The organism is Gemmiger sp. An50 (genome assembly GCF_002161595.1).
Taxonomy (GTDB): domain Bacteria; phylum Bacillota; class Clostridia; order Oscillospirales; family Ruminococcaceae; genus Allofournierella.
Window position 1 is genome coordinate 57,672 of record NZ_NFID01000016.1, and the last position, 45,632, is coordinate 103,303.

Below are 45,632 nucleotides of genomic sequence, written 5' to 3' on the forward strand. Positions count from 1 at the left end.
TTTGTTATGGCTAACCATTCGCATTTTCTATGCTTTTTATTCCACTTATCACTGGTTCGGCAACACCGGCCGCTCTTATTTGCCGCAAAAAAACCGACCAGGCGTATCGTGTGCCTGGTCGGGGCTGAGCATTTCGTTTTTACTACGGCCCTGGTGGGCGCGTTTCATTCCTCCTGTGCCAGAGTGGTCTCGGCAGCCAGCATCAGCAGCCGGACGAACTCCTGCTTTTCCGGCTCGGTCATGCGCTGGGTCATCTGGGCAAGGCCATCGTCGATCTGCTGCTGAATAAAGGGATAGACTTGCCAGGCTTTTTCGGTGGGGAGGATGTTGTAGGTACGTTTGTCTTTTGGGTTTTGCTCCCGCACAAGGAAGCCGGTTTCTTCCAGCTTGTTCACCGTTTTCGCGATCACGCTTTTGTCCAGCGAGAGACGCTTGGTGATCTCGTCCTGCGTGAGCGTTTTAAAATCACAGACGATCAGAATTACCACCGCCTGTGCCGCGGTCAGATTGTACGGAGCACAGCTGTTGTTCAGCCAGATATGGGATTTGCGATACAAAATCGAGATCGCCTTGAATGGGCTGTCGGCAATGTTGGACATAGCAAGGGCCTCCTGATTTCGTTTTTGTTATTATAATTATAGCCCCAACTAGTGGCATTTGCAACTAGTTATTGACGCAGCCTCACTCCCGTGCTATTCTATAAATGGTGGCAATTGCCACTATTTTAAATTTTATGCAAAGGAGCTTTTCCATGAATTCGACCGAAAAGATCTGGAACCGGCGGTTCATTCTGCTGTTCATAACGAACCTGCTGGTTCTGGCCGCGTTTTATGCGTCCATCCCCATCTACTGCCAGGAAATCGGCATCACCGGCTCACGGGTAGGCATCGTACTCACCGCCATGTCGGTGGCGACCATCCTCTTCCGCCCGGTGGCCGGATATCTGCTGGATAACTTCAACCGCTACCGAGTGTATCTGGTATTCCTGGCGCTGTTCTGCCTGTCCTTTTCTGCATTTCTCGCCTTTCCCCTGTTCGGTGCGCTCATTGTAGTTCGCCTGTATATGGGCGCTGTGTACTCGGTGTGCGGCTCGGCCACCATGACGCTGGCGGGTGACGTTCTGCCCGCTGCGAAAATCACCGAGGGCATCAGCCGGTTTGCGTTCACCGTGTCCATTGGCATGGCGGTGGGCCCCTATTTCCTGGTGGTAGGCATGCTGGTGTCCAAGCTGTCCACCCAGAAGGTGATCGACGCGGGCCGGCACCGGATGCTGGTTTACATCAGTCTGGCGGTGCTGATTCTGACCATGCTCAGTTATCTGTTTTTGAACAGCGGCATCCATCTGCTGGCCGCCGGATTTTTCTTCGGGCTGGGCTACGGCATTTTGCAGCCGCTGTTCCAGGCATTTGTTACCGGGACCACTCCGGCTCCCCAGCGGGGCGTGGCCAACGCCGCCTACATGCTTTCCTACGATGTGGGCATCGGTATCGGTTCGCCGCTCATGGGCTTCATGCCGGAAAGCATCGGCCTGCCCCTGGGTTTTGCTCTCACAGCCATTGCCTATGCCGCTGGCGGCGTGGTTTATCTGAGCTATGTGGACGGGTATTACCGCCGTTTGCGGCAGAAGTAACCCAAGCTGATTGAAGTGCAGTTGGATATCCGTTAAGACGCGGTGCCGAACTCTGTTCGGCACCGCGCTTTCTTTGTGCTGCCAAATCCAAAAAAATATTCATTTTCCTCTTGACTTTACCGTACCGTCAACGGTTATGCTTGTTCACAGGGAGGGATTTATATGGAGTATTCCATTCAGGAACTGGCGCGCCTGGCCGGAGTGACCACCCGCACTCTGCGCTGGTACGACCAGATCGGTCTGCTGAAACCGGGCCGGGTGGCCGAAAGCGGTTACCGTTACTACGGCGATGCCCAGGTGGACCGCCTGCAGGACATCCTTTATTACCGCGCCCTCGGGGTGGAGCTGGCGCAGATCAAAGAATGTCTGGATGACCCTGCCTTCGACCGGCTTGCCGCTCTGCGCAGCCATCTCGCCGCGCTGGAGGCAGAACAGGAACGGCTGAACGGGCTGATTCGCTCGGTAAAGTCCACCATTGACGCAGAAGAAAGGAATGAGACGATGAACGACGAACAGAAATTTGAATGCTTTAAAAAGAAGACTGTGGCGGAAAATGAAAAGCGCTACGGAAAAGAAATCAGGGAAAAGTACGGCGACGCCCAGGTGGAGCAGGCCAACGCCGCCATGATGGGCATGAGCCGGGAGCAGCACAGCACCTGGACCGAACTGGGCGAAACGCTCCAGCAAAAGCTGGAGGACGCGGTGCGCTCCGGCTGCACGTCCGAAAGCGAGGAGGGACGGCAGATCGCCGAGCTTCACCGCCAGTGGCTCACCCTGACCGGCACTCCCTATACTCCGGCCAAGCACCGGGGCATCGCGGAACTTTATGTGCTGGACGAACGCTTCACTGCCTATTACGACAAACAGCTGCCCGGCTGCGCCCGCTTTCTGAGGGACGCGGTCGCCTGCTGGATCAAGTAAAAACCAAGGGGCTCCCGCTCATTCGCCGGGAGCCCCTTGGTTTTTTAACGTGGTTTATGCAGCTGCGTTTTTTACAAGCCGTTTTTTCTTACCGGGTGGCGGACTACAGTCTTCAGCCGTTCCGGCTTGCAGCGCCGCACATCGCTCAAATAGATTTCATGATGGAAGCGGTTTTGCCCAAAGTCCTCCGCATAGCCCTGTTCCTGTGCATAACGCTGCATGGCGGCCACGGTGGCAGGCTCGTCATCATAGGGCCCGATGTGCATGCACTGCACGCAAAGGCCTTCCTCCCAGTGAAAGAACTCCACCGGGGAAAAATCCTGCTGCTTCTTTTCCGTGGCTTCCCGAATCGCCCAGTCGAAGGCATCCCGAGTGACGAACTCCGGCAGCCGAATCAGGGAAATCCACTGGAAGTCCTGCTTGCGGGAATAGTCTACTCCATAAACGCCCTCCTGCCACCACAGACCCTCCAAGGGCGACACCACATAATCGAAATAGTCTTCCAGCTCATGGCCGCCTTTTTTACTCATCTTAATGGTGTACGCCACTGCATACAGCAGCCCGATGGCCTGCTTGTAGGCGCCATCCTCTTGGTTGGGGTCTCCTGTGCCCCGGACCGCCAGAAAATCCATGGCAGGTACCGTGACAAGCTCCGGTGTTTTAGGAGGCAGATAAAATTCCTTGTATTCCTTTTTGTAGTCGAACGGCATGGTCATTTCCTCCTCTTTTTCGGCTGTAGCATCAGTGCTTCGCATGTAATGCGAACAAGTCTGGTAAGCTGATCCCGGTCGTCCACATCCTCCACAAGAAAGTAATCCCTTGCGCCTGAATACGGCGGGGCCTTGGGGAGGTCCGGAAACGCAGCCTCGCCCTGGGGCGTGATTTTCACAAACAGCTGGTCGTCACAAATGACAGCAAAGAACACCCCATCGCAATAGAGACCGTATTCTCCAAACATCTTTTTGCTGCGGATACTTCCCGCCTGCTGCATCTGCTCTGCCACATATTCCACAAACTCTGCATGCGATGCCACGGTCAATCCCTCCGTTCGTATTTTTGCTGTAACCAGCGCCCCAACTGCGCTAGCTTCTCCCTCAGTTCGGGCGGTTCCAGCACCTCTGCCCCGTCGCCAAAGGTCAAAAGCCAGCCGAGCGCGCTGGTTTCGTCCGGAAAAACACCGGCGAAATACAGCCTTCCGTCTTCCTGCCGGGTAAAGCTCTCTGCGCCGTATTCCTCCACCAGCCGCCACTGGTACTCCGGCCGGAAAACCGCTGTCACCGGATATCGGGGTACAAAGACCCGTTCCGCACTCAAATCAGGCAGGGGCGCAGGCCGCGGCACAAACGGCTCGCCTGCGGCAAGCTCTGTCATACGGACCAGCTTGAAGAGCCGAAACGCCTGCCGGGTGCGGCACCAGCCCCACACATACCAGGAAGACCATTGAAAGATCAGATAATAGGGTTCGATGGTTCGCTGTGTTTCCCCTTTGGGCGAGAAATAGGTGAACTGAATGACGCTGCACTGCTCAATGGCTTCTTGAATGCACTCAATTTTCGGCGCAAGACTGCTTTTGTACCAGGAAGAAAGATCAATGAGCATGTGTGCACCGCCGGGCACCAGCTCCGCCGCTTTGGGCGAGAGCTTTTCCATCAACTGGGCATACCGCCGGGTGCCGCTCACGCTGTCCAGACTGCGCAGCCCTGCCAGGATAGCCCGCATTTCCGGGGCCGTAATCAAGGTTCGGTCCATTCGGTATCCCTCCATGATGGAGATCCCGCCGCCTGCTCCCTGTGTGGTCACCAGAGGGATACCCGCCCGGCACAGAGCCTCCACATCCCGCTGGATGGTCCGGCGGGATACCTCGAACCGCCGGGCCAATTCCGGCGCGGTAACCCGCTCCTTTTGAAGCAGGATGGACAAAATGCCGATCATCCGCTCCATTTTCATGGCGTTCCCCCCCTTCGTTTGCCTGTATTATAGCACAGGAACCGGACAGCTGTGTGGCATGTTTGTCCTATATGATTGTTCAGTCGCCGCGAAACGCCGCATCCCATAAACAAAAATGCGCCTGGCCGCCCCTAAGGGCAGACAGACGCAATCACACCGAAGGAGGATAATTCTCCGCAGAAATCCGCTGAAAATCCCCTCTTCAAGATCGTTTGGTTTGCCGAAAAACACACCGAAGCTCCCGTCGAACAAGTGCACCGGACCCCCGCTGCTTTTCAGCGTTATACGTGGTATACCGGAATCTCCTCATCAATTCCGTCCAGATACCTGTGCATCTGCTCCCAGGGCAGCAACACTCCGGTTCGCTCCCTTTGCTGCGCGATTTGAAACCGCGGTCCACCGGCACAGATCCCGCAGTCCTTGGGCAGGAATGCCCGCTGTGTGAGCCAGAATTTCAGATCCGGAAGCGGAGTATCCGCCTCCAGAATGATGCCGTAGTCTGCCGGGGAAGGAGCCGTCTTTCTATCGCTCCAGAGCACATGCTCCAGCCGGTCATACGAAAGTTCCTTGCTGCGGCTCTCCATCTGCTCCTGGGATACATCCTTCCACAGCACCAGCACCTTCGGGCCTGCCGGGACCGGCTCACCGATGCTGCGCAGCATATCATAGAAGCAGACCTCCATGGTATGCTTCAAAAAGACCTGACGCAGATTTTCTTCCACGATGCCCTGGGACCAATCCGGCTGCGGTTCACCCAGATACCATACCCGCCCCGGAAACAGCTCCTTCATGCCTTCGGACGCATTGCTGATGATCTTGAGTCCGCAGGCCATCATCTCAAAAACTCTGCGCGCAAACATGGTGCGGGAGGCCGTCACGGTATTGATGTTTACGCCGTACTCGTATTCCTTCAGGACCTGGCCGAGCCGGGCATACTCCACCGCCGGGCGGACCATCGTCTGGTATTCCTCCGGGTAGCGGTTTCTGCCGTCCTCCGCGCCGCCGCCGCTGTGCCGGTCATAGATCGTCAGCGGGATCTGCGCCTCCTCCAAAATCGAGAAACACTGCCGCATCTGCTCACAGCGCTGGGGCAGGTCTGCATACCAGCTGCCCGCAAACACCGCTGCGTTTCCCTGTTTTTTGCCAAGGGGATTGAACAGAGTCGGGTTAAAGCCAAACCGGAGCACATCCACATGATGATGCCCCAGTGCCTGGTAGCGCTCCACACATTCCTGCGCCGTGGTGAACAGATAATCGAACCGCAGCGCGGTATCGGTGAAATCGTATGTATCGCTGCCGAAATAGACCGGGTCTTCTTTGTTCCAGAATACCGTCTTGATCCCATGGTCACGGCAGTAGCACAAAATCTCCAGCAATTCCCGCCGGTTTTCAAAAAGGACCTTGTGATTTTTGTATATCTTGCCGCGCCAGCCCAGGGGGCTTCCCTGAATGCCGGTCCATGCGGATTCGCAGAAAAAAATCTCCGGCCGGTGCTTCTCCATTTTGCTCCGCCAGTTGGAGGGGTCCAAAGCCACCGCTTCACAAAGCGGTGAAAAATTTGCCCAGGTCATATCGTCACAGATAAACGCGACCCGCGGCTTCCCTTCCCCTCTTGGCCATACCCCCGCCGCGGACCGGCTGCCGGTATAACGCTGCAGCCGATGTCCCTTTTGCAGGGGACGGATACGCCCATGATAAAAATACGCCAGCGTTGCCACCAGCGCGTTTTCCTGTATCCGGTTTTTGTATTGCTTTTCGTTGCTCATTGAGCCGCTTCCGCCTTCCTCAGATATTCCTCACAAAGCCGCCGGGCACAGTCCCCGATTTCAAACCCGGCCTGCCGGACCGCAAGATTCCCGGCCTCGCCGCTGCGCACACTGTATGCCTCTGCTTGCCTGAGCAATGCCTCGGCCCAGCTTGCAGGCGATTCGCTCAAACTCATGCGCACCGCCAGCGGACTGACCATCACCTCCTGCGAAGCGGCTGTGGAGTACACGCCCGGCAGCTGGCACGCCTGTGCTTCCAATGCCGCAAGCAAAAAGCCCTCGTAAAGGCTCGGCACACAGATCGCGTCCATCGCACAATAAAAGGGGGCCACATCCGCATGCGCACCGGCAAAGATCACGCGATCTGCCAGGCCCATTTCCGTCACCTTGCGCTCGATTTCCGGGCGAAGCTCACCTTCCCCCACCAATAACAGCAGGGCATCGGGGCGCCGGTCCAGCAGACGTTCAAACACTTGCAGCAAAAACGCATGATTTTTGGTATAGGCCAGACGGCCCACATGCCCCAGCACAAAACGATCCGGCGCAATTCCGAGTGCGCCGCGGCATTCCGTCCGTTTGGTATCGGAATAACAAAAACGCTCGCAGCAAATGGCATTGGGGACCACTGTCACCGCGTTTTTTTCCATCCTTCGACGGCCGAACATCCACTGTCCCGCTTCTTTGGAGCAGGCATAGCAATCGGTGGCAAACAACGCATCGAAGGGACGCAGCAGATACTTCATCACCGTCTTCTTCCCCTCGCCCCGATGGGCCGTGCTGTGGTTGTGGCAGATCCGGACCGGGACTCTCGCACACCAGGCGGCAAACAGCGGGAATACATTCATTGTGTTCAGATGGCAATGAACCACCCGATAGCGATTCTGCCGCAGATATCCGGCCAATGCGGGCAGCCATCGGTGCATCTGCTTGTAAGGAGGCAGCAGGAACATTCTGGCTCCCATCTGTTCCAGCTCCGCCCTCTGCGGGAAGCTGCTGTCCTCATCCACAAAAAAGTCGAACTGAACCTTCCGACGGTCCATGGCACGGTAATAGTTCATTACCATAGCCTCCACGCCGCCGCGATTCATTTTTCCGACCACCTGGGCCACCCGCAACGGTTCCGCTGCCATCCTTTTCACTCCTTGCCGTCTGGTTTCATCGGTCCTGTTCCGCCTGGCTGCTGATGATCTCATAGATGCGGAACATCACTTCCTGATAGTATTCCTTCTGGAAATGAATCGGCGAGAGCCCCCATTGATGGGCCTCGTCCGCCATGTATCCCGCAGAAACATCGATCACGTAGCACCGGGGAATCCATTGTTGGATTTTGCGGCACATATATTGCCATAATCGATTGTAGTTTCGGAAGGTATTGCGCTGCGGATCCGGAAAGTTCCGGCAGACTTTGCCCAGATCCAGATAACATTCCGCTGCCTGAACATGGTGCAGAATGATCCGTTCCTGGGGAAAGATCTCCAGCACACGCCGACAAAACTCCTCCACATACCGGTCCATATCTGTATCACCCAGCGTATAGCCGGAGACCCCATCCCGTTCATAGGGCACATGGAGCAGCCGCTCCTTGCCTTCCAGCGGCAAGCCGCTGTTCACCAGCTCATTGCTGAGCGTGACCAGACTGTCGCCCCACCGGAGCAAGGCAAAACGCTCATCCACAAAGTCAACCAGCAGATAATCCGCATCACTTTGCGCCAACTGTTCCAGCGCTGTTTTGCGAAAATCCGTATAGATCTGTTCCCTTTGAAAACGGGACGAAAGTTGGATGGAATCCATTTCAATGGAAACGGGCAAAGCCACTGCGGACACAATCGATTCCCGGGCGATATACTTCTGCAAGCTCAATCGATGCTGCGGATCAAAACTCATCGTATCCCGGGAAACACAGCTCCCAAAAATAGAAACTGCTGTCGGCGGGATCTCTTTCCACTCGTGCTGCGCATATTGCACACGAACCGCCATCACATCGCTTTGCAAAAGCTGGGGCGTTCCGTCCTTCGTTGCTTTGATGAAGGCAACAGCCTGATAGTTGCCGGACTCCAGCAATGCAAACTCCGCTTCGGGCTGCTCCGTATACCAGCGAGTCTGATCGCGCGCACCGTCACGGTTCAGATAAAATGCAAAGGTCATCCCCTCCTGCATTTCTACCCCTTCCAGCACGACCCGCGCGACCTGATCATCTCCTCGGGTATCTACAGTCAATTTACAAGCAATCGGCATTCAACAGCACCTCCTCATGCTTGCCGGCCATGCGGGTTTTGCTGTAAACCCGCATGGCCGTATTTTTCTTAGTCTTTGCGAATCAGTGCAATTTCCTTGTCCACAGTAAATTCGCGGGATGTCTGGCTGAATACCCGCTTGACTGCATTTTCCGACATCCGGCAGAATTTTTCCGGCGATGCATACAGTTCGCGGATGCCCTGTGCCATGGCCTTGTAATCCTCCGGCGGCACCAGGATCGCACAGTCATCGTCCACAAATTCGGGGACCGCTTCCACTGCATTTGTTACAGGAACCATTCCGCAAGCCATTCCCTCATCGCGAGACACACCTTGAGCATCCAGCCGGGTTGGCACCAACAAAATGCCATATTGCCTGTTGAGCTCAGCAATTTCATCCTGCCGTAAAAAACGCTTTTCCAGAGTAATATTCGAATATTTTTTCAACGGCTGCACAGTAGATTCATACAGGTCTCCACTGCCAATCAATCGAATTTCAAGCTCATCAAACCATGGCTCATTGACCAATTCCTGAATGCATTTGACTGTAAGATCATTTCCATATTTTCTGCTTGCGTACGGCCGAACAGAAAGGAGCTTTTTCCTTTGTTCCGGATCCTTCTTTTCATAACGGAACAAATCAGTATCGATGCAATTATGGATAATGCTGTATCGATCTTTCTGCAGTTCTACATTATAGTCTTCAAAATTCTCATTTGCAAAAATCTGCGAAACAAAAATAAAGTGCACTGTTGGATACTGATCGATTTCCGTAAACAGCTTTTTCCAGAAATTCTCTCTAGGGACAGATTGTTTCTTCGCTGCTTCAAGCTCCGACTCACTGTTATAATTGAACAGTCGACGATGCCACGGCTGAATTTCACTTCCGTGGATCCAAACCAGGATGCGCAGCTTGTGGGCATAGTTGCGCAGCACCTCCCACATGCCTTCGTCCAAGAAATGCACGCATACCGTGTCGATATTCCCGTTCTCCAGGATGTTGTCCAGCTCCATCAGCTGGCCGTCGCTACCGTTCACGCCCTCAAATTCCCAGTAGTTCTCCTGGCAGTAGACATTCATGCGCATTACATCCACCAGCAGCCCGGCTTCCCGGTAGCATTCCACCCGGCGATGCACAAACATGTTCCGATAAAGCGATTCCGGAGAAGGGTACTGGTTGGTCAGCACCAGTACATTGGAACGAGACAAGAAGCATCCCTTTCCACTGCTGGCACCCTTGCCAAGGGTGACGCCTTTGATGACGCACTCTCCCTCTCCCTTGGGCCGGAAGCCCAGCCGGACCGAATGGGCTTTGGGCGGAAGCTCCAGCTCCACCATTGCATTTGCTCTGGGGTACTGGGGCGCAATCTTATTACCACCTTCATCCAGGAACATGCACGCACAAATGCAGTCCAGAGAGCCATTAACCTGGAATTTCACCGCAAGCTTGCCTTCCTGAGCAAGCTCTGCAATGGGATAGCTCTTTGTGGTGAACAGATACTCATGTGTGCCCTGCGGCAGGCTGCTCTCCATTTTCACGCTGTCGCCGGCAAGCGTAAGCTTTACCTGTTTGGTGGAGCGCAGTATCTCCTGAAGCTCCTTCGGCCGAACCACCCGGCTGGAGCCGTCATCCACCAGATCCGCACGGATATGCTCCGCAGTCGCTTCGATCCGATTCAAGGGCAGCCCCAGATCCGGCACCACAAGATCCTCCACTTCCGGGCAGCTGTCTGCACTGCAGCTGCCGCAGTAGTTGAATTCATCTGCTGCAAACAGATTCTCTGCTTCCCATACACGGCTCGCATCTGCCAGATCCCACAGACTGGTCTGAGCTGCCAGCCCGCTGCTCACAATGGCACTGCCTGCACGCAGAGACTGCACCGGATGATATGCCTGTGCGCCCTCATGCAGTACCGGAGCGCCCTGTTCCATCGTATAGTGCGCCGCTTTTCCAATACCCTGGCAGTCTCTGTAGCGCAGGGTCAGCGCCAGATCCTTCAGGTAATTTTTCCCGTAATAAGCTTCGGTATCCAGGCATGCATAAAAATCGATGCCCGCAGGGCAAGCAGCCAGATCCATCGCTTTTTCACTGCTCAGGCAATGAATCCGCTCATTCTCTGCCCACTCCGCAACCGGAGCGTCCCAGTCACCCAGCAGGTAAAGCTGCTTGTCGCTGTAATCCTGCCGTTGGAATGCAGCCACCGCCCGTTTTGCCTGCTCCACAACCGCGCAGCGAGCTACCATCGCAATGGAAGGCAGGCTGCGTTTCAGGCTTTTTCCGAATACCTTCTGGACAATGTAGTCCAGACGATCCTCATACAGATCCTCCGACAGCACCTTTCGCAGTCCGAGCAGCCGGTACTTGCGGGCAGTCTGTTCATCGGTACAATAGGTCTGCAGATACTTGGCCAGCGTGCGTTCATCGTCAGTGCAGATGGTCAGATCGCCAAAATAATTCTTTACACCGCGGGAATAGTTGCCCACAGTAATGGTATTGGAGGCAAGCATCTCAAATACCCGGCGCGCAAACATACTTTGCGACTGCTGCACCGAGTTCATGTTCACGCCGTAAGTATACCCCTTATAGGCCACATCGATCTGGCTGGGCTCAAGCCGCCCCAGAATGTACGGATCGTATCGTTCCGGGAAAGCATGTTCCGGCAGTGCACTCTTATAGTTGCGGTCATAAATGTCGAAGCCTTTTCCCTCCAGGAAAATCTCCGAGAATTTGTCGAACACTTCCGCCCGCTTTTTGTATTTGTGATAATATGCGCCCGCAAAGCAGAACTTATCCTTGCGCTGATACTTCTCCACCGGATTGTGAACCGTGGGCTGTGCCGCGAAATGCAGGTGATAAACCTGATTGTGCCCAAGTTCATTTTTATACCGCTGGATGCAGTCAATGTCGGTGGTGAATACCACATCCGCCAGCGAAGCGGTGGTCATAAACTGGGTCGTGTAAATCGGGTCTTCCTTGTTCCAGAAGATTACCGGGATCTCCTTCTCATGGCAGTAGACCGACAGCTCATACAGCTCCTTGCTGGGCCGGTCGATCTTTTGATACCACAGCTTGTCCTTCCCCTGCCAGGCAGACTCAATGAATACCAGGTCCGGCTTGAACTCCTCTAACTCCTGCCGCCAGCAGTCCGGTGTCAGTTCCTTCAGAATGCATTCCGGCCGGTAGCTCTCCAGTGTGAACTGATCCATGATGGCCGCCATCCGCAGTTCTTTCAACGATTTTGTTCGAAGATAGAATATTTGGCTAATTGTTCCATCCTCTTCCATCATCTTGGCCAACTCCGGATATCTTGATTCATTTAAAAAAGCTTTTATGGATTCCTTGCGCTGCGCAATTCGCTCCAATTCGCGCCCGATCTCCTCCAAAATCCCCATGATTTTTCCTCCTCATTCTCAGCCCTTGCTTTTTGCTTTTAATGCCTTCATCTTTTTGTAGCACTTTAATGCCAACTTACCGTACCAGGTATCCGTAATCAAGCTGAGCTTCCGCTTGTAATTTTCATTTTCTGTGCGCAGATATCGGTTTTCCATCTGTAGGCGCTGGATGGTCTGCCGTGCCCGGCGCAGCACCTCTGCTTGAGACTCCTCTTCCTGAGCAAATTGCACTAGTTTTTCCGCAGCTTCCCGACCACAATCAGCCATCTCCTGAAGTTCGGCAATTTTTTCCTGGCTATTCGTTGCCTTTGTTTGAAGCTCGGCAATTTTTTCCTGGCCCTGCTCGTGCCACTGCTTCATCTTCTGATAGGCTTCCTGCGACTCTTTGTACTTTCGATTCGCATTCATCAGGTTCTGATACAGCTCTTCTCCCCGCAGAGACAGTGTCTTGTGAATCTGGAAAAAGGCTTCCTCTTCCTTTTGATACTCTGCTTCATTCAGCTGAATACTTTGATTCCCGGCCGCCTTAGCCACAAGGCCGAGCCAGTTGCCGCCGTAGTGGATCTGCTGTACGCAGAACGCCTTCTCCACTAAAGACACTGCGCTGCTCAGATAAAACGTCTGGGTATGGTCCGGATGATTGCAAAATCCAAACGGCACAGTAATTACCACCACGCCGTCCGGCTTTAAAAAGGATGCCGCATGCTGCAAAAAACGCTCTGCATCGGGCAGATGCTCCAGAACCTCAGTAACCAGGATGCCGTCATACATTTGATCCTCCTGGTACTGGAGAAAATCCGCATTCACAAAGTGTACCTTTTCCTTGCATTGCGGGTACTCTGTTTCCAACAGCTGCTGGGCAAACTCCACATTTTCCGGCTGAATCTCAACACCCGTAACCTGCACCCCCTGCTGTGCGCACAGGATCGATACAATTCCCTGGGAACAGCCCACATCCAGCACTTTCTGCCTGCCATTTAGCTGACCCAGAATCCAATCGATCCTCTCTTGAGTCTGCTTTTGAAACACTTCGCCCATTTCTCCCTTGTAGGCGGCATAGATTCGATCATTGTTTGCCATAAATGTGTCTCCTTTGCATCGTTATGATTTGAACAGACAGCCTCCAGCCTGCTGCAAACAGGATAACGATCTCACAGATATTTTTTTTGGTATTCTTCCAGACTAGGGATTTTCTGCTGACGCTCCTCTGCGGTCATCATATTAAACTCCCGGGCAAACCCGCAGTAGGGCATCAAAATACGATCCGGCACCTCATCGCCCAACACATGTCCATGGTGCAACCAAATTACACGGTCGCAGAATTCCTTCATCTGATTGACTGAGTGACTCACAAACAGGATCGTCTTCTTTTGGGCCTTGAATTCATTCATTTTTGCCAGGCACTTGTCCGCGAAGCTGTTGTCACCCACACTCAGTGCCTCATCAATTATCAGAATATCCGGATTCAAGTGAACCGAAATTGCAAATCCCAACCGGGAACGCATACCACTGGAATAGGTGCGCAGCGGCTGCTCGATATGCTTGCCGATATCCGCGAACTCGATGATGCTGTCCTGGATCGCGCGAATTTCCCGTTCACTCATTCCCATCAGAATACATTTGTATCGGATGTTTTCGATTCCGGTCAGCTGTTCCTGCAGGCCAACATTGGCCGCCAGCATGCTCACCTCGCCCTTTACCGTTAGATTGCCCTCTGTTGGATAGGTGATCCCTGCAATCGTGTTGGATAAGGTGGACTTGCCCGAGCCGTTCAGCCCGATCAGCCCCACGATCTCCCCTTCGTGGAACTGCAAATTTACATCGGCCAGAGCCACAAATTCTTCCGGCCGGTAATGCGGCAGCACTAAACCCTTCAACCGTTCAAAGTCACTGTGATACAGCGGGTACCTTTTCCAAAGATGCTCACATGAAATAACAACATTTCCTTGCCCCATTGCTCAACCTCACTCAAATCAAATCGATAAACTGCTTGCGGAACTTCATATGAACGCAGCAGCCCCATACAAACAGGATCAGCGTGACCGCCCAGAAATAGAGCGCCTGCTTCCAGTGATAGCTCAGCGGGTAGCCATACAAAATGCTTTCACGATAGCCATCAATGATGTAAGCCAGCGGATTGAGCCGCAGCACAAACTTCAGCGGACCGGAAAGATTGTCCTGCGTCCACACCACAGGGGTAATATAGAACAGCAGACGAATGACTGATGTCAGGATCTTCTGGAAATCCTTAAACAGCACGGTAATGGAGGAAACCAACAATCCATAGCCCGTCAAGAAGGCAATGCTGCACAAGAAAAAATAGGGCAGTTGAATTACATACGGGCTGATGCCATGTCCGGAAAGTAAAACCACAGCAAACACCACCAGCATTGCCCACACGTGACCGATAAAATTGGCCAGCACGGTCTTTACCGGAACCAGCGACATGGGAAAAGGCATCCGCTTCAGCACACCGCTGTAGGCATAGATTGAAGTGGATGTGCCCATCAGTACTGCATTGATGTAGAACCAGGGGATGATACCTACCACCATCCACACGATGTAAGGATAACCGCCGCGGGGCGGGCTGGCGTTCAGGCCAATGGCAAATACAAACCAGTACACGAAAATTTGCAGAACTGGGTTCAGGAAATTCCATAGAAAACCCAACATGGTTCCACTGTTCTGACTTTTCAATTCATACTGTGCAAGCCGGACCAGCCGCTTCCAGTTGTGGACATTTTCCTGCACCACGGTTTTAACAGCATTTATCATTCGTTTTATGCCCTCTCCTCTGTCTGATAGACGAAAAAATGAGCAGTCAAATCAGCCGCAGGGTCACTCATCGCAGACACTCGCGTTTTCTGTTCAACTGCTCTTTTTTCTGCATCTTGATAATTGATCGCGACGCTTTTATGCCTGCTGTTCCCAGCGAACCAAAATGTCTGCGATCCGTTCGCATGCATGTCCATCGCCATACGGGTTGGATGCACGGCTCATTGCATGATATTCATCCAAATCGGTGAGCAGACGCTTGAATTCCGCATAAATGGTGTCTTCCTGGGTCCCCACCAGTTTCAGCGTACCGGCCTTGATGCCTTCCGGCCGCTCGGTGGTATCCCGCATCACCAGTACAGGCTTGCCCAGGCTGGGTGCCTCCTCCTGAATTCCGCCGCTGTCGGTAAGGATCAGATAGCTGCGGGCCAGGAAGTTGTGGAAATCCAGCACATCCAGCGGTTCGATGATGCGCACTCGCTCTTCGTCGCCAAAAATGTCAGCAGCCGCCTGGCGCACAACCGGATTCATATGAATGGGGTAAATCACCTTAATATCCGGTGTCTCATCCACGATCCGCTTAATGGCGCGGAACATGTGATGCATCGGCTCGCCCAGATTCTCTCGACGGTGAGCGGTGAGCATGATCAAACGGCTTCCCTCTGCCCACTCCAGCTCCGGATGCGTATAATCCTCGCGAACGGTGGTTTTCAGCGCGTCGATGGCAGTATTTCCGGTCACATAGATGTGATCCGTCTGCTTTCCCTCACGAAGAAGATTTTCCTTGGCCAATTCGGTGGGAGCAAAATGGAACCGCGCCACAATGCCCACCGCCTGCCGGTTGAACTCTTCCGGGAACGGAGAGTAAATGTTGTAGGTGCGAAGACCCGCTTCCACATGACCCACCGGAATCTGCAGATAGAAGCATGCCAGTGCGGTAACGAACGTGGTGGAAGTATCGCCATGGACCAGTACCACATCCGGCCGTTCCTGTTCCAGCACCTCTTTGATACGGTTCAGGATGTTGGTGGTCACATCAAACAGGGTCTGCTTATCCTTCATGATCGAAAGATCGTAGTCCGGAACAACAGAAAACGCTTCCAGCACCTGGTCCAGCATCTGACGGTGCTGACCGGTTACGCAAACCACGGTCTGAAGCTCTTCCCGCCGCTTCAGCTCATTCACCAGCGGGCACATCTTGATCGCCTCCGGCCGGGTACCGAAAACTAACATTACTTTCTTCAAAACCAATAACCCCTTCTTCTCAAAATTACAGGGTATAGGCCCCCTGTAGACCGGCAATGTGGCGGGTATCCAGCACAACCTTGCCTTCCAGCTTGTTCAGGTTTTCTTTCAGGTGGCTGTGACCTACCATAACCACGACCAGATCCACATCGTTCAGGAACGCATCAAAATCCTGATACTGATTTTCCACATGATTGGTCTTGACCATGGGATCGAACACCTTCACGCCGTGAGCCAGATGGCGCTCCATGCTCTCCAGCATCTGCAGAGTGGGGCTTTCACGAGTATCGTCCACGTCCTCCTTGTAGGTCAGGCCATACAGACCCACGCGGCTCACATCCTTGATGCCCTTTTCCTTCATAATCTCGCTGATGCGGCCCAGAACAAACTCAGGCATTCCGTCGTTGATGAGACGGGCCTGCTTGATCAGATTGGCCAGGTTCGGATAATCGCCTACCAGGAACCAGGGGTCTACCGAGATGCAGTGACCGCCTACACCGGGGCCGGGATTCAGAATGTTAACGCGGGGATGCTTGTTCGCGATCCGGATGATCTCATACACGTCCATTCCATCCTGACGGCAGATCTTTGCCAGTTCGTTGGCATAGGCAATGTTGATATCGCGGAAGGTGTTCTCCACAACCTTGGTCATCTCAGCGGTACGGATATCCGTGATGGCGATCTCGCCGCCGCAGAAAGAGGAATAGACCTGACGGACCTTTTCCGCGATTTCGGGGTCGTCTGCACCGATGGTGCGGTTGTTGTGCAACAGCTCGTACACCATGTTGCCGGGAATGATGCGCTCCGGCGCATGGACCAGGTGCACATCCTTACCGATCTCAAAACCCGCAGCCTCCACTTCAGGACGTACAAAGCGATCGATGGTTCCCGGAGAAACAGTGGATTCCACCACAATGATGGCACCGGGCTCACAAACGTCCAGCACACACTTGACCGCCTTGGTCACATAACCGGCATCGATCTTCTTGCTGAACTTATCATAGGGAGTGGGCACGGCTACAATGTACATGCTGGTCCGGATATACTCGTTGGTGAAAACGATTCCGTGTTCCACCGCCTGATGGAACAGATCCTCCAGGCCCTCTTCCTCAAAGGTAACATGACCGGCGTTCAGAGTATCCACCAGTTCCTTGTTGTAATCCACGCCAACGGTCTCCACACCATGCGAAGCCAGCATCAAAGAAGTCGGCAAGCCGATATATCCCAAGCCTACAACACAAACTTTCATTTGTCTATTCCTCTTTTCCCGTTCAATGAACATTTTCTGCCGAGAACACAACTCTCTGCAAATCAGATTTTTCGCCGTTGTTTTACGGTTAATCTTATTTTACACAATCTTGAAACAAAAGTCTACTGTTTCGATGATACGCTTTGGTCTGTTACCCTACGATCTGAACGCTGCGGCCATTCTCAACCAGATGGATCTGACCATTGTATTCCACCTGACCACTGAAGGTCCAATCCAATATACCATCTTTTACATAGTAGTAGTCTCCGGTATCCACCCGGGGGGCAAGGCCGGTGTAACTCCAGTCCAACACACCATTTTTGACATAGTACCAATTATTGTTGGCCGGACGATATACAACACCGGTATAGCCGGAATCTACCCAGCCATTTCTCATCTTGTACCATACACCGTCCAGATAGTTCAGGCCATCCGGAATTTTCTGATATGCACCATTCTTCACATAGCCCTGCTTATTGCCATAGAAAGCCATGCCGGTATAACCCCAATCCAACACACCATCTTTTACATAGTACCAGTCTCCAGTTTCTACCCGGAGAGCGAGGCCCGTATAATTCCAGTCTAACTCACCATTTTTGACATAGTACCAATTGTTGTTGGCTGCACGATATACAACACCGGTATAGCCGGAATCTACCCAGCCATTTCTCATCTTGTACCATACACTATTCAGATAATTCAGGCCATCCGGGGTCTTCTGGTATATGCCGTTCTTTACATAGCCCTGATTATTGCCATAGGAAGCCATACCGGTATAGCTCCAGTCCACCATACCCTTCTTCACGTAGCAATAATCTCCGTTCTCTACCCGAGGAGCAAGGCCAGTGTAGTTCCATTCCAACTCGCCGTTTTTAACATAATACCAGTTACCGTTAGCCGGGCGATACACTACACCCGTATAGCTAGAATCAACCCAGCCATTACTCATCTTATACCATACGCCATTCAGATAATTCAGGCCATCCGGAGTCTTCTGATATATACCGTTCTTTACATAGCCCTGCTTATTGCCATAGGAAGCCATACCGGTATAGCTCCAGTCTACCATACCCTTCTTCACGTAGCAATAATCTCCATTCTCTACCCGGGGAGCAAGGCCGGTGTAGCTTCTGTCCAGTACGCCATTTTTGACATAATACCAATTATTGTTGGCCGGACGATATACAACACCGGTATAGCCGGAATCTACCCAGCCATTTCTCATCTTGTACCATACGCCGTCCAGATAGTTCAGGCCATCCGGAATTTTCTGATATGCACCATTCTTCACATAGCCCTGCTTATTGCCATAGAAAGCCATGCCGGTATAGCCCCAATCCAACACGCCATCTTTTACATAGTAGTAGTCTCCAGTTTCTACCCGGAGAGCAAGGCCCGTATAATTCCAGTCTAACTCACCATTTTTGACATAGTACCAATTGTTGTTGGCTGCACGATATACAACACCGGTATAGCCGGAATCTACCCAGCCATTCCTCATCTTGTACCATACACCATCCAGATAATTCAGGCCATCCGGAGTCTTCTGGTATATGCCGTTCTTTACATAGCCCTGCTTATTGCCATAGGAAGCCATACCGGTATAGCTCCAATCCACCATACCCTTCTTCACGTAGCAATAATCTCCATTCTCTACCCGAGGAGCAAGGCCAGTATAACTCCTGTCCAACTCGCCATTTTTGACGTAATACCAGTTGCCGTTGGCAGAATTCAAGGTCACTCCGGTGTACGTCTTATCAATTTTTCCGTTTTTGTAGTAGTACCATTTCTTAGCGGTCTGATCGAAATGCAGCCCATTCAAGCCATCGTTTCCCGGCAGGTCTCCATACCAGTAGTTCATATCCACGTTGCCGGAGATTCCATTCACTGAGCCTTCGCTGGTATACTGCCACATTTCATACCGGCCGTTATAGCTGCAGGAGGGACGCCATTCCGCCACCCAGCGGTACCAGTTTTCAAACACCGCATCGGTCAGGTAGTATTCCCACCAGTTCAAGCTGGCGTAAACGCCTACCTCGTAGCCCTTGGAGCTGACAATGTCGCAGAAGATCCGGGCGATCTCGGCCAGGCCGCTGTTTCCAACCACCAGCTGACGGTTCTCTTCCATGTCATAGAAGACCGGCAGATCTGGATCATAGCCCTGCAGAAGGCGTACCGCATGGGCACCCTCTTCCACAGCCATTTCAGCGGTTACCGCATAGGAATAAAAGTATACACCGTAGGGAATCCCCAAGCGCTCACACTCGGAGGCATTCCGGGACCACTGCTTGTCATCCTGCTCCGGCAGGTCCATACCAAAGCCGCAGCGAATGATCGCAAAATCCACACCGGCAGCCTTGACCGCTTCCCAGTCGATCACTCCCTGGTGATGACTTACGTCAATGCCCCAGTATCCCTTCACAGAAAAAGTACTCACTCCGTCCGGAAGATCCATGAGAGCTTCCGGCACGTCGCTCTCGAGCCGCTCACCATTCTGATAACGCCAGCTGTTTTCCTTGCCGGTCTGAGGCAGCTGATCCAGCCAGCCTTCCCGCTTCGCCTGCCAGGCAGTGCGCATGTCTTCCATTGCCACGCGGGCGTTTTCCAGCTGATCCAGCAGATCCAGCAGTTCATCATCCTGCTCTCCCGCTGTCATTGCCATGGGAGCAGATGCAATGGCGTCGATCTCCTCCAGAGCCTCTTCCAGCTCTTCCTCGCTCATCATCGCCATAGAAGTGCTTTTTTCCAGCAGCTCCCGGATCTGATCCTTCTGCTCTTCCAGAGACAGTTCAGGGACTGCGGTGGGTTCCGGGCTCTCCGTAGGCTCCGGGCTCACGGTAGGCACCGGCGTTGCGGAAGGTGCAGAACTCGCAGTGGGCGCAGGAGTTGCGGTCACCTCCGGGGTCGCGGTGGGTACCGGTGTGCCCGTGGGCTCCGGCGTTTCCGCAGGCGCCTGGCTTGCTTCCGGAGAGGGTGCCTGCGTGGGTTCCGGAGTTGCCACTGCTTCCGGAAGCTCTGTCGCCTCAGGGGGAGCCGATGGAGTCTCGCTCACCTGCGGCTGTTCCTGCTCCGACTCTTCCTGCTGAAGTTCTGCAACGATCTGTTCGGCCAGAGCGTCCCGGTCATCCTGTGCAAATACGCTGACAGCAAAGGTATTCATCAGCATAGATGCCACCAATACCGCGCTTAGGACCGCCGCCAAACACTTCTTTCTTTTCTGCTGCATGTTTGATCTTCTCCTATGTATTTCGCAATTTCATTTTGCTGAAACATCTTGCTTATAGCGCTTTAGGCCATTTCTGCCTGCACTCTTGCCAGCGCCACTTCCACGACCTTATCCATATCATAATACTGGTACTCGCCCAGACGGCCGCCGAAAATCACGCCGTTCTCGCCTTCAGCCAATGCTTTGTACTTTACATACAGAGCGCTGTTCTTTTCGTCGTTGACCGGGTAGTACGGCTCATCGCCCAACTTCCACTCGGCGCTGTATTCCCGGCTGATGACCGTCTTTTCCTGGGTACCAAACTCAAAATGCTTATGCTCGATCACACGGGTATAGGGGGTCTCGGCGTCCGTATAGTTCACCACCGCATTGCCCTGGTAGTTGGTCTCGTCCAGCACCTCGGTCTCGAAGCGCACGCTGCGGTACTCCAGAACACCCAGCTTGTAGGCAAAGTAGGCATCAATGGGACCGGTGTAGACCACTTTGTCGGCCAGAGCATCCCATTCGGCCTTGTCCGCCAGATAATCCTGACCCAAGCGAACCTCCACGCCCTCCAGCATATTTGCCACCATGGCAGTGTAGCCGCCCACGGGAATTCCCTGATACAGAGCGTTGAAGTAATTATTGTCGTAAGTAAGACGTACCGGCAACCGCTTGATGATGAAGGCGGGCAGCTCGGTGCAGGGACGGCCCCACTGCTTCTCCGTGTAGCCCTTAATCAGCTTCTCATAGATGTCCACACCCACCAGATTGATGGCCTGCTCCTCCAGGTTCTTCGGGTTCTCGGTATAGCTGGCTTTGCGCTGCTCCTCGATTTTAGCCGCGGCCTCAGCGGGAGTGATCACGCCCCACATCTTATTGAAGGTATTCATATTGAAGGGCAGGTTGTAAATCTCACCCTTGTAATTTGCGATGGGACTGTTGGTGTACCGGTTGAAGACGGCAAACCCGTTCAGGTAATCCCATACCTCCTTGTTGTTGGTGTGGAAGATGTGCGCACCATACTGATGCACCTGAATGCCCTCCACCTCATGGGTATAAATATTGCCCGCGATGTGGTCCCGTTTATCGATCACCAGGCAGCGCTTGCCTGCCTTCGTCAATTCATGAGCAAACACCGCGCCATACAACCCGGCGCCGACGATCAGGTAATCATATTGTTTTTTCATTCTGTTCCTCTCCTAAGAAATGGCCAATATGCTCCATACTAATTTCTAATCATACCTCGTTTCGGCATATTTTGCAACGCAAAAAGGTGTTTTTCCCCTTTCCAATTGATTACAAATGCTGGCCGAATTTCCTGCTGTGCCGCCATTTTTTGCCGGTCCGACTCCATGCCCTTCAGAAAACAGAAGGAGAGGGCCGCTCTCTTTGAGCGGCCCTCTCCTGGATGACGGAATGAGTAGATTTTAGTAATCTTCCGGGATCAGCACACCATAGGTGCCGTTCGCCCGGCGGTAAACCAGCTGAATCTGGCCATCGTCCATGTTGCGGTACAGGTAGAAGCTGTGCCCCAGCAGGTTCATCTGCAGGATCGCCTCTTCGGTGGTGCAAGGCTTCACCACGAAGCGCTTCTCGCGGATCACATCGTAGCTTTCCTCCGGTTCCGGCTCAGCGGGCCATTCCACGGCTACCGAACGGGTGAGCTTGTCGCCCAGGCGCTTGCGGTTCTTCACGAGGCGGCGGGTGAGCAGATCAACTGCATCGTCCAGGGCGTCTTCCATGCGTTCCTGCATCTTTTCCGCCCGGATCACAAGGCCCTTTTCCCGCACTGTTATCTCAACGGTCTGGCCGCTTTTCTCCACTGTCACCGTTACCTGCGCTTCGGCCTCGCCGGCAAAGAACTTGTCCAGCTTGTCCAGCTTTGCCTGCGCTTTCTCGATGAAACTGGGTTTCAGGGAAACTTTTCTGCCAGTGCATGTGACCTTCATAAAACCAATGCCTCCTTTGTGGCAAATATCCCGGACATATTTTGTGCTATCCGCATTGATATCTGCCGTTCTGATGGTTATATTGTATCACATTTGTACAAAAAGAAACAGAGTAAAACCGCACTAACTTGTAAACTTTTTGTGTTGCAACAGTGACAAAACGCTTTCGGTCAGGAAATGAACAAAAAAGCCCGCGGCCGCTGCCTTTTAGCAGGGAACCGCGGGTTTCTTTTCCTGTTTTTCGTTGATCAGCCACGCCGGCGGGAATACCCACCGCCGCGCCGGTTTTCGGTGACGCGCTTCAGGTCGGAGATCTTCTCCTCGCTCTGGCTCTTGAACTTGGCCATCATATCCTCAAAGCTCAGATCACCCTGGGGCTGCTGAGCCTTGGGCTGCCACACCCGGGGACCGTCGTTCCGGTTCTGACGGGGAGGACGGCCGCCGTTCGCGCCGCCCTGACGGGCGGGCCGGGCCGGACGGGGCTCCGGCGGCAGGGTGCGCTTGATGGAGAGGGCGATCTTGCCGTCCTCGCCGATGTTCATTACCTTCACCTTCACGGTCTGGCCCTCGGTGAGTACCGTGGACAGATCCTCAATAAAGCTGTTGGAAACCTCCGAAATGTGTACCATGCCGGTTTTGCCTTCCGGCAGCGCGACAAACGCGCCGAACTTCTTCACGCCAGTAATCTTGCCTTCCAGGATCGCTCCTACCTCTAACTGTAACGCCATGTAACCCCTGTTTCTCCTATTATTTCAAAAATTATTTTTTATGTAAAAGGCCCGCAACGCCGGCATCGAATACCGGCCGCCCTTTGCATCCTGTTTATTTTCCGGTCATATCCACAAAGACACGCTCGTTGGGCTTCGCATAACCCAGCTGGTCCCGGGCGACCCGTTCCACGATCTCTTCATCGGTGCCGGATTGCAGAATCCGGCTGAGCTCGTCGTTCTGGGCCTGCTGCGCTTCCAGCTGCTGCTCCACTGCATCCAGCTGCTGCCGCTTGGCGGCAATCTCCACCTGGTTGAACACCATGCCCACCACCAGATAAGCGGCCAGCGCCACAAGGCCCAGCCGCAGCACGAGGGAAGAAACGCCGCCCTTCTTTTTCTCAATCTTGGTCATACCCGGCAGCCCCCCTTTGCCGGCGTGCTTTGCGGTACGCCTCAAACCTGGTATTGATTAGAATTATACAACACCTTGGCCTTTTTTTGCAACTGTTTTGTTTGTCGTTTTACCAGAGCACTGTGCAGTTTTTTCCGGGTTCTCCCCGCCCCGCGGCCGCACAGGCGGCCCACCGGACGCACCGCTGTGATCCAGAACAGGCGAACCGGCAGCAGCACCAGCCATTTTACCAGATTTCGCAGCGCTGCAAGACCGGGCGCCAGTACAAAAAAATACCCCCACAGCCCGACCGCAGCACCAGCAGCCATATACCACCGCACGGTGCCGCTGTAGCTGCGGCCTGCCGCAAAGCTGTGCAGCAGCACCGCCGCGCAGGCAAAGGCCGCCAGATCCAGCACCAGACATACCGGGCGGCTGCCGCCCAGCAGCCAGCGCGCCGCGTCGTAAACCGCCGCCAGCAGCAGGCCCAGTCCCAGGCAGCACAGCGCGTCCGCCAGGGCCAGCGCTTCGGGAATGTGCGCGGCCATACACGCTCAGCGGGCCAGGCGGCGCAGAAAGCCGCCCGGGCTCTTCACTGGTTCCGAATACTGCATGTACTCGATGGTGCCGAAGATCTTCAGCTCGCCGGTCTGGATGGAAAGCTCGCTCACCTGGATGTTTCGCCCTCCGATCACCAGTGTACCCAGCTGGGTCTCCAGGGTGGCCCCCTGTTCGTCGTAGCTAACAATCCGGGTCACACCGGTGGCAGTCAGGGTTCGCCGGTCCTCTACGATCAGATTGTGTGGCAGCTTGACCGGTTCCGGCGCGGCCTGTTCAAAACGTTTTTCCTGCATTCTTTCACCTGCTTTTGCCGCAAGGGCTTTTTGCACATTGTATGCAAAAGCAGGCGGGCATTATTCCTCGATGACCTGGTACATCTCCCGGGCCACGTCCTTGCCCATAGGCGCGTCGGTAGACAGCACCTTCACTTTTACCGGCTTGTTGCCGAAGGTGATCTCGATCACATCGTCCACCTTTACCGCGTAGCTGGCTTTGGCGGGCTTGCCGTTCACCAGGATACGGCCTGCGTCGGCCACTTCGTTGGCCACGGTGCGCCGCTTGATCAGGCGGCTGACCTTCAGATATTTGTCAATGCGCATTGCTTGTTCCTTTCCTCGGATACGAAAAATCCCGCCGCCGGGGCCGTGAGGCCGCCGGAAGCGGGCAGTGTATTCCAAAAAGCTTACTTCGCCACGGCGTCCTTCAGGGCCTTGCCAGCCTTGAAAGCGGGAGTGGTGGTAGCGGGGATGGTGATCTCCTCTTTGGTGCGGGGGTTGCGGCCCTTGCGAGCGGGACGCTCACGGGTCTCGAAGGTGCCAAAGCCGACCAGAGACACCTTGTCGCCCTCGGCCAAAGCCTTGGTGATGGCTTCCACAGTAGCGTTCACAGCCTGCTCAGCGTCTTTTTTAGAAAGGCCAGCGTTCTCGGCGACCGCGGCGATCAGTTCAACTTTCGTCATGTTCATATACCTCCAAATGATTTATCAGTAACAAAGGCGTTACACCTTTGAGGACTGCTCCTCGTTCTTGGCCTGCCGCCAAAGGGCGCGGCGCTCCTCGTCGCTCAGACCGGCAAGCGCTTCGCTTCCGGCCAGCTCTTCACAGCGGATGATCCGGCTCTGGTAACGGTCGGACGCGCCGGTGAGCACCTGCTCCGGGTCCACGCCCAGCGCGCGGGCCAGACCGGCAGCGGCAAACAGCAGGTCGCCTGCTTCTTCGGCCGCATTCCCCTGCCCCTGCATCGCCTGTTCCAGCTCTGCCAGCTCGTCCTTCACGTCGTTCAGCGCATCCTCCGGCTCCTGGTAGGCAAAGCCGTAGGCTCTGGCCCGCTTCTGCAGCTTGGCCGCCCGCATCAGTGCCGGGAAAGAGCGGGGCACGCTCTCCAGCCGGTCCTTTGCAGTGGCACGTCCCTTCTCGGCATTTTTCAGCGCCTCCCAGTTGGCAAGTGCCTGGCCGGTGGTGGCTGCAGCGGATTCTTCCCCGAACACATGGGGGTGGCGGTAGATCAGCTTTTTGCAGATGCCGTCGCACACATCGTCAAACGTGAATGTGCCCTTCTCGGCTTCCATCTGGCTGTGCAGCGCCACCTGGAGCATCACATCCCCCAGCTCCTCGCGCAGCAGGTGTGCGTCGTTCTGGTCGATGGCATCCACCGCTTCATAGGTTTCCTCAATGAAGTTCATTCGGATGGATGCATGGGTCTGCTCCCGGTCCCAGGGGCAGCCGCCCTGCGGTGCGCGCAGCTGCGCCACGATACGCACCAGATCCTGTGCGTCATACCGCTCTTTGGGTGTGAAGCCCATGGAAACCGCCCCCTTCGCCTTGTGACTCCTCATATTCTACCCTAGATAAAGCGCCATTTCAAGCCCTTTTCCCCTATTTTTGGCCCCCGAGGGCCGTTTTCATACCATGCTATAGAAATCCTGCCCACTTTGACGTTTTTTTATGGTAAAAACAAAGATTTTTCGCGCGTTTTTTCCCCATTTTTCCTGCACAGAAAAAGCGGGCGGAAGGCGCTTTCACGCTCTCCGCCCGCACAAGATTCAGTTGGTTTCACGGTTTTTGGCAGGCAGGGTGAATACCACGGCCTGGCCTACGCCCGCGTCGCCGATCTTAAAGCTGTGCCCCGCAGCAAGAACAAAACAGGGCATCCTCGTCGACCTCCGCGCCGCACTGGGGGCAGGTCTTTTTGCCGGGCTCCTGAGCGGGTGCGGTGTAGGTGTAGGTATAAGTGGTCTGACCCTGGCTCTCCTGCTTTTTCAGCGTCTCGATTTCCTCTTCGATGGCGCTGATGGCATCCACATATTTTTTCACCAGCAGATCGTTCTTCTCGCCGTTCTTCTCCAGGCTGTAGACCAGCGCGCCCAACTGGCGCTGCGCCTTGCTCAGGCGGGTCTGGGCATTCATCAGGTCAACCTGCTTCTTGCCCTTCTGGGCCAGATCGGTGGCGGTCTTCTTCGCACTGTCGGCCAGCTGCGCACCGGTCTCCAGGATCTTATCCAAATCGATATTCATAGCCAAACACCTCTTTCTTTTATGGTGCGGCGCGTCCAGCGCGCCGGGAATGCGTTGCTTGTTGTTTCATTATACTCTAAGGCGCTGCGGCACGCAACGGCTCAGCCCAAAAATTCCCGGAGCATGGAGTTCTCCGGCACCAGGTCCAGGCTCAGCGGCTCCACCAGCGAGAAGCAGCCAGCCAGTGCGTTCAGCCGCTCGGCGTTGGGGTGATCTTCCGGCAGCTCGCCCGCCAGCGGGGTCACAAAGGGGGCCAGCAGGCAGATCTCGTAGCTGAAGGAGGTATCCATCAAAAGGTCGGCTTCCTTCTTGAACACCTTGATGAACTTATCCTCACCGGCACACACCCGCTCCCACATGTTCAGGGTCTTTTCCAGGCTGTGGCCCCGGAACTTGTAGTCCCGCACCATACGGCGGGCCAGACGGATATCCCGGGTGGGCAGCACCCGCTGGCCCCGGTGGCTGTATTCCTCCCGCAGGCCCGCGTACACCTTATACACCTGATTGCGGGGAAGGCTGTCGGTGAGCTGGGGATTCAGCGCGTGGATGCCCTCCACGATGCACACCCCGCCCTTCAGCTCCAGGGGAATTTTTTCCGGCTTCCGGTTCTCGGTAAGGAAGTCGAACTCCGGCAGCTCGGTGCGGCCGGTGGTGATCAGCTCCTTCAAACAGCGCTGAATCTCATCCACATCCAGGGCGGTGATGTTCTCGTAATCCTTGGTGCCGTCCGGCAGACGAGGATACTCGTTCAGGTTTTTATAAAAATTGTCCAGGCTTACCACCTGGGCCGCCACGCCGCGCAGCCGCAGCGCCTCGGCCAGCTTGTGAGCCGTGGTGGTTTTGCCGGAGGCGGAGGGGCCGGTGAGCATGACCACCGAGCAGCCGCTGGCCAGCACCTCGCTGGCAGCGGCGTGCACCCTGCCCTCATATTCATGCTCGCAGTGGCGGGCAAAGCTGGCCGCGCTTTCGGCGGCGGTATTGATCAGACTGACCTCAACCAGTCGTTTCGGAATCCAGATAGCGGGCATAGAATGCACTCACTCCCTCTTTGCGGCGGAGCATCTCGTCGAAACCGTCGATGTATTCCGCCGGGTATTTGTAGTTGAAGATCCGCTCGATGCGGCTGCCGCCCGGCTGGCACAGCTTGGTGCTGCCGCCCGCACCGGCGGACAGGATGGAGTGGATCTCCTCCATGATATAAATATTATAGTACCCCTCATAGCCGGGTTTACACCAGCCGGTGTTTTCCAGGTTTTTCAGGGTATTCTTCTGCCGGTAGAGATAGTACGGCCGGTAGCCCGCATCCGCCAGGCGCTGGTTTGCCAGCTCCACCATAGCGGCCACGTCGGCGTAGGCCTCATCCCGGTTTTCGATCACCAGATTGGACGCCCGCTTCAGGGTAAGGGTATGCACCGTAATGTTCTCCGGGTCCAGGGCAATGGCCTGGTCCAGACTGGCGGCAAAGCTCTCCACCGTGTCGCCGGGAAGGCCTGCAATCAGGTCCATGTTAATATTGCCATGACCGACCTGCCGCGCTTCGCCAAAGCACCGCAGGATGTCTGCGGCGGAATGCTTGCGGCCGATGTTGGCCAGCACCTGGTCGTTGAAGGTCTGAGGATTGATGGAGATGCGGCTTGCGCCGTATTCCTTGATGACCGCCAGCTTCTCCGCGTCGGTGCAGTCGGGACGGCCAGCCTCTACGGTGTACTCCTCCAACCGGGAAAGATCAAAGCACTCCCGCACAGTGCCCATCAGCTGGCGCAGCTGGTCCGCCGAAAGGCTGGTGGGGGTACCGCCGCCGATGTAGATGGTTTTCAGGTTCAGCCCGCAGTGCTCGGCCTGCCGCTTCATCTCCCGCACTTCCTCGCACAGCTTATCCACATAGGGCTGCACCAGCTTCTGGTCCCGGCCGATGGTACGGGACACAAAACTGCAATAGCTGCACCGGGACGGGCAGAACGGGATGCCGATGTACAGGCTGTAGTCCAGCGGCTGACAACCGGCAATGATGGGCTTTTGCAGGTCCGCGATCTGCAGCGCCAGAGAAAAGCGCTCAGGGGTGCAGTCATAACGGTCCACAAACAGGTTTCGGATGGCCTCCTCCGACCAACCCTCAGCCCGTTTGTCGTGGATGATGCGCACCGGGCGCACGCCGGTGAGCTTGCCCCAGGGCATGCGCAGGCCGGTGGCCTGGCCCAGCAGCTCATACAAAAGGCTGCACAGGGCAAACTCCACGCTCTCGCCCTCCTGGGGCAGGGGCGCGGTACGCACCAGACACTTACCGCCCCTCCGAACACCCACCGCCAGACAGCAGCGGCCCGCAGCGGCAAAGACCATATCCTCACCGCGGACATATTTGGTGGTCAGACTGGCGCCGGGGAAAAACATACGGGCAATGTTCTCTGGCTCGTAGCCGGAGACGCCGCCCTTGATATGAATCAGCATAAATGCTCCTCGTCTTGCTTTAAACAAACATCAGATAGGGATTTTCGGCTTTTTCCTGGCCCAGGGTGGTAAAATCGCCGTGGCCGGGCAGCACCGTGGTGTCATCCTCCAGGGGCAGCGCCTTGATTTTTTTCAGGCTGGCCCGCTGGTCGGCAGGGCTGCCGCCCTCCAGATCGGTACGCCCCACACCGCCGGCGAACAGGGTATCACCCGCAAAGAGCAGGCCGGCACACTCGATGATCCAGGAACCGGCAGTATGCCCCGGCGTGTGCCAGGGAGTAAACTGCGCCTCATCCACCTGAATGGGGGCGCCGTCCTCGTAGCAGGCGTCGCTTTTGGCCACCGGGTACATCTCGTTCCCCTTCGCGTCGGCGGGGTCCAGCCAGACCGGGCAGTTCCAGCGGCGGTGCAGCTCCTCCACGCTGTACACATGGTCGAAGTGGCCATGGGTCAGGAAGATACGGGTCAGCTTCGCGTTCTTCTCGGCCAGCAGGCGGTCGATCTCGTCCGCCGCCGGGGCCGGGTCCACCGCCACGGCGTTGCCCTGGTCGGTGACGATCACAAAGCTGTTGGTATAATAGGGCGCGGGGCCCCGCAGATGATATACGTTCATGGGGTCTCCTTCTTGTTCGGAAAATCGTTTACCACTCGTCGGTATCGATCACAATGGTCACCGGGCCGTCGTTGGTCAGGCTCAGCTGCATGTCGGCGCCGAATTCGCCGTGCTGCACCTCTTTCAGGCCCTGCTCGTTCATCTTCTCCAGGAACAGCTCATAGGCCTGCACCGAGAGCGGGGGCTTGGCGGCGGCAATAAAGCTGGGCCGCTTGCCCTTTTTCGTGTCCGCGTAGAGGGTGAAATTGCTCACCACCAGGGCGGAATAACCCAGCTCCACGGCGCTCTTGTTCAATTTGCCCGCCTCGTCGGAAAAGATGCGCAGATGGGCGCACTTTTCCGCCAGCTTGGGCACGATAGCCAGGGTGTCGGTATCCTTCACGCCCAGCAGAATCACCAGTCCGGGACCGATGGGCCGGGGCGCGCCCCCGTCCACCACCACGCTGGCGCTGGTCACACGCTGTATTACAGCTCGCATTGGTTTTCTCCTTGTTCTTGAGATATTTATACGCGCATCACACTGACCACGTCCTTCACCCGGCGCAGCTTGGCCAGCACGCTGTTCAGATGCTCGGTGCTGGCGATGCCGATGGTGAGCGACATGGAAGCGCGGCCATTGTCCACCGCGCGGGCGCTCATGGCATACACCGGCACCCGCAGCTCGGTCAGGGCCATGGCCACATCGCCCACCAGACCGCTGCGGTCCATGGCGGTGAGTTCCAGGGTGGCCTTGTAGTTCTCCTGCTTGGTGTCCTCCCAGTAAGCGCGGACCCAGCGGCCCCGGTTCTCCGGGTCATTCATGCTGGCCTGGGCATTCTGGCAGTCCTTTTTGTGGATGGATACGCCGAAGCCGCGGGTGATGAAGCCCACGATCTCGTCGCCGGGCAGGGGGCTGCAGCATTTGGCGAACTTCACCGGGCAGTTGTCGATGCCTTCCACCACAACGCCGTCGCTGCCCTTGTACTTCTTCAGAGGGATATCGGCCATCTGGTTGGCGGCCTTCTCGTCGCCCGCCTTCAGCTTGCCGTATTCGTCCTTGATCTTGCCCATCAGACGGCTGATCTGCAGGCCGCCGTAGCCCAGCGCCGCATACATTTCATCGGCGCTGTTCAGCCGCTGGCGGCGGGCGATCTCGGCCATGAATTCATCCCACTTGTCGTCCGGGACGGTGATCAGGTTGCGGCGCATCTCCCGTTCCAGGGCGGCGCGGCCTTCCTGAATGTTTTCCTCCCGGCGCTCCTTCTTGAACCAGTTGCGGATCTTGTTCCGGGCCTCGCTGGTGGTCACGATCTTGAGCCAGTCACGGCTGGGGCCCTTGTCCGCCGGGCCGGTGATGATCTCGATGATCTCGCCGGTGACCACCTTGTGGTCGATGGGCACGATACGGCTGTTCACCTTGGCGCCGATCATCCGGTTACCCACCGCCGAATGGATGGCGTAGGCAAAGTCGATGGCGGTGGCGCCGGCGGGCAGATTGATCACATCGCCCTTGGGCGTAAAGGCAAACACCTCTTCAGGCAGCAGGTCGCCCTTGATGTCCTGCAGCAGGCTGCCCGCGTCCTCGTTCTCCCGCTGACTTTCCAGCAGCTGGCGTACCCAGGCCAGGCGCTCCTCCAGACGGTCGCTGCCACCGCTCTGGATGCCGGCCTTGTATTTCCAGTGAGCCGCCACGCCGTATTCCGCCATCTGATCCATCTCGCGAGTGCGAATCTGCACCTCGAAGGGAATGCCCTCATGGCCGATGACGGTGGTGTGCAGAGACTGGTAGCCGTTGGGCTTGGGGGTGGAGATATAGTCCTTGAACCGGTTGGGCAGCGGGTGGTACATGTCGTGGATTACACCCAAAGCATTGTAGCACTCGGCCACCGTGTCCAGGATGATGCGCACCGCGTATACATCGTAGATCTCTTCAAAGTCCCGGTTCTGCATGAACATCTTGCGGTAGATGCCGTAGACGCTCTTGACCCGGCTCTTCATGATGGCTTCCGGCATGCCGTTTTCGGCCAGCCGTTCCCGGATGACCTCGGCAATGTTCGTTACGAATTCCCGGCCGCCGTTTTCCGCCAGCAGGTCCTTGATGTTCTGGTAGCCCACCGGGTCCAGATAACGCAGGCTGCGGTCCTCCAGCTCTTCCTTGATGTTGCTGATGCCCAGACGGTGGGCAATGGGCGCGTAGACCTCCATGGTCTCCAGGGCTTTGTCCCGCCGTTTCTGCTCGGGCCAGGCGTCGCCGGTGCGCATATTGTGCAGCCGGTCGCACAGCTTGATAATCATGACCCGAACATCCTGGCTCATGGCCATGAGCATCTTGCGCAGGTTCTCGGCCTGCTGCTCCTCCACCGAGGAGAACTTGATCTTGGTCAGCTTGGTCACGCCGTCCACCATGTGGGCCACGTCCGCGCCAAACTGGCTTTCCAGCTCATCCAGCGTGACGGAGGTATCCTCCACCACGTCGTGCATCAGGGCAGCGGCCAGGCTCTCGGTGTCCATACCCAGGTCCACCAGCAGCATGGCAACATGCAGCGGGTGGCAGATATAGGGCTCGCCGGAGCGGCGGAACTGGCCGTCGTGGGCCCGGGCCGCCAGCTGGTACGCTTTGTCCAGCATCTCCATATCGTAGGGGCGGCCCGATTCCAGGACCATTTGCTTCAAATCATCATATACTACATATCCAGCCATGGATCATGCCTCCAGTGCCTTGAGTATCGGGGCCGAGAACAGGTCCTGTTTCTGGGCCACCGGTACCGGCGCATACTTTTTGGCCCCGCCGGTCTCGCAGATCTCCACGAGGCCCAGCTGGGTCAGGGCGGTCAAACCCGCCAGAATCCGCCCGGTATTCTCCGGGCCGAGCTTTGCGAAAACCGGCTGCAGGTCCTGCGCCCACACCTCACCCTTCTGGATCATGCGGTAAAGCGTCACGATCAGGGCGCGCTGGGGCAGCAGCTCCTGCCGCTGCCGGTCCGGCAGCTTGCTGCCGTGTAAAAAGGCGTCGAAAAGCGCCGCCTGCCGGGCAGTCTGGGCAGGCAGGCCCGCGGGGCGCAGCTCCCGTATACGGCCGGACAGCTGGGGCCCATTCTTGCCTTGATAGATGGACAGAGTGATGGCGGCATCCACCCGGTCACCGGTCTGGTAGGGCAGCTGAGCCACGCTCACACCGAAATAGGCAGCGTACAGGCAGCTCCCGCCCTGGCGCAGCCGCAGCCGGCAGTGCCGCCCATCGCTCACCGGATAAACGCCTTCGATCAGCGCGTTTTCCAGAAGGAACAGGGGCGCGGGATTTCCGTTGCCGCAGGGGGCCAGGTAGTCCAGGCCCTCCACCTCCTGCACGGTCAGGGTATCCAGCCGGACGGTCACATCCAGTTCAAGCGGCGGGCTTTCCAGCACCGGGTATTCCCGGGCGGCAAACTCGTTCAGCGCCTTGCGCAGCGCCGGGATATTCTCTTCCTTCACCGAGAGACCCGCAGCCAGTGCATGGCCGCCAAACCGCAGCAGCAACTCGCCGCAGGCGCTGATGGCCTTGTGCAGATTGAAGCCGGGCACACTGCGGCCGGAGCCCTTGCCCTCGCCCTCCTGCACACTGATCACGATCACCGGCTTGCCGTAATGCTCCACCAGACGGCTGGCCACAATGCCGATCACTCCGGGGTGGTAATCCTGGCCCCAGACCAGAATCACCCGGTCGTTCTGACGGGCAGGGTCCGCCGCCAGCTGGGCTTCGGCTTCGGCCATGATGCGCTGCTCGGCCTCCTGCCGGGCAACGTTGCTGGCCACCAGCTGGTCGGTGAGCTGTTGGGCGCGGCCTTCATCCTCACACAACAGCAGCTGCAGCGCACTCACCGCGGAATCCATCCGTCCGGCAGCATTCAGCCGGGGCGCAATGGCAAAACTGATGCTCTCGCTGGTCACGGGCTTGTCGCCCAGGCCGCAGGCTTCCAGCAATGCCAGAAGGCCGGGACGTTCGCTGTTTTGCAGCGCATAAAGGCCATGTTTTACAATGGTTCGGTTCTCTCCCTGCAGCACCATCACGTCCGCCACGGTGCCAATGGCCGCCAGATCGCCGCAGAAATCCAGCAGCAGTTCCGGCTCGCAGCCATCCAGCGCGGCGCACAGCTTGAAGGCCACACCCGCACCGGAAAGGGTCTTGCAGGGGCTTGTATCATCCGCCCGGGCGGGGTCCACCACCGCCACCGCTTCCGGCAGGGTTTCGCCGGGCAGGTGGTGGTCGGTGATTACCAGGTCCACGCCCAGCTCTTTGGCCCGCCGGGCCTCCTGGACGGCGGTGATGCCGTTATCCACCGTAATAATAAGCTTATAGCCTTTTTCGGCCAGCTGCTCCACGATGGCGTTGGTCAAGCCGTAGCCATCCTCTTCGCGGCTGGGCAGCTTGCAGCGCACATTGGCGCCCATGCCCCGCAGATGGGAATATAAAAGGGCGGTGGCAGTCACGCCGTCCACATCGTAATCGCCGAAGATCACAATGGGCTGCTCTTCGTCCACCGCCTGTAAGATCCGCTGGACTGCTTTGTCCATATCCTGCATCAGAAACGGGTCGGACAGGGGAGCGTCCTGCTCCAGAAATTCCATGGCCTGCTCGGGGCTGCTCATGCCCCGGGCCACCAGGATACGCGCCAGAAGCAGCGGCGCGCCGATGGCGTTTGCCAGCCGTGCGGCGGCCTGCTCATCGGGCTGCTTGACTTGCCAGGCTCGATAGGTCATTGATTGCTTTGCTCCTTTGAATAGAAAGTATCGTCCGCCGAAAGACCGTCCTGGGCCAGCATGGCCTGCATGGCGCTGATCTCGGTGGATACATCCAGCGCGGCGTCGCTGAGCAGATCGTCGCGCAGGTTCTCGAAGGCGCGGTTCACCGTGTGCAGGATGCCGGTGATCTCCAGCTTGATGTTTCCTGCCACATCGCCCTTCTGGTCCTTCACATCATCGTAGGTTTTCAGCAGCTTCAGAGTAGTGGGCATATAGTACCGCACCAGACGGCGCACCTTTCCGGCGCTGTTCGGGTGGTCCTCCACCCAATCCAGAATCTCACCGGCCTGGGTCTGCATGCGCACCAGCTCCTGCTGCAGGTCCGGCTCGTCCGCTGCGGCGGCCGCATGCTCGCCCAGTACCTTCAGGAACTGGGCACCCTGCTCCAGAGTCGCCCTCAGCTCGGCGCCTGCCGGGTCAGCCTCTTCCTGCTGACGGCGGGTCTCCTGGGCACGGCGCTCCTCTTCCTGGGCGCGCTGCAGCTCCCGGTATTCCGCTGCGTTCAGGAAAAACCGGCCCTCTTCCTCATCCAAATAAGCGTTGGGCAGCCAGCCCTTGCGGATCATCAGAGTCAGGTCTTTTTTTACAAAGGGGACCGGACGCTGCACCACCTCGCTGAGCCGGGTCAGCGGAACGTTGGTCTGCTGGCCCATCCCCATCAGGTAGCGCTTGCGGCGGAAGCGCCGCCCCGGCTGCAAAAACAGCCAGCGAGCACCCAGAGAAACAGCAACGCAGAGTCCCAGTGAGATGAAGCTGAGCACGACATCTGTTGCAAAAACTTCAGGAATGCCATACATAAGTCCTGCCACAAAGATCAGTATGCTGAACAAACCCAGCACCACGGCGCAGCCCACCGCAATAGTGCCCCCCATCATGCATAGGCCATTGGCCAGCGTTTCACCCAGCCGATCCGCTGCCTGATCCATCCGGACAACTGCCCGGTTCGAAGCGGCATGAGTCTGCGGTGCGGCGTAACGGGGCGCACCTGTAGTGGAAGGCCGCACGGGCTGCGGAGGCTGCTGGCCCTGCTTGCCCGCTGCCTGAGCTTCGTTCAGGCTCTTCTGCACCTGATCCCAGCCCTCTTTCAAACCACGGCCCACCTCAGTGGCCACGGTGGCCCCCAGCTCATTCATGCTGCGGCACACCTCATCCCAGGGGTCCTGACCGCCGGGAGCGCGGCCGCCGGTCTGGCTGCGGCGCTGCTGGCCCTGCCGGCCCCAGGCATCGTATTCATACGGTCGTTTCTCTGCCATCTTCTCTTCCCCATCCATTCCGTTTTATCGTTCCGGCCTGCCGGGCAGTGCCCGAAAAGCCCCAGTTTACGTCATTCCTGCGGACCGCCAAGAGCCATCAGTGCCCGGGCGCAACGCAGGCCGTCCACCGCGGCGCTCACAATGCCGCCCGCATAACCCGCACCCTCACCGCAGGGGTACAGCCCCGGCAGCGCGGTACATTGCAGGTCCTCCCCCCGCTCCAGCCGCACCGGGCTGGAGGTGCGGGTTTCCAGGCCGGTGAGCACTGCGTCTGCCGCGGTATAGCCCCGCAGCTTGCGCTCAAAGGCGGAAAGGCCAGTGCGCAGCGTTCCGGCCAGCTTTTCGGGCAGCAGGCTGCCCAGATCGTAGGCGCGCACGCCCCGGTCGTAGGTGGGCTCTACCCTGCCCAAGTCCAGACGGCCCTTGCCCTGCAAAAAGCTCTGCACGGTCTCCGCGGGGGCCACATAACCGCCGCCGCCCGCCGCATAGGCCGCCTGCTCCAGCTGCCGCTGGAAGGCAATGGCCTTGACCGGGTCCTGGCCGAAGTCCCGGCCGTCCACGCTGACCACCACTGCCGCGTTGGCGTTTTTGCCTGCCCGGGCGTGGTAGCTCATACCATTGGTGAGCGCGCCTCCCTCCTCGCTGGCCGAGGCGACCACCTGACCGCCGGGACACATGCAGAAGGTGTAAACGCAGCGCTCACCCACGTGCTGGCTGAGCTGGTACTCCCCTCGGGGCAGAGCCGGATGGCCCGCCGCCTGGTGGTAAAGACTTTTTTCAATCTCGGTTTGCAGATGCTCCGCACGGAAGCCCACCGAGAAGGGCTTGCAGACAAGGGGCAATCCCTCGTTTTGCAGCATTTCAAAGGTATCCCGCGCCGAGTGGCCCACGGCCAGAATCAGCGCCGGGGTGGAAATATCTCCCCCGGTGGTCTGCACGCCGCAGAGCTTTCCGTTTTCCCGGATCAGTCCGGTGAGGCGGGTATTGAAGCGCACCTCGCCGCCCAGCTGCTGGATCTCGCCCCGGATGGATTGGATCACACCCCGCAGCAGATCGGTGCCCACATGGGGCTTCTGCCGGTAGGCGATCTCGGCCGGTGCGCCGTGGCGCAGCAGGGTCTGGGTCACAAAACCGCACAGCTCGTCGTTGATGCGGGTGGTGAGCTTACCGTCGGAAAAGGTGCCCGCGCCGCCCTCGCCAAACTGGATGTTCGCGTTGGGGTCCAGCTGGCCGGTGGCGGAAAAGTGCTCCACTGCCTTGACCCGCTCCTCCAAAGCCGGACCACGCTCCAGCACGATGGGCCGGTACCCCGCCCGGGCCAGTGCCAGCGCGGCGAACAGGCCGGCCGGACCGAGGCCGCACACCACAGGGCGGCCGCCCAGCGGCGTTTTGGCGATTTCAGGCCGGAATGCCACCTGCTTGGATATAGCAACGCAGGGCGCGGCCCCGGCCAAGGCCGGTTCCGCACCCTCGTTTTTCAAGGTGATGGCGATGGTATACACCAGCACGGGTTTACCGTGCCGGGCATCCACCGAAAGCTTTGCCACCCCCGCGCTGGCCACCTGGCTTTCAGGCAGGCGCAGGGTTTTCAAGGCCATGGCTTTGGCCTGCTGTTCGGGCTGGGGCACGTTCAGCCCCACCCGAAGCCCTCGAATCAACAGCATTTTTTCTGATCAGCTCCCGGAATTTACTGTGATGGAACACTCTACCGAATAGCTGCCCACTGCAAAAATGGTGCTGGAAGAGGGCACCGATATGGAGGCCGAAAGGTTCTCCGTGCCTTCGACCACCTGACTCTGGCTCATATCCACTGTGGCCACCACGCTGCTGGGCGACAGCTCCTCCAGCTCGTCCTCAGGGCCGATCAGAGTCACGTTGGACACCTTGGTATCGTTCACCTTCACGGTGTAGCCATCCGGCATATTGATGGTGCGGATGTTCGCCACGTTCAGTGTACGGCTTGCAAGGCCGGTGGTGTCAAAGCTCAGGGTGATGGTCTTCACATTGTTCTTGCTTTCCACGCCCTTGGGCAGGTTCACGGTCAGGCTATAGGACTTATCCAGCTCGAAGGTGGACAGGTCAAAGTCGCTTACCGCCAGCTCGGTCAGGCTTTCCAGCGTCTCGGGGCGGCCGCTCACCACCATCGTCTCCTGCGACAGGGTATGGTTCAGGGTGTTCAGGTCGAAGCCCTCCGGCACGTTGATGAAGTTCACCGCCAGGGGCAGCTCCTTGGTCTGATAGATATTGATGGTCACATCCACCACCGTGGTGTCCATGGTGGTGTACTGCAGGCTCAGGGGCTGGCCCTGGGCGTCCTGGGCTTCCAGCGCGACCGTTTTGATCTTGCTTTCCGACATGTTCTCCAAATCGGAGCTGGGCTCTACCCGGGCCACGATCCGGTCGATGCTGTCCACCTCGCTGGCGGGACCGTTCACGGTCACCGAACTGGGGGACGCCACGGTGCCCTGCAGGATATAGCCCTCGGCGATAGTCAGATCGCTGGCCTGCACCTGCACGGTGAAGGTCTTCTCCTCCACGGAATCGAACACCACGCTGACCCGTTCGTCCTTATTCACGGTAGCCTTCACCTGGCTGGCACTGTCCCGCACCAGCACGCGCAGGGGCAGGGTCACCTCGCCGGGGCCGTTCACCGAAGAATAGTCCGGGTAGACCACGAAGTCCTCGGCCTTCAGCCCGCTCAGGTCATAGCCGTTGCCCTCCAGCTTCAGGGAAACGCTTTTTTCCGGGTTGTTCACAATATCCAGGCCTTTGCTGGTATAGCTTGTGGAATTGTAGGTAAAGTCCACCGGCACATTGTAAAGGGTGAAGGTGGAATTGGGGTTGATCACCATGGTGACCACCATCCACATCGCCACCGCCAGCAGGATGGACAGCGCGACGGAAAAGCGCCGGTCGTCCAGCAGAGATTTATCTTTGTCCTTTTTCATTCTTTTTTCTCCAGAAAGAAGATTTTTTAGGAGTTTCCTGCTGTTCGGGAGGAACCAGCTCCTCCTGCAGCAGATTGAACAGATTCTGACGGTCCAGCCGGCGGATCAGCACGCCGTTCTTTGCCAGCGAGATGATGCCGGTCTCTTCACTGACCACCACCACCACGGCGTCGGAATTTTCGCTCATACCCAGCGCCGCCCGGTGACGGGTGCCCATGTCCTTGCCGATCTCCAGATTATCCGACAGCGGCAGCACGCAGCCCGCCGCCTTCAGCATACCGTCGCGCACCACCACGGCACCGTCGTGCAAGGGGGTACCTTCGTAAAAGATGGTGCCCAGCATCTCCCGGTTCACGTCGCCGTTCAGCGGGGTGCCGGTGCGGATGATCTCGGACAGGTTGGTGTTGCGCTCCAGCACGATCAGCGCGCCGGTGTTGGTGTCGGACAACTGCTCCGCGGCGTCGCAGATGGCCAGGCAGGCGTTCTGCCACTGGGCGCGCAGGCCCGGGTCCATCCGACGGCTGCGCAGCAGCTTGGACGCCCATTTATCCGTGCGGCCCATCTGCTCCAGCGCCCGGCGAAGCTCCGGCTGGAACAGTACCACCAGCGCCAGGATACCGACCTGCAGCACGCCGTTCATGACCCACATCACGGTGCGCAGCCCGAAGATATACGCCAGCGCATACACCGCGACCACAACAATTGCGCCCTTGGCCAGCTGCGCGGCCCTGGTCTTGCGGATCACTGCCAGCAGCTCGTAAATCACGAAGGCGACGATGGCAATATCCAGAATATTCTGCGGCTGCAGCCAGATGGACATCAAATTGCCCACAAACTGGCTGATCTCAAACCCATTCGCCACAAAAAAACCTCCTGTTTGCGCCGGTCCGGTCCGTTTGATCCGGCGGCGCAGTGTTTCAAAACTCCATGTGATTCGGCGCTCGGCGCACCCCGGCCAGAACCGCCGGGCAGCGCGCCGCATCTGCGCATGTTACCATTGTTAGTATAGCACACGCCCGCAGGCTTGAAAACCTTTTTTTGGGTCTGCCGGTCAGCGGGTAATCAGCGCCACCGCATGCACTGCAATGCCTTCGCCTGCACCGGTAAAGCCAAGCTTTTCCTCCGTGGTGGCCTTGACGCTCACCTGCTCCTCCGAAATACCGAAGGCCTCGGCCAGGTTCCGGCGCATGGTGGGAATATGCGGCGCCAGCTTGGGCGCCTGGCACAGGATGGTGGAGTCGATGTTTTCGATCTTCCAGCCCTGCTCGGCCATCAGTCGGGCCACATGACGGGCCAGCTCCAGGCTGTCCGCCCCCTTATACGCGGGGTCGGTATCCGGGAAATGCTTGCCGATGTCGCCCAGAGCGGCAGCGCCCAGCACTGCGTCCATCACCGCATGGGCCAATACGTCCGCGTCAGAGTGGCCCAGCAGCCCCTTCTCGTAGGGGATGTCCACCCCGCCCAGGATCAGTCGGCGGCCCTCCACCAGCTTATGTACATCATATCCATGGCCAATGCGCATGCTTGTCTCTCCTTTCAGGTCCTCGGGTGTAGTGATTTTATAGTTGGCATAATCGCCCGCGGTCAGCACCACCGTTTTTCCCGCCTGCTCGAACAGCTGGCAGTCATCGGTGATGGAATCGTCCGCTGCATGAGCCAGCAATTCCAGATACAGCGCCCGGTCAAAGCACTGAGGCGTCTGCACTGCGAACAGACTCTCGCGGGGCGGGGTGCCCTTTACCTGACCGTTCTCCGTCTGCTTGATGGTGTCTTTTACCGGTACTGCCGGGGCAGCTGCGCCGGTGCTTGCCGCTGCCTCCAGTGCCTGGGTGATCACCGCCGCGCTTACAAAGGGACGGGCGGCGTCGTGGATGGCCACCAGCTCACCGCTGGCCGCGCTCACACCGTTGCGCACGCTGATCGCCCGGGTGGCTCCACCGCGCACCAGAATCACCGGCTTTTCACAGGCAGCTGCCGCCGCACGAGCGGGGCCCTCATTTTCGCCGGTCACCAGCACGATGTCCTTCACCAGCGGGTGCCGGTCGAAGGCCCGCAGGCTCATTTCCAGCACAGTGCCGCCGGAAATACGGCAGGAAAGTTTATCAAAGCCCATCCGGCGGGAAGAACCGGCGGCCACGATCACAGCGGTAACGGTTTTGTTCATGCTTGGTGCCTCCTGGCGCGGAATCGCCCGCCCTGCAAAGCGTTCCGCTTTCATTGTTTATAACAAGATCCATTATACCGTATCCCGCTCTAAAAATCCACCGGCTGCACACCACCCGCGCACAAAAAACAGGCCGCTCCGGCACCATATGCCGAAACGGCCCGTTCTCTCCCCCGTCTTTTTGCGTACTCAGGCCTGACGCTGCTTTTTGTCCAGGCGCATCCGGTCGCTGATCATGGCAACAAACTCCGAGTTGGTGGGCTTGCCCCGCAGATTGTGGATGGTGTAGCCAAAGTAGCTGTTCAGTGTATCCACATCACCCCGATCCCAGGCAACCTCGATGGCGTGGCGAATGGCTCGTTCCACCCGGCTGGCAGTGGTGCCGTTCTGTTTGGCGATCTCCGGATACAGCCGCTTGGTCACCGCGTTGATGTAATCCTGATCCTCCATGGTCAGCAGGATGGCGTCCCGCAAAAACTGGTAACCCTTGATGTGGGCGGGAACTCCGATCTGATGCAGGATCTCGCTGACCCGCACCTCGTCATTGCCGGTGCCGATCTGCCGGTGTACCGGCGCCTTGCCCAGAGCCTTCAGCGCCCGGCTTGCCAGGATCTGCTCATCGAAGGGCCGCACATAATAGAAGGCAAATCCGCTTTCCAGCAGCTCCTGTTCCGCTTCCTCATTCTGAAAAGGCCCGGTGGCAAAGAAAACGGCGCTGCCTCCCTGCGCTTCATAGCGCTGCTTCACCGCCAGTGCATCCAGCCCGGGCATGAACACCTCCAAAAGAACCGCACGGGGCCGGTATTCCAGCATTTTCTCCAGCACCTGCGCGCCGTCCTTGGGGCAGACGACGACCTCCATGCCGCGGCCTTCCAATGCGGCCACGCAGGCGGCAGTGGCCGCTTCGCCCAGATCAGTCATCAAGAATTTCATGGTTTCCATTGCTATTTCCTCCTGTTTTTACATCCGTTTTGCGGGTGGTTTCGCTGTGTTGTTTTAACAATGGAAATTTTACCATATATTTCCAGCTATTGCAATAGCAAATTCCAGGTTTTACCATATTTTTGGAAATATTTTCCTGATACTATTCTTCCCTATGACCCGACTCGTGCAAAACTGCCGGTTTTCTTTTTCGTTCGACAGCAGCAGAGCTTTTAGGAATTGGAAACCAACTTCCAATTGGACCCAGACCGCGCTTTGTTTCCTTCCCTCTTGCCTTGGAAACAGAAAGCGCAGCCCTGCACACAAAGGCTCAGAGCTGCGCTTCTACCGTTTTTGATTGTATCTCATTGCTCTTTTTCCCGGGCTGCCCAGAAAACAAAGACCAACACCGAAAACGCCACCACATGCAGTACAACATTCGGCAGGGTAAAATTATAAGTATTGGACACCTCTCCACACTCCAGCAGAAAACGGCAAGCCAATCCCACACAGGAGAACGCCACGGTTGCCAGAGTCACCAACCACGCCTTTGTTTTCCCAAAAAGCCACCGCAGCATTCGCCCCAGTATTGCCGCGGAAGCAACCACCGTATAGAGGTTCAGTGCCACAAGCGTCAGCGGCCACTCCTTATTCAGGTTATACAGCGGAAAGCCGCAGCAGTTGATAAACACCATAAAAGCGAAAACAAACATACAAATCGCACGCCGGTGTCTTTCCATGCGTATTTTCAGTTCATCCATACCCCATACCTCGCTTTACGGCCGTCCCCTCAGGCAGACTGCGAACGGAAGGCGGTTCTCTTCCCCCAGGCATAGCCGCATCCAAAAATTACGATCATATAGAGGACCGCAATCACCTGCAGCGCCAATGCGGTCGCCTCGCCAATATAATTGGGCTGGGCTTCAAACAGCATCGCCCGTCTTCCAAAAAGATACGTGGGCGTAGCTGCGGAAAACATCTGCGACGCAGCCGCCAAAAATAAATTGACGTTTTCATCTGTCAGAAGGACACACTGCCACACATACACCGCAAGCGACAGGATTCCCACCGCATTCCCGATGAGAATTGAGCAAGGCGCATTCCATCCGGAACATGCATACTGGCTTCCAAGATAAAACCAGAATATCGTTGTGGCCAGAGGCAGCAGGAAAAAGAGAAGCGAGCCGACCACAGGCACAAACAGGGTAAAATTCACAACAAGCCCAACTGCAACCGGAACAAGCGTTAGCAAAACCAGCATACTTTTCTTCATTCTGCTCACTCCTTTTCGGATTCAGACGAAAATTCTTTACTATTATAATACTCTCCTTTTCTGCTGTTGTCAGCACTGGTTTCACAGTTATGTAAGGCAGCCCGCCCGGCTGCCGGTTTTATCCGTCTGTTTTCATCGGAGCAAAGCTGTCCGCCGTTTCCAGCATGGTCTATGCAAAAATGCCGTAGCCGCGGGTGGGATCGTTCACCAGTACATGGGTCACCGCCCCTACCAGTTTGCCATCCTGCTCGATGGGGCTGCCGCTCACCAGTGATTACAATTATTTCGGGATACAAAACCGGGCCTGCAAATTGCTGCAGGCCCGGAAGTGTCTAATTTGGATTTTTCAAAGCAAACCGGAATTTATTTTCTTTCGCCTTTGCAGAAGAGCAAGACAACATTTACTACCAACAGAGCATATGTTATCCATGCGGATGTTTCAAATTTTCCAAAGAACATATCAAATGTCCACACACCATCCCCAAAGATACCAAACACAGCATGAAGAAGGCTATGTGCTGCATACCCATCATGATAGACTGCTCCCGTGTTGAAAAGTAAACTCAGGCCTAAATCAACAGTACAAAATAGCGAAATCAAAAACACAATTGCCGCAATTATCCTAATAGTTTTGAAATGTTTCATACACCAGTTCACTCCTCAAACTGAAACCAGTTTATCTTTGGAAATTTCTGCTTTTTGCCGTAAAAACAATCAATGTTACCGTCAAAATAAGTATCCATAAAGGCAGGCCATATACTGCACCAATACCATAGTCCAAATATGTGCCGTTATGGTAATAGATAATCGCCCATATAAGATCGTTAATTACTTCTGCAATCATCAGGCCAATCAACATATTCTTGATACCTGCCTTGGTGCGATTATGCTTAAATAAAAGACCAATTCCCAAATATGCTGCAACACAAACAAACCAAAACAAGAGCCACAGTTCTGCTCCATGGACTTTCGACAAAGAATAAATAGCAGTCACCATGTGATCACCTTCCTTTGTTAAATTCTGATTTATCCTATCGCCTATGTGTGTGGCCAAGGTTCTAAACATTCTGGCTCTTTATTTTTATTGTATCATAAATTACAAAGGAGAAAAGAAAAAGTTGCCCCTGTGAGGCCTCACAGGGGCAATAAAATTCACTTCAACTTGTCTGTTTTGCCTGTGCCAGACCGTCCGCCGTTTCCAGCATGGTCTGTGCAAAGATGCCATAGCCGCGGGTAGGGTCGTTCACCAGTACATGGGTCACCGCCCCTACCAGCTTGCCATCCTGCTCGATGGGGCTGCCGCTCATTCCCTGCACAATGCCGCCGGTGGCGCTCAGCAGCTGCGGGTCTGTTACCCGAATGACCATATTCCGGTTCGGGTCCTCCTGCCCAAGGGACACACGCTCGATCTCCACATCATACCACTGCGGTGTGGTTCCCTCCAGTGTGGTGAGGATACGGGCCGGGCCGCAGCGCACCTCCTGTGCCTGCGACACGATCATATCCTGCCCGCTGCACAGCACCCGAATGCGCCCATAAACGCCAGTGGCTCCATTGACCAGGATGTCCCCCATGGCAATCTGACTGGTAAAACGCCCCTTCAGCTCGCCAGGCACTCCCGCCTCACCTTTTTCATAGCCGGTAATGGTCACCGGGGCGATCTCACCGCTGCGCAGGGCAATGCTCTGGCCGGTATCCGCATCGCTGATCGGATGCCCCAACCCGCCGTACATACCGGTGGAATTGTCCACAAAAGTAAGCGTACCGATACCTGCTGAGGAATCCCGCACCCACATGCCTGCCCGCCAGGAACCGCTCTCCTCATCCCGCACCGGTTCCAGGCTGGCGGTATGCTGCTGGCCGCTGCGCTGGTAGATCACCTCCACCGGACGACCCGCGGCTTCCTGCAAAGCGTCGGCTACGTCTTGATTATCGTGGGTCGCCGCACCATCGATGGACAGAATACGGTCTCCTATTTTCAGTCCGGCACTTTTTGCCGGGTTCGCACCGCCGCCCGGGGCCGGGACATCGGTAAATCCAACAATGGTTGCCCCTTCCGCAAACATTTTGATTCCGAATGGAGTACCGCACACGGTCACGGCCCGCTGATCCACTGCCACCGCACGCACGGTCTTTACCGGAACGCGGCCCAGTATGCTCAGCGTTACATTGTAGCTACCGCCCACGGGCACAGCCCCCGCCTGGGCAGCTCCACTTTGCTGCATGGGCTGCAGCCAAGGCAGCTGAGCAATGCGCAGGGTCTGCCCCTGCTCCACCAAAAAGGTATCGGGCAGCTGGCAATACAAGTATCCCCACCCGCATGCAAACAGCGCACCAGCCGCCGCAAGGGCCGCCAAGCTGCGCCGGATCCAGTGAATCATACGAAACGCTCCTTTGAAAATAGTCTTATGGTTCAGTATGCACAGGTTTGGGCTGTTTCATGTAAGCGGATGGAGCGTAATGCAGCTGCCGGGCTTTTGATTGACAAAACCGGCCGGGTCTGATATAGTAAACATACATCCAATGCATTCGCTGCATTTGGATGCATGCGGATCAGGCGTTTTGCCCCGCCTCGGGTGTCCTCCCCGGGTGAAAATGGAGGATTTTTTCTTGTGCGGATATGGCGGAATTGGCAGACGCGCTGGTTTTAGGTGCTGTCACCTCAGTGAAGAATTTTTCATCAATCAGGTAAAAGCAGGCGTGGCCTGTTTTTATGGATGCGGATCAAGCGCAATGCTCCGCCTCGGGTATCCCCTCCCTGAGTA

Annotated in this window: 43 protein-coding genes and 1 pseudogene; 2 read left to right on the forward strand and 42 right to left on the reverse strand. The window is 56.5% G+C overall.

Translation table 11 applies throughout. From position 1 onward, the window contains the following. Positions 1 to 164: 164 nt before the first annotated feature. Positions 165 to 599: a MarR family winged helix-turn-helix transcriptional regulator gene (locus tag B5G03_RS13340; protein ID WP_087182181.1), complete on the reverse strand. Its 435-nt coding sequence runs from the start codon at positions 597 to 599 to the stop codon at positions 165 to 167. Between the two features lie 152 nt (positions 600 to 751). On the opposite strand from B5G03_RS13340, the gene B5G03_RS13345 reads away from it, so the two are divergent. Further along, on the forward strand, positions 752 to 1,630 hold the full coding sequence (locus tag B5G03_RS13345) for an MFS transporter (RefSeq protein ID WP_087182182.1): 879 nt from the start codon (positions 752 to 754) through the stop codon (positions 1,628 to 1,630). Positions 1,631 to 1,792: 162 nt separating this feature from the next. Further along, positions 1,793 to 2,551 carry a MerR family transcriptional regulator gene (locus B5G03_RS13350; protein WP_087182183.1) on the forward strand — a complete coding sequence of 253 codons (759 nt, stop codon included), beginning with the start codon at positions 1,793 to 1,795 and terminating at the stop codon, positions 2,549 to 2,551. Positions 2,552 to 2,622: 71 nt separating this feature from the next. On the opposite strand, the gene B5G03_RS13355 is transcribed toward B5G03_RS13350, so the two are convergent. The 41 genes and pseudogenes from B5G03_RS13355 to spoIVB all read right to left on the reverse strand — a co-directional run bounded on the left by B5G03_RS13355 (position 2,623) and on the right by spoIVB (position 45,248). Then, entirely contained in the window at positions 2,623 to 3,261 is a 639-nt protein-coding gene (locus B5G03_RS13355; RefSeq protein WP_087182222.1) for a GyrI-like domain-containing protein, read from the reverse strand. Between the two features lie 2 nt (positions 3,262 to 3,263). Next, the gene (locus B5G03_RS13360) at positions 3,264 to 3,584 is read right to left on the reverse strand and encodes a TfoX/Sxy family protein (RefSeq protein ID WP_087182184.1); all 321 of its coding nucleotides are present in this window, start codon (positions 3,582 to 3,584) and stop codon (positions 3,264 to 3,266) included. A 2-nt stretch (positions 3,585 to 3,586) separates the two neighbouring features. Further along, entirely contained in the window at positions 3,587 to 4,498 is a 912-nt protein-coding gene (locus tag B5G03_RS13365) for a helix-turn-helix transcriptional regulator (protein WP_087182185.1), read from the reverse strand. A gap of 281 nt (positions 4,499 to 4,779) precedes the next feature. Beyond that, positions 4,780 to 6,000 (reverse strand): CgeB family protein, encoded by a 1,221-nt coding sequence (locus B5G03_RS13370; protein ID WP_140401704.1) that lies wholly within the window; start codon positions 5,998 to 6,000, stop codon positions 4,780 to 4,782. Between the two features lie 260 nt (positions 6,001 to 6,260). Next, positions 6,261 to 7,394, reverse strand: coding sequence for a glycosyltransferase (locus tag B5G03_RS13375; RefSeq protein ID WP_162613413.1), 1,134 nt, complete (start codon positions 7,392 to 7,394; stop codon positions 6,261 to 6,263). A 25-nt stretch (positions 7,395 to 7,419) separates the two neighbouring features. Beyond that, a complete protein-coding gene (locus B5G03_RS13380) occupies positions 7,420 to 8,499 on the reverse strand; it encodes a DUF6270 domain-containing protein (protein WP_140401705.1) in 1,080 nt (359 codons plus the stop codon). Between the two features lie 68 nt (positions 8,500 to 8,567). Next, a complete protein-coding gene (locus tag B5G03_RS13385; RefSeq protein WP_087182189.1) occupies positions 8,568 to 11,891 on the reverse strand; it encodes a glycosyltransferase family protein in 3,324 nt (1,107 codons plus the stop codon). Between the two features lie 18 nt (positions 11,892 to 11,909). Further along, positions 11,910 to 12,971, reverse strand: coding sequence for a class I SAM-dependent methyltransferase (locus B5G03_RS13390; RefSeq protein ID WP_087182190.1), 1,062 nt, complete (start codon positions 12,969 to 12,971; stop codon positions 11,910 to 11,912). A 71-nt stretch (positions 12,972 to 13,042) separates the two neighbouring features. Further along, complete coding sequence (locus tag B5G03_RS13395) at positions 13,043 to 13,846, reverse strand: ABC transporter ATP-binding protein (RefSeq protein ID WP_087182191.1); 804 nt, start codon at positions 13,844 to 13,846, stop codon at positions 13,043 to 13,045. A 13-nt stretch (positions 13,847 to 13,859) separates the two neighbouring features. Next, positions 13,860 to 14,666, reverse strand: coding sequence for an ABC transporter permease (locus tag B5G03_RS13400; protein ID WP_087182192.1), 807 nt, complete (start codon positions 14,664 to 14,666; stop codon positions 13,860 to 13,862). Between the two features lie 138 nt (positions 14,667 to 14,804). Next, positions 14,805 to 15,911, reverse strand: coding sequence for a non-hydrolyzing UDP-N-acetylglucosamine 2-epimerase (gene wecB, locus B5G03_RS13405; protein ID WP_087182193.1), 1,107 nt, complete (start codon positions 15,909 to 15,911; stop codon positions 14,805 to 14,807). A gap of 25 nt (positions 15,912 to 15,936) precedes the next feature. Next, positions 15,937 to 17,193: a nucleotide sugar dehydrogenase gene (locus B5G03_RS13410; RefSeq protein ID WP_343286905.1), complete on the reverse strand. Its 1,257-nt coding sequence runs from the start codon at positions 17,191 to 17,193 to the stop codon at positions 15,937 to 15,939. 118 nt (positions 17,194 to 17,311) lie between these two features. Next, positions 17,312 to 20,386 (reverse strand): glycoside hydrolase family 25 protein, encoded by a 3,075-nt coding sequence (locus B5G03_RS13415; RefSeq protein ID WP_087182195.1) that lies wholly within the window; start codon positions 20,384 to 20,386, stop codon positions 17,312 to 17,314. A 62-nt stretch (positions 20,387 to 20,448) separates the two neighbouring features. Beyond that, positions 20,449 to 21,555, reverse strand: coding sequence for a UDP-galactopyranose mutase (gene glf / locus B5G03_RS13420; RefSeq protein ID WP_087182196.1), 1,107 nt, complete (start codon positions 21,553 to 21,555; stop codon positions 20,449 to 20,451). Positions 21,556 to 21,795: 240 nt separating this feature from the next. Next, the gene (hpf, locus tag B5G03_RS13425) at positions 21,796 to 22,317 is read right to left on the reverse strand and encodes a ribosome hibernation-promoting factor, HPF/YfiA family (protein WP_087182197.1); all 522 of its coding nucleotides are present in this window, start codon (positions 22,315 to 22,317) and stop codon (positions 21,796 to 21,798) included. A 248-nt stretch (positions 22,318 to 22,565) separates the two neighbouring features. Then, positions 22,566 to 23,045, reverse strand: a complete 480-nt coding sequence (locus B5G03_RS13430) for a S1 RNA-binding domain-containing protein (RefSeq protein WP_058966707.1) — start codon at positions 23,043 to 23,045, stop codon at positions 22,566 to 22,568. A gap of 94 nt (positions 23,046 to 23,139) precedes the next feature. Next, on the reverse strand, positions 23,140 to 23,439 hold the full coding sequence (locus tag B5G03_RS13435) for an FtsB family cell division protein (protein ID WP_087182198.1): 300 nt from the start codon (positions 23,437 to 23,439) through the stop codon (positions 23,140 to 23,142). Positions 23,440 to 23,480: 41 nt separating this feature from the next. Then, positions 23,481 to 23,966 carry a hypothetical protein gene (locus tag B5G03_RS13440; RefSeq protein WP_087182199.1) on the reverse strand — a complete coding sequence of 162 codons (486 nt, stop codon included), beginning with the start codon at positions 23,964 to 23,966 and terminating at the stop codon, positions 23,481 to 23,483. Positions 23,967 to 23,972: 6 nt separating this feature from the next. Further along, a complete protein-coding gene (locus B5G03_RS13445) occupies positions 23,973 to 24,272 on the reverse strand; it encodes a YabP/YqfC family sporulation protein (protein WP_087182200.1) in 300 nt (99 codons plus the stop codon). A 60-nt stretch (positions 24,273 to 24,332) separates the two neighbouring features. Next, positions 24,333 to 24,578: an RNA-binding S4 domain-containing protein gene (locus B5G03_RS13450; RefSeq protein ID WP_058966714.1), complete on the reverse strand. Its 246-nt coding sequence runs from the start codon at positions 24,576 to 24,578 to the stop codon at positions 24,333 to 24,335. Positions 24,579 to 24,661: 83 nt separating this feature from the next. Next, on the reverse strand, positions 24,662 to 24,937 hold the full coding sequence (locus B5G03_RS13455) for an HU family DNA-binding protein (RefSeq protein WP_058966716.1): 276 nt from the start codon (positions 24,935 to 24,937) through the stop codon (positions 24,662 to 24,664). A 39-nt stretch (positions 24,938 to 24,976) separates the two neighbouring features. Then, the gene (gene mazG, locus B5G03_RS13460) at positions 24,977 to 25,780 is read right to left on the reverse strand and encodes a nucleoside triphosphate pyrophosphohydrolase (RefSeq protein WP_087182201.1); all 804 of its coding nucleotides are present in this window, start codon (positions 25,778 to 25,780) and stop codon (positions 24,977 to 24,979) included. Positions 25,781 to 26,090: 310 nt separating this feature from the next. Then, positions 26,091 to 26,492: a zinc ribbon domain-containing protein gene (locus tag B5G03_RS13465; protein WP_242962454.1), complete on the reverse strand. Its 402-nt coding sequence runs from the start codon at positions 26,490 to 26,492 to the stop codon at positions 26,091 to 26,093. Positions 26,493 to 26,593: 101 nt separating this feature from the next. Further along, positions 26,594 to 27,520, reverse strand: coding sequence for a nucleoside kinase (locus B5G03_RS13470; RefSeq protein WP_087182202.1), 927 nt, complete (start codon positions 27,518 to 27,520; stop codon positions 26,594 to 26,596). Next, complete coding sequence (gene hemZ, locus B5G03_RS13475; RefSeq protein WP_087182203.1) at positions 27,486 to 28,937, reverse strand: coproporphyrinogen dehydrogenase HemZ; 1,452 nt, start codon at positions 28,935 to 28,937, stop codon at positions 27,486 to 27,488. Before hemZ ends, B5G03_RS13470 begins: the two co-directional genes overlap by 35 nt. Before the next feature lie 19 nt (positions 28,938 to 28,956). Then, positions 28,957 to 29,550: an MBL fold metallo-hydrolase gene (locus B5G03_RS13480; RefSeq protein ID WP_087182204.1), complete on the reverse strand. Its 594-nt coding sequence runs from the start codon at positions 29,548 to 29,550 to the stop codon at positions 28,957 to 28,959. Positions 29,551 to 29,578: 28 nt separating this feature from the next. Continuing rightward, a complete protein-coding gene (dtd, locus tag B5G03_RS13485; protein WP_087182205.1) occupies positions 29,579 to 30,028 on the reverse strand; it encodes a D-aminoacyl-tRNA deacylase in 450 nt (149 codons plus the stop codon). A gap of 26 nt (positions 30,029 to 30,054) precedes the next feature. Then, positions 30,055 to 32,229, reverse strand: a complete 2,175-nt coding sequence (locus B5G03_RS13490) for a RelA/SpoT family protein (RefSeq protein ID WP_087182206.1) — start codon at positions 32,227 to 32,229, stop codon at positions 30,055 to 30,057. Positions 32,230 to 32,232: 3 nt separating this feature from the next. After that, positions 32,233 to 34,266: a single-stranded-DNA-specific exonuclease RecJ gene (recJ, locus tag B5G03_RS13495; RefSeq protein ID WP_087182207.1), complete on the reverse strand. Its 2,034-nt coding sequence runs from the start codon at positions 34,264 to 34,266 to the stop codon at positions 32,233 to 32,235. Further along, positions 34,263 to 35,561 (reverse strand): hypothetical protein, encoded by a 1,299-nt coding sequence (locus tag B5G03_RS13500; protein ID WP_087182208.1) that lies wholly within the window; start codon positions 35,559 to 35,561, stop codon positions 34,263 to 34,265. Before B5G03_RS13500 ends, recJ begins: the two co-directional genes overlap by 4 nt. 71 nt (positions 35,562 to 35,632) lie before the next feature. Then, complete coding sequence (locus B5G03_RS13505; RefSeq protein ID WP_087182209.1) at positions 35,633 to 37,225, reverse strand: NAD(P)/FAD-dependent oxidoreductase; 1,593 nt, start codon at positions 37,223 to 37,225, stop codon at positions 35,633 to 35,635. A 9-nt stretch (positions 37,226 to 37,234) separates the two neighbouring features. Next, positions 37,235 to 38,509, reverse strand: coding sequence for a CdaR family protein (locus tag B5G03_RS13510; protein ID WP_087182210.1), 1,275 nt, complete (start codon positions 38,507 to 38,509; stop codon positions 37,235 to 37,237). Beyond that, on the reverse strand, positions 38,490 to 39,371 hold the full coding sequence (gene cdaA / locus B5G03_RS13515) for a diadenylate cyclase CdaA (RefSeq protein ID WP_242962456.1): 882 nt from the start codon (positions 39,369 to 39,371) through the stop codon (positions 38,490 to 38,492). Before cdaA ends, B5G03_RS13510 begins: the two co-directional genes overlap by 20 nt. Positions 39,372 to 39,560: 189 nt before the next feature. Next, the gene (gene ispF / locus B5G03_RS18015; protein ID WP_087182211.1) at positions 39,561 to 40,673 is read right to left on the reverse strand and encodes a 2-C-methyl-D-erythritol 2,4-cyclodiphosphate synthase; all 1,113 of its coding nucleotides are present in this window, start codon (positions 40,671 to 40,673) and stop codon (positions 39,561 to 39,563) included. A gap of 189 nt (positions 40,674 to 40,862) precedes the next feature. Next, positions 40,863 to 41,615: a sporulation transcription factor Spo0A gene (gene spo0A, locus B5G03_RS13525; RefSeq protein WP_087182212.1), complete on the reverse strand. Its 753-nt coding sequence runs from the start codon at positions 41,613 to 41,615 to the stop codon at positions 40,863 to 40,865. Positions 41,616 to 41,959: 344 nt separating this feature from the next. Beyond that, on the reverse strand, positions 41,960 to 42,355 hold the full coding sequence (locus B5G03_RS13530) for a hypothetical protein (protein WP_140401707.1): 396 nt from the start codon (positions 42,353 to 42,355) through the stop codon (positions 41,960 to 41,962). A 29-nt stretch (positions 42,356 to 42,384) separates the two neighbouring features. Further along, positions 42,385 to 42,867 carry a hypothetical protein gene (locus tag B5G03_RS13535; RefSeq protein ID WP_087182214.1) on the reverse strand — a complete coding sequence of 161 codons (483 nt, stop codon included), beginning with the start codon at positions 42,865 to 42,867 and terminating at the stop codon, positions 42,385 to 42,387. A gap of 169 nt (positions 42,868 to 43,036) precedes the next feature. Then, positions 43,037 to 43,135 (reverse strand): annotated as a pseudogene (locus tag B5G03_RS13540) (SpoIVB peptidase S55 domain-containing protein); the annotation flags it as partial. Between the two features lie 95 nt (positions 43,136 to 43,230). Next, positions 43,231 to 43,512: a hypothetical protein gene (locus B5G03_RS13545; protein WP_087182215.1), complete on the reverse strand. Its 282-nt coding sequence runs from the start codon at positions 43,510 to 43,512 to the stop codon at positions 43,231 to 43,233. 31 nt (positions 43,513 to 43,543) lie between these two features. Beyond that, a complete protein-coding gene (locus B5G03_RS13550; RefSeq protein WP_087182216.1) occupies positions 43,544 to 43,864 on the reverse strand; it encodes a hypothetical protein in 321 nt (106 codons plus the stop codon). A 160-nt stretch (positions 43,865 to 44,024) separates the two neighbouring features. Beyond that, the gene (gene spoIVB, locus B5G03_RS13555) at positions 44,025 to 45,248 is read right to left on the reverse strand and encodes a SpoIVB peptidase (protein WP_087182217.1); all 1,224 of its coding nucleotides are present in this window, start codon (positions 45,246 to 45,248) and stop codon (positions 44,025 to 44,027) included. Positions 45,249 to 45,632: the final 384 nt, after the last annotated feature.

Excerpts from the sequence above, each read along its gene's own strand:
- B5G03_RS13340 (WP_087182181.1), bottom strand. The coding sequence starts at position 599 with ATGTCCAACATTGCCGACAGCCCATTCAAGGCGATCTCGATTTTGTAT.
- B5G03_RS13345 (WP_087182182.1), top strand. The coding sequence starts at position 752 with ATGAATTCGACCGAAAAGATCTGGAACCGGCGGTTCATTCTGCTGTTC.
- B5G03_RS13350 (WP_087182183.1), top strand. The coding sequence starts at position 1,793 with ATGGAGTATTCCATTCAGGAACTGGCGCGCCTGGCCGGAGTGACCACC.
- B5G03_RS13355 (WP_087182222.1), bottom strand. The coding sequence starts at position 3,261 with ATGCCGTTCGACTACAAAAAGGAATACAAGGAATTTTATCTGCCTCCT.
- B5G03_RS13365 (WP_087182185.1), bottom strand. The coding sequence starts at position 4,498 with ATGAAAATGGAGCGGATGATCGGCATTTTGTCCATCCTGCTTCAAAAG.
- B5G03_RS13370 (WP_140401704.1), bottom strand. The coding sequence starts at position 6,000 with ATGGAGAAGCACCGGCCGGAGATTTTTTTCTGCGAATCCGCATGGACC.
- B5G03_RS13375 (WP_162613413.1), bottom strand. The coding sequence starts at position 7,394 with ATGGCAGCGGAACCGTTGCGGGTGGCCCAGGTGGTCGGAAAAATGAAT.
- B5G03_RS13380 (WP_140401705.1), bottom strand. The coding sequence starts at position 8,499 with ATGCCGATTGCTTGTAAATTGACTGTAGATACCCGAGGAGATGATCAG.
- B5G03_RS13385 (WP_087182189.1), bottom strand. The coding sequence starts at position 11,891 with ATGGGGATTTTGGAGGAGATCGGGCGCGAATTGGAGCGAATTGCGCAG.
- B5G03_RS13390 (WP_087182190.1), bottom strand. The coding sequence starts at position 12,971 with ATGGCAAACAATGATCGAATCTATGCCGCCTACAAGGGAGAAATGGGC.
- B5G03_RS13395 (WP_087182191.1), bottom strand. The coding sequence starts at position 13,846 with ATGGGGCAAGGAAATGTTGTTATTTCATGTGAGCATCTTTGGAAAAGG.
- B5G03_RS13400 (WP_087182192.1), bottom strand. The coding sequence starts at position 14,666 with ATGATAAATGCTGTTAAAACCGTGGTGCAGGAAAATGTCCACAACTGG.
- B5G03_RS13410 (WP_343286905.1), bottom strand. The coding sequence starts at position 17,193 with ATGTTCATTGAACGGGAAAAGAGGAATAGACAAATGAAAGTTTGTGTT.
- B5G03_RS13415 (WP_087182195.1), bottom strand. The coding sequence starts at position 20,386 with ATGCAGCAGAAAAGAAAGAAGTGTTTGGCGGCGGTCCTAAGCGCGGTA.
- glf (WP_087182196.1), bottom strand. The coding sequence starts at position 21,555 with ATGAAAAAACAATATGATTACCTGATCGTCGGCGCCGGGTTGTATGGC.
- hpf (WP_087182197.1), bottom strand. The coding sequence starts at position 22,317 with ATGAAGGTCACATGCACTGGCAGAAAAGTTTCCCTGAAACCCAGTTTC.
- B5G03_RS13430 (WP_058966707.1), bottom strand. The coding sequence starts at position 23,045 with ATGGCGTTACAGTTAGAGGTAGGAGCGATCCTGGAAGGCAAGATTACT.
- B5G03_RS13435 (WP_087182198.1), bottom strand. The coding sequence starts at position 23,439 with ATGACCAAGATTGAGAAAAAGAAGGGCGGCGTTTCTTCCCTCGTGCTG.
- B5G03_RS13440 (WP_087182199.1), bottom strand. The coding sequence starts at position 23,966 with ATGGCCGCGCACATTCCCGAAGCGCTGGCCCTGGCGGACGCGCTGTGC.
- B5G03_RS13445 (WP_087182200.1), bottom strand. The coding sequence starts at position 24,272 with ATGCAGGAAAAACGTTTTGAACAGGCCGCGCCGGAACCGGTCAAGCTG.
- B5G03_RS13450 (WP_058966714.1), bottom strand. The coding sequence starts at position 24,578 with ATGCGCATTGACAAATATCTGAAGGTCAGCCGCCTGATCAAGCGGCGC.
- B5G03_RS13455 (WP_058966716.1), bottom strand. The coding sequence starts at position 24,937 with ATGACGAAAGTTGAACTGATCGCCGCGGTCGCCGAGAACGCTGGCCTT.
- mazG (WP_087182201.1), bottom strand. The coding sequence starts at position 25,780 with ATGGGCTTCACACCCAAAGAGCGGTATGACGCACAGGATCTGGTGCGT.
- B5G03_RS13465 (WP_242962454.1), bottom strand. The coding sequence starts at position 26,492 with ATGAATATCGATTTGGATAAGATCCTGGAGACCGGTGCGCAGCTGGCC.
- B5G03_RS13470 (WP_087182202.1), bottom strand. The coding sequence starts at position 27,520 with ATGCCCGCTATCTGGATTCCGAAACGACTGGTTGAGGTCAGTCTGATC.
- hemZ (WP_087182203.1), bottom strand. The coding sequence starts at position 28,937 with ATGCTGATTCATATCAAGGGCGGCGTCTCCGGCTACGAGCCAGAGAAC.
- B5G03_RS13480 (WP_087182204.1), bottom strand. The coding sequence starts at position 29,550 with ATGAACGTATATCATCTGCGGGGCCCCGCGCCCTATTATACCAACAGC.
- dtd (WP_087182205.1), bottom strand. The coding sequence starts at position 30,028 with ATGCGAGCTGTAATACAGCGTGTGACCAGCGCCAGCGTGGTGGTGGAC.
- B5G03_RS13490 (WP_087182206.1), bottom strand. The coding sequence starts at position 32,229 with ATGGCTGGATATGTAGTATATGATGATTTGAAGCAAATGGTCCTGGAA.
- recJ (WP_087182207.1), bottom strand. The coding sequence starts at position 34,266 with ATGACCTATCGAGCCTGGCAAGTCAAGCAGCCCGATGAGCAGGCCGCC.
- B5G03_RS13500 (WP_087182208.1), bottom strand. The coding sequence starts at position 35,561 with ATGGCAGAGAAACGACCGTATGAATACGATGCCTGGGGCCGGCAGGGC.
- B5G03_RS13505 (WP_087182209.1), bottom strand. The coding sequence starts at position 37,225 with ATGCTGTTGATTCGAGGGCTTCGGGTGGGGCTGAACGTGCCCCAGCCC.
- B5G03_RS13510 (WP_087182210.1), bottom strand. The coding sequence starts at position 38,509 with ATGAAAAAGGACAAAGATAAATCTCTGCTGGACGACCGGCGCTTTTCC.
- ispF (WP_087182211.1), bottom strand. The coding sequence starts at position 40,673 with ATGAACAAAACCGTTACCGCTGTGATCGTGGCCGCCGGTTCTTCCCGC.
- spo0A (WP_087182212.1), bottom strand. The coding sequence starts at position 41,615 with ATGGAAACCATGAAATTCTTGATGACTGATCTGGGCGAAGCGGCCACT.
- B5G03_RS13530 (WP_140401707.1), bottom strand. The coding sequence starts at position 42,355 with ATGGATGAACTGAAAATACGCATGGAAAGACACCGGCGTGCGATTTGT.
- B5G03_RS13535 (WP_087182214.1), bottom strand. The coding sequence starts at position 42,867 with ATGAAGAAAAGTATGCTGGTTTTGCTAACGCTTGTTCCGGTTGCAGTT.
- B5G03_RS13545 (WP_087182215.1), bottom strand. The coding sequence starts at position 43,512 with ATGAAACATTTCAAAACTATTAGGATAATTGCGGCAATTGTGTTTTTG.
- B5G03_RS13550 (WP_087182216.1), bottom strand. The coding sequence starts at position 43,864 with ATGGTGACTGCTATTTATTCTTTGTCGAAAGTCCATGGAGCAGAACTG.
- spoIVB (WP_087182217.1), bottom strand. The coding sequence starts at position 45,248 with ATGATTCACTGGATCCGGCGCAGCTTGGCGGCCCTTGCGGCGGCTGGT.